Annotated in this window: 45 protein-coding genes and 1 pseudogene; 28 read left to right on the top strand and 18 right to left on the bottom strand. The window is 68.2% G+C overall.

The window, feature by feature from the left end:
- Positions 1-561: pseudogene (locus tag MSZK_RS31720) on the top strand (hypothetical protein); the annotation flags it as partial.
- On the opposite strand, the gene MSZK_RS31715 reads toward MSZK_RS31720, so the two are convergent.
- The 3 genes from MSZK_RS31715 to MSZK_RS31705 are packed head-to-tail and all read right to left on the bottom strand — an operon-like array spanning position 558 to position 3,650.
- A complete protein-coding gene (locus tag MSZK_RS31715) occupies positions 558-1,427 on the bottom strand; it encodes an alpha/beta fold hydrolase (RefSeq protein ID WP_099252448.1) in 870 nt (289 codons plus the stop codon). The pseudogene MSZK_RS31720 and the gene MSZK_RS31715 sit on opposite strands and share 4 nt — an antisense overlap.
- A 14-nt stretch (positions 1,428-1,441) precedes the next feature.
- Positions 1,442-2,077 (bottom strand): UdgX family uracil-DNA binding protein, encoded by a 636-nt coding sequence (locus MSZK_RS31710; RefSeq protein ID WP_099252447.1) that lies wholly within the window; start codon positions 2,075-2,077, stop codon positions 1,442-1,444.
- Positions 2,078-2,114: 37 nt separating this feature from the next.
- Complete coding sequence (locus tag MSZK_RS31705; protein WP_099252446.1) at positions 2,115-3,650, bottom strand: glycosyltransferase family 39 protein; 1,536 nt, start codon at positions 3,648-3,650, stop codon at positions 2,115-2,117.
- 343 nt (positions 3,651-3,993) lie between these two features.
- On the opposite strand from MSZK_RS31705, the gene MSZK_RS31700 reads away from it, so the two are divergent.
- Entirely contained in the window at positions 3,994-4,440 is a 447-nt protein-coding gene (locus MSZK_RS31700) for a universal stress protein (protein WP_099252445.1), read from the top strand.
- Between the two features lie 15 nt (positions 4,441-4,455).
- Entirely contained in the window at positions 4,456-5,466 is a 1,011-nt protein-coding gene (locus tag MSZK_RS31695; protein ID WP_099252444.1) for a magnesium transporter CorA family protein, read from the top strand.
- 4 nt (positions 5,467-5,470) lie between these two features.
- Here MSZK_RS31695 and MSZK_RS31690 read toward each other — a convergent pair whose 3' ends face one another.
- The 5 genes from MSZK_RS31690 to MSZK_RS31670 form a co-directional block, all read right to left on the bottom strand.
- Entirely contained in the window at positions 5,471-5,911 is a 441-nt protein-coding gene (locus MSZK_RS31690; RefSeq protein ID WP_371411427.1) for a DUF2752 domain-containing protein, read from the bottom strand.
- Positions 5,908-6,201 carry a CD225/dispanin family protein gene (locus MSZK_RS31685; RefSeq protein WP_099252443.1) on the bottom strand — a complete coding sequence of 98 codons (294 nt, stop codon included), beginning with the start codon at positions 6,199-6,201 and terminating at the stop codon, positions 5,908-5,910. The genes MSZK_RS31690 and MSZK_RS31685 overlap by 4 nt, the downstream gene beginning before the upstream one ends.
- Before the next feature lie 323 nt (positions 6,202-6,524).
- Positions 6,525-6,857: an Imm63 family immunity protein gene (locus MSZK_RS31680; RefSeq protein WP_371411429.1), complete on the bottom strand. Its 333-nt coding sequence runs from the start codon at positions 6,855-6,857 to the stop codon at positions 6,525-6,527.
- 58 nt (positions 6,858-6,915) lie between these two features.
- On the bottom strand, positions 6,916-8,475 hold the full coding sequence (locus MSZK_RS31675) for a TNT domain-containing protein (protein ID WP_099252441.1): 1,560 nt from the start codon (positions 8,473-8,475) through the stop codon (positions 6,916-6,918).
- A 10-nt stretch (positions 8,476-8,485) separates the two neighbouring features.
- The gene (locus tag MSZK_RS31670; RefSeq protein WP_099252440.1) at positions 8,486-9,163 is read right to left on the bottom strand and encodes an MBL fold metallo-hydrolase; all 678 of its coding nucleotides are present in this window, start codon (positions 9,161-9,163) and stop codon (positions 8,486-8,488) included.
- Between the two features lie 83 nt (positions 9,164-9,246).
- Between MSZK_RS31670 and uvrA the strand changes: the two genes are divergently transcribed.
- Positions 9,247-12,153, top strand: a complete 2,907-nt coding sequence (uvrA, locus tag MSZK_RS31665) for an excinuclease ABC subunit UvrA (protein ID WP_099252455.1) — start codon at positions 9,247-9,249, stop codon at positions 12,151-12,153.
- Here uvrA and MSZK_RS33345 read toward each other — a convergent pair.
- The 5 genes from MSZK_RS33345 to MSZK_RS31645 all read right to left on the bottom strand — a co-directional run bounded on the left by MSZK_RS33345 (position 12,150) and on the right by MSZK_RS31645 (position 18,294).
- Positions 12,150-12,905: an SDR family oxidoreductase gene (locus tag MSZK_RS33345; RefSeq protein WP_371411428.1), complete on the bottom strand. Its 756-nt coding sequence runs from the start codon at positions 12,903-12,905 to the stop codon at positions 12,150-12,152. The two genes, uvrA and MSZK_RS33345, sit on opposite strands and share 4 nt — an antisense overlap.
- A complete protein-coding gene (locus MSZK_RS33340) occupies positions 12,878-13,123 on the bottom strand; it encodes a PspA/IM30 family protein (protein ID WP_233211626.1) in 246 nt (81 codons plus the stop codon). The genes MSZK_RS33345 and MSZK_RS33340 overlap by 28 nt, the downstream gene beginning before the upstream one ends.
- A 5-nt stretch (positions 13,124-13,128) precedes the next feature.
- Positions 13,129-14,508, bottom strand: a complete 1,380-nt coding sequence (locus MSZK_RS33335) for an alpha/beta hydrolase family protein (RefSeq protein WP_099252438.1) — start codon at positions 14,506-14,508, stop codon at positions 13,129-13,131.
- An 84-nt stretch (positions 14,509-14,592) separates the two neighbouring features.
- Positions 14,593-17,886 (bottom strand): bifunctional lysylphosphatidylglycerol synthetase/lysine--tRNA ligase LysX, encoded by a 3,294-nt coding sequence (gene lysX, locus MSZK_RS31650; RefSeq protein WP_099252437.1) that lies wholly within the window; start codon positions 17,884-17,886, stop codon positions 14,593-14,595.
- A 45-nt stretch (positions 17,887-17,931) separates the two neighbouring features.
- Entirely contained in the window at positions 17,932-18,294 is a 363-nt protein-coding gene (locus MSZK_RS31645) for a DUF1844 domain-containing protein (protein WP_099252436.1), read from the bottom strand.
- A gap of 300 nt (positions 18,295-18,594) precedes the next feature.
- On the opposite strand from MSZK_RS31645, the gene infC reads away from it, so the two are divergent.
- From infC to MSZK_RS31625, 4 genes are read left to right on the top strand one after another with little or no spacing between them, the layout of a single operon-like run.
- Positions 18,595-19,197, top strand: a complete 603-nt coding sequence (infC, locus tag MSZK_RS31640; protein WP_099252435.1) for a translation initiation factor IF-3 — start codon at positions 18,595-18,597, stop codon at positions 19,195-19,197.
- A 12-nt stretch (positions 19,198-19,209) separates the two neighbouring features.
- On the top strand, positions 19,210-19,404 hold the full coding sequence (gene rpmI, locus MSZK_RS31635; protein WP_059018788.1) for a 50S ribosomal protein L35: 195 nt from the start codon (positions 19,210-19,212) through the stop codon (positions 19,402-19,404).
- Between the two features lie 48 nt (positions 19,405-19,452).
- A complete protein-coding gene (gene rplT / locus MSZK_RS31630; protein WP_011780528.1) occupies positions 19,453-19,842 on the top strand; it encodes a 50S ribosomal protein L20 in 390 nt (129 codons plus the stop codon).
- A 3-nt stretch (positions 19,843-19,845) separates the two neighbouring features.
- Positions 19,846-20,640, top strand: a complete 795-nt coding sequence (locus MSZK_RS31625) for an RNA methyltransferase (RefSeq protein WP_233211625.1) — start codon at positions 19,846-19,848, stop codon at positions 20,638-20,640.
- Here the strand turns inward: MSZK_RS31625 and MSZK_RS31620 are convergent.
- Complete coding sequence (locus tag MSZK_RS31620) at positions 20,623-22,362, bottom strand: GAF domain-containing protein (RefSeq protein ID WP_233211624.1); 1,740 nt, start codon at positions 22,360-22,362, stop codon at positions 20,623-20,625. The genes MSZK_RS31625 and MSZK_RS31620 overlap by 18 nt on opposite strands.
- 105 nt (positions 22,363-22,467) lie before the next feature.
- Between MSZK_RS31620 and MSZK_RS31615 the strand changes: the two genes are divergently transcribed.
- From MSZK_RS31615 to MSZK_RS31570, 10 genes are all read left to right on the top strand, one after another.
- Entirely contained in the window at positions 22,468-23,952 is a 1,485-nt protein-coding gene (locus tag MSZK_RS31615; RefSeq protein WP_099252434.1) for an aldehyde dehydrogenase family protein, read from the top strand.
- Between the two features lie 38 nt (positions 23,953-23,990).
- On the top strand, positions 23,991-25,337 hold the full coding sequence (locus MSZK_RS31610) for an MFS transporter (protein WP_099252433.1): 1,347 nt from the start codon (positions 23,991-23,993) through the stop codon (positions 25,335-25,337).
- On the top strand, positions 25,334-26,524 hold the full coding sequence (locus MSZK_RS31605) for an FAD binding domain-containing protein (protein WP_099252432.1): 1,191 nt from the start codon (positions 25,334-25,336) through the stop codon (positions 26,522-26,524). The genes MSZK_RS31610 and MSZK_RS31605 overlap by 4 nt, the downstream gene beginning before the upstream one ends.
- Before the next feature lie 21 nt (positions 26,525-26,545).
- Positions 26,546-26,986: a hypothetical protein gene (locus MSZK_RS31600; protein WP_099252452.1), complete on the top strand. Its 441-nt coding sequence runs from the start codon at positions 26,546-26,548 to the stop codon at positions 26,984-26,986.
- Positions 26,983-27,990, top strand: coding sequence for an amidohydrolase family protein (locus MSZK_RS31595; RefSeq protein ID WP_099252431.1), 1,008 nt, complete (start codon positions 26,983-26,985; stop codon positions 27,988-27,990). The genes MSZK_RS31600 and MSZK_RS31595 overlap by 4 nt, the downstream gene beginning before the upstream one ends.
- The gene (locus MSZK_RS31590; RefSeq protein ID WP_099252430.1) at positions 27,987-29,075 is read left to right on the top strand and encodes an NADH:flavin oxidoreductase/NADH oxidase; all 1,089 of its coding nucleotides are present in this window, start codon (positions 27,987-27,989) and stop codon (positions 29,073-29,075) included. Before MSZK_RS31595 ends, MSZK_RS31590 begins: the two co-directional genes overlap by 4 nt.
- Positions 29,072-31,324, top strand: coding sequence for a xanthine dehydrogenase family protein molybdopterin-binding subunit (locus MSZK_RS31585; RefSeq protein WP_099252429.1), 2,253 nt, complete (start codon positions 29,072-29,074; stop codon positions 31,322-31,324). The genes MSZK_RS31590 and MSZK_RS31585 overlap by 4 nt, the downstream gene beginning before the upstream one ends.
- The gene (locus MSZK_RS31580) at positions 31,321-31,869 is read left to right on the top strand and encodes a (2Fe-2S)-binding protein (RefSeq protein ID WP_099252428.1); all 549 of its coding nucleotides are present in this window, start codon (positions 31,321-31,323) and stop codon (positions 31,867-31,869) included. Before MSZK_RS31585 ends, MSZK_RS31580 begins: the two co-directional genes overlap by 4 nt.
- Entirely contained in the window at positions 31,866-32,864 is a 999-nt protein-coding gene (locus MSZK_RS31575) for a xanthine dehydrogenase family protein subunit M (protein ID WP_099252427.1), read from the top strand. Before MSZK_RS31580 ends, MSZK_RS31575 begins: the two co-directional genes overlap by 4 nt.
- A gap of 66 nt (positions 32,865-32,930) precedes the next feature.
- Positions 32,931-33,263, top strand: coding sequence for a hypothetical protein (locus tag MSZK_RS31570; protein WP_099252426.1), 333 nt, complete (start codon positions 32,931-32,933; stop codon positions 33,261-33,263).
- On the opposite strand, the gene MSZK_RS31565 is transcribed toward MSZK_RS31570, so the two are convergent.
- Entirely contained in the window at positions 33,253-34,488 is a 1,236-nt protein-coding gene (locus MSZK_RS31565; RefSeq protein WP_099252425.1) for an acyl-CoA dehydrogenase family protein, read from the bottom strand. The two genes, MSZK_RS31570 and MSZK_RS31565, sit on opposite strands and share 11 nt — an antisense overlap.
- Before the next feature lie 12 nt (positions 34,489-34,500).
- Entirely contained in the window at positions 34,501-35,529 is a 1,029-nt protein-coding gene (locus tag MSZK_RS31560; protein ID WP_099252424.1) for an oxygenase MpaB family protein, read from the bottom strand.
- Between the two features lie 135 nt (positions 35,530-35,664).
- Here MSZK_RS31560 and MSZK_RS31555 point away from each other — a divergent pair, with 135 nt between their 5' ends.
- The 8 genes from MSZK_RS31555 (at position 35,665) to MSZK_RS31520 (ending at position 44,662) form a co-directional block, all read left to right on the top strand.
- Complete coding sequence (locus tag MSZK_RS31555; protein ID WP_099252423.1) at positions 35,665-36,555, top strand: adenylate/guanylate cyclase domain-containing protein; 891 nt, start codon at positions 35,665-35,667, stop codon at positions 36,553-36,555.
- A gap of 10 nt (positions 36,556-36,565) precedes the next feature.
- Positions 36,566-37,354 carry a rhomboid-like protein gene (locus MSZK_RS31550; protein ID WP_099252422.1) on the top strand — a complete coding sequence of 263 codons (789 nt, stop codon included), beginning with the start codon at positions 36,566-36,568 and terminating at the stop codon, positions 37,352-37,354.
- A 131-nt stretch (positions 37,355-37,485) separates the two neighbouring features.
- Positions 37,486-38,703 (top strand): MCE family protein, encoded by a 1,218-nt coding sequence (locus tag MSZK_RS31545; protein WP_371411426.1) that lies wholly within the window; start codon positions 37,486-37,488, stop codon positions 38,701-38,703.
- Positions 38,700-39,728 (top strand): MCE family protein, encoded by a 1,029-nt coding sequence (locus tag MSZK_RS31540; RefSeq protein ID WP_255414270.1) that lies wholly within the window; start codon positions 38,700-38,702, stop codon positions 39,726-39,728. Before MSZK_RS31545 ends, MSZK_RS31540 begins: the two co-directional genes overlap by 4 nt.
- A complete protein-coding gene (locus MSZK_RS31535; RefSeq protein ID WP_099252421.1) occupies positions 39,728-40,822 on the top strand; it encodes an MCE family protein in 1,095 nt (364 codons plus the stop codon). Before MSZK_RS31540 ends, MSZK_RS31535 begins: the two co-directional genes overlap by 1 nt.
- A gap of 2 nt (positions 40,823-40,824) precedes the next feature.
- Complete coding sequence (locus MSZK_RS31530; protein ID WP_233211627.1) at positions 40,825-42,060, top strand: MCE family protein; 1,236 nt, start codon at positions 40,825-40,827, stop codon at positions 42,058-42,060.
- A gap of 11 nt (positions 42,061-42,071) precedes the next feature.
- Positions 42,072-43,184, top strand: a complete 1,113-nt coding sequence (locus MSZK_RS31525) for an MCE family protein (RefSeq protein ID WP_099252419.1) — start codon at positions 42,072-42,074, stop codon at positions 43,182-43,184.
- Positions 43,184-44,662: an MCE family protein gene (locus MSZK_RS31520; RefSeq protein ID WP_099252418.1), complete on the top strand. Its 1,479-nt coding sequence runs from the start codon at positions 43,184-43,186 to the stop codon at positions 44,660-44,662. Before MSZK_RS31525 ends, MSZK_RS31520 begins: the two co-directional genes overlap by 1 nt.
- On the opposite strand, the gene MSZK_RS31515 is transcribed toward MSZK_RS31520, so the two are convergent.
- Positions 44,659-45,249, bottom strand: coding sequence for a TetR/AcrR family transcriptional regulator (locus MSZK_RS31515; RefSeq protein ID WP_099252417.1), 591 nt, complete (start codon positions 45,247-45,249; stop codon positions 44,659-44,661). The genes MSZK_RS31520 and MSZK_RS31515 overlap by 4 nt on opposite strands.
- 80 nt (positions 45,250-45,329) lie before the next feature.
- On the opposite strand from MSZK_RS31515, the gene MSZK_RS31510 reads away from it, so the two are divergent.
- A complete protein-coding gene (locus tag MSZK_RS31510; RefSeq protein WP_099252416.1) occupies positions 45,330-46,898 on the top strand; it encodes an NAD(P)/FAD-dependent oxidoreductase in 1,569 nt (522 codons plus the stop codon).
- Entirely contained in the window at positions 46,895-47,224 is a 330-nt protein-coding gene (gene fdxA, locus MSZK_RS31505) for a ferredoxin (protein ID WP_099252415.1), read from the top strand. Before MSZK_RS31510 ends, fdxA begins: the two co-directional genes overlap by 4 nt.
- On the opposite strand, the gene MSZK_RS31500 is transcribed toward fdxA, so the two are convergent.
- On the bottom strand, positions 47,221-47,676 hold a 456-nt coding region (locus tag MSZK_RS31500), incomplete at its 5' end, for an HNH endonuclease signature motif containing protein (RefSeq protein WP_233211623.1). The genes fdxA and MSZK_RS31500 overlap by 4 nt on opposite strands.

Raw genomic sequence — 47,676 nt, 5'->3', positions numbered from 1 at the left:
GGTGGCGGTGGTGGCGGTGGTGTGCCGACTCCTCCGGGTGTGGTGCCCGGTACCCCGTTCACCAACAACGTGGTCACGCCAGGAACCCCGCCCGCGGCGGTCCCGGGCGGTCCGGGTGGCGGCGGTGGTGGCGGAGTTCCGACTCCTCCCGCGGCGACCCCCGGCACCCCCGGCAACAATCGGGCGGCCACTCCACCGACCCCGCCAACCGTGCTTCCCGGCGGTCCCGGCTCCTACATCGGGCCCACGCCCGGTGGCCTCGGCAGCCTGATCCCGGCGGCGCCGCTGTCCGATGCGGCCGGCACCCTGCCGACCCCGCCGGCGCAGCTGTTCGGCACGATGGCGCAGGGAGTGGCGACGCTGCTCTCCCCGCCGCAGCTGACGATTCCCGGCATCCCGGGCTTCGGCATCCCGCTGCCGTCGACGATCTCGGGCCCGCGCGACCTGCTGTGCGTCGGCACCGGCTGGTCGGCGAGTGCGTCCGGCATCGACTCCGGGGCACCAGCCGGCGCTGTGCTCGGCTCGGAGCTGCCGCGGGCGAACCGGTGGTTCAACGACTAGCTGGAGTTGGTCAGGCTGGTGAGAATCTGCGGGTAGTACCGGTGGGCCAGGAAGTGGCCACCGGGCTTCTCGTGGAGAGTCGCACCGGGAACCCGCAGTGCAAGCTCGCGAGGCCAAGCGATCGTCACCAGCTCGTCCTGCTCACCGCCCCAGACATCGACCGGGATGGCGATCTCTTCCGGAGTGAAGCCCCAGGGACGCATCCAGGCTCGGTAGTCCTCGACGACGCCGCCCGGGCGGCGCAGCGCCTCGGCCGACATCCTGGCGAACTCGGCGTAACCCTCGTCACGCAGGACGGCGGCGTCGGCGGTACCGAGTTGAGAGGCGGCAACCCGGCCGTAGAGCGTGGGTGCGGTTCGCGCGGCCAAGGCCATCGCGCCGAAGCAGGGCTTGACCAACCACGGCAGCCGTTGAGACAGCCGTGTATAGGCCCGATCGAAACCGGGAAGCTGCCCGAACACGCCGGGCTCGGTCAGCGGTAGTGCCCCCGCGATGATCGCCACTCGGTTCGCCCGGTCGGCCAGCCCCCAGGCGAGTGCGGCCGCGTATTGTCCGCCCATCGACCAGCCCATCGCCGAAAAGCGCTCAACGCCAAGCTGATCGAGCAGCTCCGCGATATCGCCCACCCAGTCGAGGACGGTACGGCCCGGTTTCGGATCCGATCCGCCGATGCCCGGCCGATCTGGCGAGATCAGCCGCACGCCGGCGGCTCGTGCCGCGGAGTCGGCCGCCGCGACGTCGAGCCGGCAGGCCAGACCGCCGTGGGCGTTGACGACGACGGAGCCGTCGGGGATGCCGTACTGGGCGTAACACACCGCGCGCCCGTCCCGCAGTCGCGCAGTGAGGTTCTCGTCGAGTGGTGGCATCCGTTGCTTTCTCGTCAGCCGGATGATAGCCCCGCGGCGAACCGCAGGTCGGCGACCAGCGCATCGAATTTCGCGGTCCGCTGCTCGGCGGGCCCGCGTAACACCGCCGACGGGTGCGCCGTGGTCACCACGCTGGGATCCACGCCGAGGTCGGGATCGGCGGGCAGCCGCAGATCTTCGCCTCGATGCGCCGTCAGCCGAAATCCACTGCCCAGTAAGGCCTGCGCCGCGGTTGCGCCCAGCAACACCACGACATCCGGCTCGACCGAGGCGATTTCGGCGAACAGCCAGGGACGGCAGGCGACGACCTCGGTGCGGCTGGGGGTCTTGTGGATACGTCGCGTGCCGCCGGCCCTGGTGAACTTGAAGTGCTTGACCGCGTTGGTGACGTAGAGCTGGCCGCGGTCGACCTCGGCAGCGGTCAGGGCCTTGTCGAGCAGCCGGCCCGCCGGGCCGACGAACGGCCGGCCGGCGCGGTCTTCCTGGTCGCCAGGTTGTTCGCCGACGAGCATGATGGCCGCGGCCGCCGGGCCCTCGCCGAACACCGTCTGCTCGGCGTCGCGGTACAGGTCGCAACCGTGGCAGCCCCGCGCCGCCTGCGCGAGCCGGTGCAGGTCGTGGGTGGGCGGAACGTAGTCGTCGGCGCTCATGGTTGGCGGCGTACCCGTCGGCGGGCCGGGCGATACGTCACCGGACCGACTTGGTCACCTGGGCGAAGTTGAACTGCCAGCGTTCGACGACCCGGAAGCCGAAGCGGCTGGGCACCTGGTAGGCCATTGCGCGGCCGAGGCGGGGGCCTGCGTGCAGCGTAGGGCCCTGCTCATGATCGGGCCGGGTCGGGTCGCGTTCGGACACCGTCCAGATGGCCGGGCAGTCGGGCATCTTGTCGGCCCAGGTCCAGATCGCAAGGTGGGCGTCCCACAACCGATTTCGTTGGATCGCCGTGAGTCCGCGGCCGTAGTCATGCAGCTTGGCGAACGCTGCGGGCCGGGCTGCCAGCAGCGGTCGGATCGGTCCGGGCATCCATGCCGTCGAATTGTCCATCACCAGGCAGTCGCCGGGTGCTGCGTGCCGGGTGATCACGTCGGCGACCTGGCTGTAGTCCATGCCTTCCTTGGCGTACGGGCCGCGCTGCGCCAGGTAGTTCGGCGTCGCCGCGATCGCGAAAACCATCAGCACGGTGGTGATCCCGGCCCGGGACCGGCCGACCGCGACGATGCAAACGGCGATGAGCAGCGCCGCGGCCGGGGCGGTGAACGACAGGTAGCGCGGGTAGTAGACCGGATGTCGTACCACCGAATACACCAGTAGCGCCACGGTGGGGATGACGATCCAGGCCACCATGACCGCCACCAGCTGTCGGGCTCGTCGCCCGGCCCGTCGCCAGGACAGCACGCCGCCGAGGATCAGCAGGCCGCTCACGATCGCGACCGGCAGCGAATGGTCGAAATACTGCTGCTGCAGCATCATTCCGACAGTGCGGGCGCCCAGCGGGGCAATCCAGCCGACCTGGAACAACTGGGTCTGGGTGAACAACAGAAACGGTGTCGCCGCGGCGGCCGCCGTGCTGGCGGCCAGCGCCCAGCGCCAGCGCACCGCTCGGGACTCCCCGAGTACGGCCACCACAACGCCGTGCACGGCGAGCAGCAGGATCGAGAAGACGTTCAGTACGGCCGCCGCGAGCATCATCACCGCGTAGCCCAGCCACCAGCGCGGTCGGTCGTGGCGCACCGCGGCCAGGCACAACACCGTCAGCCAGACCGCGGCGACCATCGTCAGTGCATACGAACGAGCCTCCAGGCCGGCCCAGGTGACGCGGGGGAGCAGCGCGAACACCACGCCCGCCGTCACCGCGACCGTCCGGCTCGACAGTCGCCGCCCCAGCACCACGACACCGGCGGCGGCCAGGCCCACCGTCAGCGAACTGGACAGCCGTGACCAGAACTCGGTGGCCGGAAACACCGCGAACCAGCCGTGCATCACCAGGTAGTACAGGCCGTGGACGGCGTCGATGTTGCCGAGCATGCGCCACAGGTCCGGCAGCGGTCGGGTGGCCGCCGAGATGGTGGCGGCCTCGTCGAACCACAGCGACGGCCGAGCGGCTCCGATGGCGCTGAAAAACGCCGCGAACACTGCCACCCAGACGGCGTCGAGCTGCCGGGCGGGGCCGGTCGACCGCTGACCGTCGCCGATGAGTGGCTCGGGCCGAAGAGTGATGCTCACGTGGGGCTGTCCTGTAGGCCTGTCGAGTTGTGTGCCAAACGGTAACCCGCAGTTCATCAGACCGTCGATCATCGCGACCTGGCGAATTGGCGAGGTTTCGAATTCGCCGCATTGGTCATCATTGGTCTGTGGTAGCCCCGACAATCGTGAATCCGCTGCGATGTGGATTTGCAATTGAGGGTGGTGTCGCCCGGCTCACGCATGGGTCGAGTGCGCTGTTTTGCCCGGTAGAGTGGCGTCGCGCGGCATTCCGCAATTGCCGCGTGGCGTGATTCGCACCCTGGCGTGGGGTCGAGGCGTTAGTGTTCTGAGCGGCGTTGAAATTGGAGACTGGAGGGTACGAATGGGCGGTTACAAGACCGTGGTCGTCGGCACGGACGGCTCGGATTCCTCGCTGCGTGCAGTCGACCGGGCGGGCTACCTCGCCTCCGATCCCGATTCCAAGGTCATCGTGGCGACCGCCTACTTCCCGGCTTCCGAGGACACCCGCGCGGCCGATCTGCTGAAGGACGAGGGCTACAAGATGGCGGGCAACGCCCCCATCTACGCGATCCTGCGCGAGGCGCGCGACCGGGCCAAGGCCGCCGGAGCCGCCGAGGTCGAGGAGCGCGCCGTCGTCGGGGCGCCGGTGGACGCCCTGGTCGACCTGGCCGAGGAGGTCGGTGCCGATCTGCTGGTCGTCGGCAACGTCGGGTTGAGCACGATTGCCGGCCGCTTGCTGGGGTCGGTGCCCGCCAACGTGGCGCGGCGGTCCAAGACCGACGTGCTGATCGTGCACACCACCGGGTAACGCCACAATGGTCTGATGACCCACTGCCGAACCCGACTGTGGGTCGATGGCGTCCTGAAAGCGGAGGATTTTCCGCTCCAGGAAGTCTCCGATCACCTCACCGAGGACGCGGCCCTGGTCTGGGTCGACATGTGCAACCCGGACCATGACGTGCTGTGCCAGCTGTCCGACGAACTCGGCTTCGACCAGCACGCCGTCGAAGACACCGTCGCGCATGCCGAACGGACCAAGGCGACTCGCTACTCGTCGCACACGTTCCTCACCGTGTACGCCACCGCGCTGGCCCCTCCGCTGCCCAACGATCTCGAATCGCGGCTGCTGCTGGCCCGGGTGTCGATCTTCGTGCTGCCGTCCGGGATCGTCACCGTTCGACACGAAATCGATCCGCAGAGACCGGTTTTCGACATCGACGAGGTGGTCCGCCGGTGGGACGAGAATGCCGATCTGCTGCGGATGGGGCCGCCGGCGCTGTTGCACGGGCTGCTCGACGTGATCGTCGACGGTCAGTTCGACACCATCCAGCAACTCGACGACGCCATCGAGGCGCTCGAGGACGGGTTGTTCGACGATCGTGCGCAGACCCGCACGATCCAGCGCTCCACGTACCGGCTGCGTAAGGAACTCGTGGAGTTGCGCCGCGTCGTGCTGCCCATGCGGGAAGTGATCAACACGATCATGCGCCGCCGCGCGGAACGCTCGGACACCGTCGAACTCGACAGCTGGTATGCCGATCTCTACGACCACGTCATCCGGGCCGCGGAATGGACGGAGTCGTTGCGCGACATGATCACCACGGTCTTCGAGACCAACCTGTCGCTGCAGGACGCCCGGCTCAACACGATCATGAAGAAGCTCACCGGCTGGGCGGCCATCATCGCGGTGCCGACCGCGGTGACCGGATGGTACGGCCAGAACGTTCCCTATCCGGGCTTCTCCCAGACGGCGGGGGTGGTGGCCAGCGCGCTCATCATCATCGTGACGTCGGGGCTGCTCTACGTCGCGTTCAAGCGACGCGGCTGGATCTGAGTCGTCAGACGCGCAAGTTGGTGAATGGCGGGAACGGCAGGTTGCGCGCCACGAACCAGACCACCACCGCGACCAGCGCGACCTGCGCGGCCCATCGATGGTGTTGCCAGCCCCTGATCGCGCGGCCGGTGACGCGGCCATAGGTCCAGGTGCCGTAGGCGACGATCAGGAAGCCCATGGCCAGCAGCGCCAGGGCATTGAAGCGGACCGCTGCGAGAACGTCGCCGTGCAGCAGCGAATAGATCATGCGCAGAGTGCCACAGCCCGGACAGTCAACGCCCAGAAGGGCTTTCGTCGGGCAGATGGGTAGGAAGCCGCCGGGGGTGGTCGGATCACCGATCCACACGGCCGAGCAGGCGGCCGCCGCCACCGCTCCCACGAGCAGCGGCGGGCCGAGGCGAGCGAGGCGGCCACCGGCCGCCTGCCCAGCCTCTGTCGGGATCACGGCGTGGTGGTCTCGACGTCCATGTTCATCACGCCGGTCGCAAACAGGATGCCGTAGATCACGATGATCGCGAACCAGATGACGACGCTCCAGATCACCCACTTCTTGGCGCTCGCAGCAGACTTCTGCGCTTCGTCGTACTGGCCCTGCACCCAAAGCCCGTTCACCTGAGCGGCTTTCACGATCGCGACGATGCCCGTGATCGGGAAGCAGAAGATGGTGGCCAGGATGGCGAGCGCCAAGTTGTTCTTGGGCTGTGCCGGGGGTTGGCCATAAGGTTGCTGGGTCATCGACGCCTCCGAATTTTTGGACAAGGTAGGGGCCAGAGCGTTGCCCAGGCTACCCCATGTAGGCGGCGTTTTGGGGGTGTCGCGTGCGACCATCTCTGGCGCGTCGTGATGACGGGTCGAAGTTTTGCCAATTGGCCATTTGGCCGGTCGTCTGTTTCGAAGGACGACTCGTCCACAGACGCCAAGATGACATCGGCGGCGGCAGCTCCGGCCAGCCGGTCAGCAAGCCGTTCGGAGTCGTGGCGGCCTGCCCTTTGCGCGGATGAATTCGCTTGGCGCACAGCCTCGGATCGGCCGATCTCGGTGTGCACGCCGCTCACCTCTCATAGCACTTCGCCGATATCGGGAAGCAACGCAATATCTTCCGGCTGACCGTCGCGGAACATCGCGGCCGTCTCGCGCACGTTGCGTTTGGCCCATTCAGGACTGAACCGGCTCAGAACCTCGTATTCGAATTGAAACCGCTGCGCGCGGTCACCGATGGGTCGGGCAAGCGTTCGGGTGACCACACCCTGGCAGTACCAGTACAGAACATCGTCGAGGCTGCCCGCCTGATCGAATCCAAGCTGGCCTCGTTCGTAGAAAGCGTAGTGATACATGCCGTCGTCGCCGACAAAAATGTTTAAGCCGTCGTTGGTCAACAGCCCAACCGCCATGGGACGGACGCCGAGTTGTGCTGCGAGCCGATCGATCTCGGTTTGCAGCTCGGTCGACCTAACGTCCGAGGGGTGGCCCATAGTTGTCCAGGATACCCCTGCGCCATAGCTCATACGCACTGACTTTCACTCCAGGCGGCCCGACGAGCATGTATTGAGGGACCCCCGGAGTCGGAGTTTGCCCGAACCATGGTTGTATAGGCCCCTCGACGATCCGCCACCCGTCGGGAAGGGGATTGCCGGTGAGCATGTAGCGGTTATATTCCCCGCCTGCACTTTCCGGCATGATCGCTCGGCCGCCGAATGGGGTGCCGTCCGGCGCGAAATACCGTCCGTCTGGGGATCCGATTCTGTCAATGATCGTCCCGGCCGGCAGGTTAGCGGGCTGCGGGTCATAGCCCGGTGGAAAGCCGTTGTTCTCCGGGAAGACTCGAGCCCCAGCGGGGCCGAATAGATTGTCAAAATCGGTTGGGTGCATGCCCCCCAAAGGATCCCATCCGCGCATGACCGACAACGGGATACCACCCTCGGTGACCAGCTCGGCGGGCAGTCCCGCACGCACCATCGCACCTTCCGCGCCGAAGGGTGCGGTGGCCGCAGCAGCGGAAAGGTCGAAGGCCTTCTCGCCGGCGTAATAGGCTGCGCTAGGTGAGTCCAACCCGTGCTTGACTTCGCTGACGACCGCGCCAACCGGATTACTCGCGGTGTCGGAAATCCCCTGGGCAAGCCCTTTCCAGGATTCCAAGACTCCAGGTGCCCCTGGTCCACCTTGTCCCAGCAGATTTTTGATGCCCTGCTCCGTGTCGCGCCACGCGTCGCCGAATCCCTCACCGAAGCCTGGCGGAGCCACGCGAGCTGGTTCAGGGGGCGTCGGCCTCGGAAAGTTCCAGCCCGTGGCTTGCGCTCGAGCGACCATGCCGGACAAGTACGCCTCGATTTGCTCGGGCGGCATGCCCTCGGATTCGAGGATCGGTCTCGCCGATGCCTTGAAGTCTTCGATCTCCTTGGCAGAGAACACGACCGGCTTTGGCGCGTCGGCAGACACTGGGGCGCCTGCGATCTGATTGAGCGCCTCGTTCACATCGGCTGGCTGGGTTCCGGAGGCAGTGCCGGGTAGCGATGGCGGAATGGGTGTCTTGCCGCCGGCCATGTTGATGGCGTTGGCCAGCGCCATGTCGATGAGGTTGGCTTCGGCGACAATCTTGTCCAGTCTCGGCTGCAGCTGCGCCTGCTTAAGTTCGGCCTCCATCGGGTCACGGATCTTCGGGCCCGGCAACACCGTGCCGGACACCGGATCGATCTCCATGCCGAGCGACTCGGCATCGGCCTTCAGGGTCGCCAGTTCGGACTTGATCCGCTCGATGTTGTCCGCCGCACTGCGTGCGGCCTCGGCCACGGCGAGCGCCTCGTTGCCGTGGGCATCGAGATCGGTGAGGGTCTGGCCGATCGCCCGTTTGGCCGCTTCGGCCGATTCACCGCCCCAGCTGGCGAAGGCCGGCAGCGTGGCCAGGCCGTCGGCGGCATCGAAGGCCGCTTGCGCGCGGCTGGTGGCGGCATGAAACACCTCGCGAACGTCGCCGGCGTTCCAGCGCTCGATGTCGGCAACGGTGAGAGTCACGGCACCTCATCTACCAGCCGCGTTCGCGCCATTCGTCGAGATGCGGGCGCTCGGCGCCGAGGTTCGTGTCGTCGCCATGGCCGGGGTAGACGACGGTGTCGTCGCCGTAGGCGCCGAACACCCGGCTGCTGACGTCGTCGAGGAGCTGCTCGAACGCACCGGGCTCCCAGGTCTTGCCGACCCCGCCTGGGAACAGGCAGTCGCCGGTGAACAGATGCGTGGCGGTCCGCTCGGCGGTGGGCCGCAGCGCCAGCGCCACCGAGCCGGGGGTGTGGCCACGCAGATGGATCACGTCGAAGACCAGGTCGCCGACGCTGATGGTGTCGCCGCCGGCCAGGAAGCGCTGCGGGGTGACCGACAGCGGTTCGGCATCGAGCTGGTGGGCCGCGGTGGGCACCCCGGTCGCCTCGGCGACGGCTTCCAGCGCTTGCCAATGATCGAAGTGCTGGTGGCTGGTCACGATCAGCGTGAGCTTCGGCGCGTGCTCGCGGACCAGGTCGACGAGCAACTCAGGATCGTTGGCGGCGTCGATGAGTAGGCTCTCGCCGGTCCGGGAACAGGTCACCACGTAGGCGTTGTTGTCCATCGGGCCCACCGACATCTTGATGATCGTGGCGCCGGGCACGGTCCGGCGGGCGGCGGTCTGCGGCTCGACGTGTCCGGTGTAGGTGTCGTCGACGACTGTCATGGCCGCCACGTTACTTGTCGGTGGGTCGACATAGCATGGGGAGCGGCGTCTTCTCGCCCACAAACCCGCAGGAAGGGGGGCTGGTGGCTGACCGGCTGATCGTCAAGGGGGCGCGCGAGCACAACTTGCGCGGCATCGACCTGGACCTGCCCCGCGACAGTTTGATCGTGTTCACGGGGCTGTCCGGATCGGGCAAGTCCTCGCTGGCATTCGACACGATTTTCGCCGAGGGTCAGCGCCGCTACGTGGAGTCGCTGTCGGCCTACGCCCGCCAGTTCCTCGGCCAGATGGACAAGCCGGACGTCGACTTCATCGAGGGACTGTCGCCCGCGGTGTCGATCGACCAGAAATCGACCAACCGCAACCCGCGGTCGACGGTCGGCACCATCACCGAGGTGTACGACTATCTGCGGTTGCTCTACGCCCGGGCCGGCACCCCGCACTGCCCGGTCTGCGGCGAGCGGATCGCCCGGCAGACCCCGCAGCAGATCGTCGATCAGGTGCTGGCGATGGACGAGGGCTTGCGCTTCCAGGTGCTGGCCCCGGTGGTCCGCACCCGCAAGGGCGAATTCGTCGACCTGTTCGACAAGCTCAACAGCCAGGGGTATAGCCGCGTGCGAGTGGACGGCGTGGTGCATTCCCTCACCGACCCGCCCAAGCTGAAGAAGCAGGAAAAGCACGACATCGAGGTGGTGGTCGACCGGCTGACGGTCAAGGCCAGCGCCAAGCAGCGCCTGACCGACTCGGTCGAGACCGCGCTGAACCTGGCCGACGGCATCGTCGTGCTGGAGTTCGTCGACCGTGATGACGACCATCCGCACCGCGAACAGCGGTTCTCCGAGAAGCTGGCCTGCCCGAACGGCCACCCGCTGGCGGTCGACGACCTCGAGCCCCGGTCGTTCTCGTTCAACTCGCCCTACGGCGCCTGCCCGGAATGCAGCGGTCTGGGCATCCGCAAGGAGGTCGACCCGGACCTGGTGGTGCCCGATCCCGACCTGACGCTGGCCGAGGGCGCGGTGGCGCCCTGGGCGATGGGCCACACCGCGGAGTACTTCACCCGGATGATGGCGGGCCTCGGCGAGGCGATGGGCTTCGACGTCAACACCCCGTGGCGCAAGCTGCCGGCCAAGGCGCGCAAAGCCATTCTGGAAGGCTGCGACGAGCAGGTGCACGTCCGCTACAAGAACCGCTACGGCCGGACCCGTTCGTACTACGCCGAATTCGAAGGCGTGATGGCCTTCCTGCACCGGCGCATGGAGCAGACCGAGTCCGAGCAGATGAAGGAACGCTACGACGGGTTCATGCGCGACGTTCCGTGCCCGGAATGCAACGGCACCCGACTCAAGCCGGAGATCTTGGCCGTCACGCTGGCGGCGGGCGAGCACGGTGCGAAGTCGATCGCCGAGGTGTCGGAGCTGTCCATCTCCGACTGCTCGAAGTTCCTCAACGACCTCACCCTCGGCACCCGCGAGGCGGCCATCGCCGGGCAGGTGCTCAAGGAGGTGCAGTCCCGGCTGGGATTCCTGCTCGACGTGGGCCTGGACTACCTGTCGCTGTCCCGGGCGGCAGGCACGCTGTCCGGCGGCGAGGCGCAACGCATCCGGCTGGCCACCCAGATCGGTTCGGGTCTGGTCGGCGTGCTCTACGTACTCGACGAGCCGTCGATCGGGCTGCATCAGCGCGACAATCGCCGGCTGATCGAAACCCTCACGCGCCTGCGGGATCTCGGCAACACCCTGATCGTCGTCGAGCACGACGAAGACACCATCGCGCACTCGGACTGGGTGGTGGACATCGGTCCGGCAGCCGGCGAGCACGGCGGCCGGGTGGTGCACAGCGGTCCGTATGCCGACCTGCTGCGTAATCCGGATTCCATCACCGGGGCGTACCTGTCGGGCAAGCAGACCATCGACGTGCCCGCGATCCGCCGCCCGACCGACCGGCGCAAGCAGCTCACGGTGATCGGCGCGCGCGAACACAACCTGCGCGACATCGACGTCGCATTCCCGCTGGGCGTGCTGACCTCGGTCACCGGGGTGTCGGGCTCGGGCAAGTCCACGCTGGTCAACGACATCCTGGCCGCGGTGCTGGCCAACAAGCTCAACGGCGCCCGGCAGGTCCCGGGCCGGCACACCCGGATCAACGGCCTCGAGCACGTCGACAAGCTGGTGCGGGTCGACCAGTCGCCGATCGGGCGCACCCCGCGCTCCAACCCGGCGACCTACACCGGGGTGTTCGACAAGATCCGGACGTTGTTCGCCGCCACCACCGAAGCCAAGGTCCGCGGCTACCAGCCGGGCCGATTCTCGTTCAACGTCAAGGGCGGGCGCTGCGAGGCGTGCTCGGGCGACGGCACCATCAAGATCGAGATGAACTTCCTGCCCGACGTGTACGTGCCGTGCGAGGTGTGCCACGGCGCCCGGTACAACCGAGAGACCCTCGAGGTGCACTACAAGGGCAAGACCATCTCCGAAGTGCTCGACATGTCCATCGAGGACGCCGCCGAGTTCTTCGAACCGATCAGCAGCATCCACCGCTATCTGCGCACGCTCGTCGACGTCGGGCTGGGCTATGTGCGGCTGGGGCAGCCCGCGCCGACGCTGTCCGGCGGTGAGGCGCAGCGCGTCAAGCTGGCGGCCGAGCTGCAGAAGCGTTCGACCGGCCGGACGGTGTACATCCTCGACGAACCCACGACCGGTCTGCATTTCGAGGACATCCGCAAGCTGTTGAAGGTCATCAACGGTCTTGTCGACAAAGGGAATTCGGTGATCGTCATCGAACACAACCTCGACGTCATCAAGACCTCGGACTGGATCGTCGACATGGGCCCCGAGGGCGGTTCGGGTGGCGGCACCGTCGTCGCACAGGGCACCCCCGAGGACGTGGCAGCGGTGCCGGAGAGCTACACCGGAACGTTCCTCGCCGATGTGCTCGACCCCCCGGCGCCCAAGCGGGCCACCCGCGCGCCGCGGCGGCGCAAGGTCAGCTAGCCCTGGACGGTCGGCCGGATGACGATCTCGCCGATCTCGACCTCGTGCGGCTGCTCGATGGCGAAGGCGATAGCCCGCGCCACCGCCTCCGGCGGCAGCCCCATGCGCTCCATCTCCGCGCGGGCCTGTCTGCGGGCTTCGGGGTCTTCGATCGAGGAGTCGAGTTCGGTGTTGACGTATCCGGGGGAGATCGACGTGGTCCGCACGACGCCGTCGGTGGATTCCTGACGCAACGCCTCCAGCGCCGTGCGCACGGCATTCTTGGTGGCGGCGTACACGCCCATGGTCGGCACGATCTTGAGCCCTGCCGTCGAGACCACGGTGACGAAGTGGCCGTGGCCCTGACGGCGGAACACCGGCAGCGCCGCGGCGATACCGTGCAGCACGCCGCGAAGATTGACGTCGATCATCGCCGACCAGCCGTCGACATCCAGGTGGGCGGTGGGTGCGATCCGGCTGATGCCGGCATTACCCACGAACGCATCGAGGCGGCCGAACTCGCCGACAGCGACGTCGACCAACCGCTCGACGTCGGCGGGTCGAGTCACATCGGTGACCGCGATCGCGACCGTGCCACCGGCATCGCGGATTTCGTCGGCCAGCGCTCGCAGCCGGTCCTCGCGCCTGGCGCCGAGCACGACGGTCGCGCCGCGCCCGGCCAGCAGCCGCGCGGTCGCGGCGCCGATGCCACTGCTGGCACCGGTGATCGCGACGACCGGCCCGCTCAGGACTGATCCGTCTGGTGCATGGATGCGCGGATCTCGTTCAGCTTGTCGGCCGCGGCCCGCTGCCGTGCCTCGTACTGCTCCTCGACCGTGCGCCCCTGCGGCGTTTCGGCGGCCAATTCGGCTGAGCCGAGCGCGGTTCCATAGCGTGTCTCGATCTTCTCCTGCACCGATTCGAAGGTGGGCACCCCGGAATCGCTGTAGCCGGGATCGGGGGTGGGGCCGGCGCTCGGTTCGTCGGGCATAGCCCTCACCGTACTCCCGGCGGCCCCGCCGAGGCCACGATCGTGACCGGGCCGGGCGGGCGGACCGGGGGTCCGGGCAGTGGCAGCGGCGGCACGCCGGGCGTGCCGATCCGGCCGGCCAGCCACGGCAGCGCGGCGGTGAAGGCGCGTGCGGCGAATGGCCAGTCGTGCTTGCCCGGCTGGGCCACCACCGCGCAGTCGATGCCGTTGGCACTGCCCACGCCGCACAGCGTGTTGGCGGCGGTGGTCTGATCACCCGGGTACAGGGCGGCGTCGACGACCCTGGGTGCGGCACGTTGGGCCGACGGGTTACCGGAGATCGCGAACCACCCCGACACATTCTGATAGGAGCCGTGTCTGGTCATGATCGTGGCGGGGTCGAAGCTGGCGTAGGCGGCGGCGTCACCGCCGAACAGCCGGGCGATCGTCTGGGTCTTGTTTCCCGAGTTCGGGGCGAAGTCGCCGGCGATGTCCTCGAAGGCGCTGAACATGTCGGGATGCATCGTGGTCAGGTCGACCGCGCAGGTGCCACCCATGGACCAGCCGACGATCCCCCAGTTCGCCCGATCGGCGCTGACCCCGAAGTTTGAAACCATAAACGGCACAACATCTTTGGTCAGGTGATCGGCGGAGTTTCCGCGTGGGCCGTTCACGCATTCGGTGTCGTTGTTGAAGGCGCCGCCGGAGTCGACGAACACGAAAACCGGCGCGTTGCCGTGGTGGGCGGCCGCGAAGTCGTCGATCGTCTTGATGGCGTTACCGGCGCGCATCCAGTCGCCGGGGGTGTTGAATTCGCCGCCGATCATCATCACCGTGGGCAGCTTCGGTGGCGGGTCGGTGGCGTAGTAGGCCGGCGGCAGGTAAACCAGTTCATCGCGGTGGGCGAAATGCGAAGCCTCCGAGGGGATCGTCACCTTCACGACGGTGCCCTTGGCGGGAATGGCGTGTTGTTGCACCATCGCTGTGACGGTGGCGCGGTCGGTCTGGTCAGGCAGCGGACCTGCGGTCAGCTGGCCCCAGGCGGTCTGCACGGTGGGGAAGTAGCCCACCCAGAGGTTGAGCATCAGCGCCGTCGCCAGCGCGCACAGCGGCACCGCCAGCACCGACAGCCCGCGCCGCCACCACCGGGCGCTGCGCCAGCCCACGATCGCCACCACCGCGGCCAGCGCCGTCATCGCGGTCCACACCCACAGCTGGTGGGGCGCCGGATCGCCGGCCAGCCCGTCGTCGGAGATCGCCCACTGCGCATACCAGGCGGCGGCGATTCCGACGACGGCCGCCAGCGGAAGCCACAGCGTCCGCCAGCGGCGGGTCCGCCAGCCCACAGCCAAGACCAGAACAACGCCGGCCGCGATCTGTACCGTCAGCGGCAACCATCCGTGCATCAACGAAATGTGTTGGTGATCAGCCGGTGTCACGCCCTTATGGTGACCAAGCTTTCTTGCGGGTCGCTGTGAGCCCGCTGTGGGCTAGCGCGGTTTGGCGAGCGGGAACGGCAGGGTCTCGCGGATGCTGTGCCCGGTGATCAGCATGACCACCCGGTCGACACCGACGCCCAGCCCGCCGGTCGGCGGCATGGCGTATTCCATCGCCTGCAGGAAGTCTTCGTCGAGCTCCATGGCCTCGGGATCGCCGCCTGCGGCCAGCAGGGACTGTTCCTGCAGGCGACGCCGCTGTTCGACCGGGTCGGTGAGCTCGCTGTAGGCGGTGCCCAACTCGACGCCCCAGGCCACCAGGTCCCAGCGTTCGGCGACACCGGGCTTGCTGCGGTGCGGGCGGGTCAGCGGCGACACCGACGTGGGGAAGTCGGTGTAGAACGTCGGCGCCTCGGTGCGGTCCTCCACCAGCCGTTCGTAGAGTTCGAGCACCACGGCGCCGGCGTCCCAGTGGGTCAGGTAGGGGATCCGCGCCGCATCGCACAGCCGGTGCAGCGTGCTCAGCTCGGTGGCGGCGTCGATCTGCTCGCCCAGGGCTTCGGAGACGGCATCGTGCACGGTCTTCACCGTCCATGTGCCGGAGATGTCCACGGGTTCGAGTTGGGCGGAGGCGGAGTCGCGCGGACGCATCACGACCGCGGAGCCGTTGGCGGCCACCGCCGCGTTCTGGATCAGCTCGCGGCACCCGTCGATCCACACCCGGTAGTCGGCGTGCGCCTGATAGGCCTCGAGCAGGGTGAATTCCGGGTTGTGGCTGAAGTCGACGCCCTCGTTGCGAAATGCCCGGCCCAGCTCGAAGACCCGCTCGACACCGCCCACGCACAACCGCTTCAGGTAGAGCTCCGGGGCGATCCGCAGGTACAGGTCCAGGTCGTAGGCGTTGATGTGGGTCTTGAACGGCCGTGCGTTGGCGCCGCCGTGGATCTGCTGCAGGATCGGCGTCTCGACCTCCAGGAATCCCTTGGCGAACAACGTTTCCCGGATCGAATGCAGCACGTTGCTGCGGGCCCGGATGAGCTCGCGCGCCTCGGGATTGATCGCGAGGTCGACGTAGCGGGCCCGCACCCGGGCCTCCGGGTCCTGCAGGCCCTTCCATTTGTCCGGCAGCGGGCGAAGGCATTTGCCGAGCATCCGCCACTGCTGGACCAGCACCGAGCGGGTGCCGTTCTTGCTGTAGCCCATGTGCCCGGTCACCTCGACGAGATCGCCGAGGTCGACCGAGGCGAAGTCCTCGGCGATGCCGTCGCTCGCCGATTTGTCCACGAGCAGCTGGACGTCGCCGGACCAGTCCCGCAGCTGGGCGAAGACCACCCCGCCGTAGTCCCGGGTGCGCAGGATCCGTCCTGCGACGCTGAGCGTGACGGTGTCGTCGGCGGCCAGGGCTTGTGCGATCGTGTGGCTGGGCGGGCTGCCGACCGGATAGGCGTCGACGCCGTTGTCCTGCAACGCTTTCAGCTTCGCCATCCGGACCCGGACCTGATCGGGAAGCCGCTGGCCGCGCTCGGTCTTCGGTGCGGCCGGCTCGTCGGGATCGGGTGCGCTGCCGTCGGCGTGCAGCCGCCCGCTGGCGGCGAGCTTCTCCGGGACCGCCGAGTGGTGGCCGGTGTGCTGCTTGCTGCGGCGGGAGAACGGCAACACCAGGAAACCTTCGGCGATCACCGATGCGACGCCGACGCGGGGGACGAGCCGGGCGTCCTCGTAGCAGGCGTAGCGGGGCACCCACTGCGGCTGGTACTTCATGTTGGACCGGTACAGGGTCTCCAGCTGCCACCACTTGGAGAAGAACACCAGCATGGCCCGCCACAGCCGGGCGACCGGGCCGGCGCCGAGCTGGGCGCCCTGTTCGAATGCCGCGCGGAACATCGCGAAGTTCAGCGAGACACGGCTGACGCCGATGTCTTCGGCGTTCTGCAGCAGCTCGCTGACCATCAGCTCGATCGTTCCGTTGGGCGACTGCGGGGAGCGGCGCATCAGGTCCAGCGACAGCCCGTTGTTGCCCCACGGCACCAGCGAGAGCATCGCCACCACCTGATCGGTGCCGCCGTGCACGGCCTCCACCAGCAGGCAGTCGCCGTCGGCACTGTCGCCGAGGCGGCCCAACGCCATCGAGAAGCCGCGTTCGGTCTCGGTGTCGCGCCAGGCGTCGGCGCGGGCGATCACGGCCGCCATCTCTTCGGCCGAAAAGTCGCGATGTCGTCGCATCCGCACCGTCAGCCCGGCGCGGCGGGCCCGGGTGACGGCCTGCCGGACGGCGCGCATATCGGAGCCGGACAGGTGGAAATGGTCGGGGTAGAGGATCGCCTCGTCGCCGAGCTGCAGTGCATTGAGGCCCGCCTCGCGGTAGGCCTGGGCTCCGGTGGAACTGGCGCCCATCACCCCGGGCGCCCAGCCGTAGTCCTGGCACAGCGACAGCCAGGCCGAGATGGCCTGCTGCCAGGCGCGGGGATCGCCGATCGGATCCCCGCTGGCCAGGCACACGCCGACCTCGACGCGGTAGGTGATGGCCGCGCGGCCGTTGGCGGCGAAGACCACGGACTTGTCACGGCGGGTGGCGAAGTAGCCCAGGGAGTCGTTCTTGCCGTAGGCCTGCAGCAGTCCGCGGATCGCGGACTCGTCCTCACCGGTCAGCGCATTCTCGGCGCGCTGCGATTGGAACAACACCACCGCGGCGACCATCAGCGCGAGCGCGCCGAACAGGCCGAGCAGGGCATTGACGAAGGTGTGCGGGTGGCCGGTGAACGATTCCGCTCCCGCGCCGGCGAACGCACTGACGCGGTTGAGCGCGTACCAGAACCGGTCCTCGCGGGCCAGCGTGCCCGGGAACAGTTCCAACAGGCCCCAGCCGATCAGCGTCCCCACCGCCAGGCCCGCCACCAGGGTGGCGGCCGCCTTGAGCAGGGCGCCGCGGCGGACCCGGGCCCAGAACTCCTTGTAGGCCAGCACCAGGGCGCCGGCCGCGGCGACATGGAAGACCAGACCGATGACCTCGCCGATGTCGGCGGCCGCGGACTCGTCGCCGGCCAGCAGGTCGGCGATGTTCCACACCGACGCGGCGACCATGTAGAACACCAGGATCCACCAGGCGATGCGCTTGCGGGCGGCCAGGGCGGCGGCCAGCAGGGCCAGCACGAAAGCCCAGGCGAAGCTGGTGTCCGGGAAGTTGAACAGGTAGTCGTTGATGAACTCCCTGGGGATCCGGATGGCGTGCCGCAGGATCGTGGACACGCTCGACAGCAGCGACAGGGTCGCGATGACGCCGATGATCCAGCCTGCTGCGGCGGGCACCCAGCGGAACCGTGACGTTGGCCGACTCGTGGTGGCGGTCATAGGCCGCGAGAATATTCGGTCGATGTGCGAAATGTCTGTGGCGCGCTAGCGAACGGGCCCGGTGTATTTCTCGCCGGGCCCGCTGCCGGGCTCGTCCGGGGCGGCACTGGCTTCCCGGAAGGCCAGCTGCAGGCTCTTCAGGCCGTCGCGGACCGGGCCTGCGTGCGGGCCGAGGTACTCCGCCGAGGCGGTCACCAGGCCGGCCAGCGCGGTGATCAGCCGGCGGGCCTCGTCGAGGTCACGGTGCTCGCTGGCTTCGGGATCGGGGGAGGCCAGCCCGATTTTCTCGGCGGCCGCGCTCATCAGCATGACCGCGGCGCGGGTGATCACCTCCACGGCGGGAATGTCGGCCAGGTCGCGGGCGCGCGGGTCACTCGTGTCAGATGGCTGAGTGTTAGGGTCCGTCATGCCTGCTAGACTGGCATGCACGACCGTCCCGGCGTACGCCAGGGACAGCAAGTGGAGTCCCACTCCCACCGCACGCCACGGAGATATCCGCAGGTAGCGCGGTCCGGTCGCGGATATCGTCAGGGTATCTGTTCTGCGGTTTCGCAGGCGGCGTGAGCCGTGATCGGTCGGCATTGGGCCCTGCTTCCGGCAGGGCTTTTCTGTTCCATGGAACAGAGTGCTGGTGGCGTGGACTGTGCTGGGCTGCTCCCGAGGTGACACCGCGGTGGTCCGTAGAGGAAACCGAACCAGGGAGGCCCCATCAGCACTGAGACCCGCGTCAACGAGCGCATTCGCGTACCCGAAGTCCGACTGATCGGACCCGGCGGGGAGCAGGTAGGCATCGTGCGCATCGAAGACGCCCTCCGCGTCGCCGCGGATGCCGATCTCGACCTTGTCGAAGTAGCTCCGGACGCCAAGCCGCCGGTCTGCAAGATCATGGACTACGGCAAGTTCAAGTACGAGACCGCCCAGAAAGCGCGCGAGTCCCGCAAGAACCAGCAGCAGACCGTCGTCAAGGAACAGAAGCTGCGGCCCAAGATCGACCCGCATGATTACGAGACCAAGAAGGGCCACGTCATCCGCTTCCTGGAAGCGGGGTCGAAGGTGAAGGTCACGATCATGTTCCGCGGCCGCGAGCAGTCCCGGCCCGAACTCGGATACCGGCTGCTGCAGCGGCTGGGCGCCGATGTCGCCGATTACGGCTTCATCGAGACGTCCGCCAAGCAGGACGGGCGCAACATGACGATGGTGCTGGCACCGCACCGCGGCGCGAAGACCCGCGCCAAGGCGGCACACGACGCCGACGTCCCCGCGGGACGCCCGGCCGAGCCGCAGCCCACCGAAACACCAGAGAACACCTAGAACTGAGGACCAATGCCCAAGGCCAAGACGCACAGCGGCGCTTCCAAGCGATTCCGCAAGACCGGCACCGGGAAGATCGTGCGGCAGAAGGCGAACCGTCGCCACCTGCTCGAGCACAAGCCCAGCAAGCGCACCCGTCGTCTCGACGGCCGCACGGTTGTGGCCCCCAATGACACCCGGCGTGTCAACGCGATGCTGAACGGCTGAGCGCCGTAACCCGTTAACTTTTGACCGAACGAGAATAGGAACACCGCAATGGCACGCGTGAAGCGCGCACTCAATGCCCAGAAGAAGCGGCGCACAGTACTCAAGGCGTCCAAGGGCTACCGCGGCCAGCGCTCGCGGCTCTACCGCAAAGCCAAAGAGCAGCAGCTGCATTCGCTGACTTACGCCTACCGGGACCGCCGTGCCCGCAAGGGTGAGTTCCGCAAGCTGTGGATCTCCCGCATCAACGCGGCAGCCCGAGCCAACGACATCACCTACAACCGGCTGATCCAGGGCCTCAAGGCCGCTGGTGTCGAGGTCGACCGCAAGAACCTCGCCGAGATCGCGGTCAGCGATCCGGCCGCGTTCACCGCGCTGGTCGAGGTGGCCAAGGCCGCATTGCCGGAGGACGTCAACGCGCCCTCCGGTGAAGCTGCCTGACATGTGAGCGAGGCACTCACCGAACGATCCGCCCGGGTGGTGGCTGCAGTGAAACTGCAGCGCCACACCGGGCGTCGTCGTGCTGGGCGCTTTGTGGCCGAGGGTCCCAATCTGGTCGAGGCCGCCGCCCGGCGCGGGCTGGTGCTCGACGTGTTCGCCACCGCGACGGCCGCGCACCGGTACGCCGATCTGCTGACCGGGCTGACGGTCCACGAGGTGACCGAGCGGGCCGCAAAGGCGTTGTCCGAGACTGTGACTCCGTCGGGTCTCGTGGCGGTGTGCGAGCTGCCCGAGACCGATCTGGACGAGGTGCTGACCGGCCGGCCGCGGCTGGTGGTGGTCGCCGTCGATCTGTCCGAGCCGGGTAACGCCGGGACATTGATCCGGTTGGCCGACGCGATGGGCGCGGCGGCGGTGGTGTTCGCCGGGCACAGTGTGGACCCCTATAACGGCAAGTGCCTGCGGTCGTCGGCGGGCAGTATCTTCGCGGTGCCGGTGGTGGTGGCCGACGATGTGGGCGCGGTGGTGTCCGGGTTGCGCGGGGCCGGGCTGCAGGTGCTGGCCACGACGCTGGACGGCGAACTGAGCCTGGACGACGCCGAGTTGTCCGGGCCGACGGCCTGGATCTTTGGCCCCGAGGCCCACGGCCTGTCCGATGAGACGGCTGCGCTGGCCGATCACCGGGTGACGATTCCGATGGCCGGCGGCGCGGAGAGCCTCAATGTCGCTGCTGCCGCAGCGATTTGCCTGTATCAGAGCGCGCGGGCCCACCGCGAGGGGTCAGGGCAGCTCGGCTAGGTCGTAGACCGTCATCGCCGCCGTCATCTCCATCATGGCCGTGGAATCGTCGAGCTGGTGTCCGCAGAGTTTCTCGATTCGGCGCAATCGCTGCGCGACGGTGTTGGGGTGGATCACCAGCCGGGTGGCCGTCGCCGTTCGATCTCGGCCGCAGGCGAGGTAGGCCCGCAACGTCGCCACGAGTTCGGTGCGATGGTCGGCGTCGTAGGCGACGACGGGGGCCAGCGTCCGCAGCGCGAACTCGCTGAGCTTGACCGAGTCGTCGATCTGCAGCAACAAGCCGACGATGCCGAGATCGTCGACACGGACCACGCGGTCGATCCGGCCGGAACCGACCGCGATCTCCAACGCCCCCTTGGCGATCCGATAGCCGTCCCGAAGGGGGGCCGAGGCATCGGCATGGACCGCCACCGTCACGGCTGCGCCGGGAATGCCGGATTTCACCGCGTCGAGGACCGTGGCAGCGACGTCGTACACCGCGGTGCCGGAAAGCGGCCACAGAATCACGATGTGACCGCCGTGCATGGCGACCAGCGGCCGGGGCAGCTGCCCGGACGCGAGCTTGGCGATCTGGGACAGTGCGCGGTCGGCCGCGGTCAGAGCGACCACCATGGTGGCGTGCGGCAGGCTGAGGTCGTGGCCGAGTCGGCCGGCCCGGCGTAACAGGGCCTCGGGTGGCGCTGACTTCACGGCGAGCAGGTCGGCCAGCAGCTCACCACGCAGCCGGTGCTCGACCTCGGCCGCGGTGCGAGCTCGCAGCAGTTCCAATGCCACCACCAGCGATCCGTGTTCGACCGCACGGGAGTCGATCGGCCCGATCGGGAGTGTGTGGGGGAACCAGATTCGCGCCACGATCTCAGCGCCGAGTCGTACCGCGCTGACGTAGACCGGTGCCTCGGGCCCGCCCAGCGATGCCGGCGTCGAGTCCACCGCGGATTCCGCCAACGCCGCCCGTCGGGCCGTGTCGGGCAGGTCGTCACCGTCGCCGGCCCGGGCCAGCAGAACATGGCGCGCGTCGTCGATGAGTACCGGCCGGCCGATCAGCTCTCGCAGGGTGGCCGCGATCCCGTCGAGGCCGCCGGATCGCAGCGTCACGCCCAACAGCCGCTCGTGGATCTGTTCGGAGCGCCGCAGGGCATCGCGCTGTTCGACCAATGACTCGTTGAGGGTGCGCAGTTCTTCCAGCCGGCTGGCCGACGTCAGTGCGATCGCGGCGTGGTTGGCGAGCAACGTCATTCGGGTGACGGCGTGCTCGGTGAAGGTGTGGATGGGGGCGTAATAGCCGTTGAGGGTGCCCAGCACCTCGTTGTGGGCGACCAGCGGGACGGCGATGACCGCGCGGTAACCCTGCTCCCGCGCAATGCCGGCCCACAGCGCGAACCCCGGTTCGGCGGTCACGTCCCGGACCGCGACCGCGGTGCCGGTGTGGAACGCCCGGCTCGACGGTGAGGTGCTGTCCAGCCGGATCGGGTGGTCGGAGTTGACCCGGTGTACGTAGTCGTCGGACAGCCCGCTCCACCCGGCGATGCGCAGCTGCTGTCCGTCGGGCACCAGGACACCGCAGAAGTCGAAACCCAGCAGCGACCTCGCCGTGTCGGCGACGAGGCTCAGTATCTGGTGGAGGTCGGTGTCGGCGGTGGCTGCCGTGCTCAGCTCGCGTAGCGCGTCCAGCCAGGTCAGCAGTTCCAGGCCCGGGCGTTGAGCGGGCAGATGGTCGGCCACACCACCGATTCTGCCGCATGGCAGTGTTGGCAGAGACATGTATCTGCCACAAGTATGTCTCTCTAGACATTGAGTGGGCTTCGGAACGTGACGACACTCATAGCCATGACGACTCCGATGCGCTATCTGACCACCGAGACGCCGACACCGGACACCCGGGACATCGTCAACCCGTCGACCGGGGCTGTCCTCGCGACGGTGCCGGAGGCGTCGGCAGCCGACGTGGACGCGGCGGTGGCCCGGGCGCGCGCGGCTTTCGACAGCGGACCGTGGCCCCAGATGACCCGCAGCGACCGGGGCCGCTTGCTGCTGCGGATGGCGGACGCGATCGAGGCGGCAACCGAACGCCTTTACACCCTAGAGGCGCAGAACAACGGGCGTCCGATCACCGAGACCCGCGCGCAACTGTCGCGGGTGCCGGAGTGGTTCCGGTACAACGCGGGCCTGCTGGCCGCGCAACGCACCGCGGTCCTGCCCGGCGACGGCCCCTACCTCACCTACCAGCAGCGGCTGCCGCTCGGCGTGTGCGGCATCATCACCCCGTTCAACCATCCGATGCTGATCCTGGCCCGCAGCCTGTCCGCGGCGCTGGCCAACGGCAACACCGTGGTGGTCAAGCCGTCGGAACTCACTCCGCTCACCACGCTGGCGCTCGCCGAAATCCTCACCGATGCCGGGCTTCCCGACGGGGTGCTCTCCGTCGTGACCGGTGGCCGCCCCGCCGGAGAACGGCTCACCCACCACCCCGACGTCGCGAAGATCACCCTGACCGGTGGCACCGAGGCGGGCCGCGCGGCAGCAGTCGCCACGGCGTCGCGGTTCGCCCGGGTCACCGCCGAACTCGGCGGTAAAACCCCGATCCTGGTGTTCGACGACGTCGATCCGGTGGCCGCCGCCGAAGGCGCGGCATTCGCGGCGTTCGTCGCGGCCGGCCAATCCTGTGTCGCCGGTTCGCGTTTCCTGGTCCAGCGGGGGAGCTATGCCCCGTTCGTCGAGGCGCTCGCCGCCCGGGCGCGGGCGATCCGGATCGGTGATCCCACGGCGCCGAGCACCCAGATGGGGCCGCTGATCAGCGCCGCCCAGCGGGACAAGGTGCGTCTGCTGATCGACGCAGGCGTCGCGAAAGGGGCCCGAGTGGCCGCCGGCGGCGGCGTACCGGCATTGCCTGCCGAACTGCGCACGGGTTTCTTCCTGGAACCCACTGTGCTGTCCGAGGCGACCATGGCGATGTCGGTCGCACAGCAGGAAATCTTCGGCCCGGTCGCGGTGGTGATCCCGTTCGACGAGGAGGCCGACGCGGTGCGGATGGCCAACGACAACCGCTACGGGCTCGGCGCCGGGGTGTGGACCGCCGACGTCGGCCGTGCCCACCGGGTCGCGTCACGGATCGTCGCCGGAATGGTGTGGGTCAACGACCACCACCGCCTCGAGCCGTCGTTGCCGTGGGGCGGGGTGAAGGAGTCCGGTGTCGGCAAGGACGCCGGCACCGAGTCGTTCGACGACTTCTCCTGGATCAAGACCATCGTCGTGCGCACCGCGCCCGACTCGGTCGACTGGTACGGCGATCAGCAACCGGGCCGGCTGAACTGAACCGAAATGACGAATTCACAACGCAGTGAGGGGATCTCATGACCATTGAGCGCACCGCGCCGACCGCCGGCGCCGGCTGGCGCCAGGAGATCAGCCGGACGCAGTGGCTGGTGCTGGCCGGCACCACGCTGGGCTGGGGCCTGGACGGCTTCGCGGGCAGTCTCTACGTGCTGGTCCTCGGGCCCGCGATGACCGAGCTGCTGCCCAACAGCGGGATCGACGCCGACCGTGCCGCCATCGGGCTCTACGGCGGCCTCACGATGGCGTTGTTCCTGGCCGGCTGGGCGACCGGCGGCATCCTGTTCGGGATCCTGGCCGACTATTTCGGCCGCACCCGGGTGCTCTCCGCGGGCATCCTCACCTATGCGGTGTTCAGTGCGGCGGCGGCGTTCGTCGACAACTGGTGGCAGCTGGGCATTTTGCGGTTCATCGCGGGTCTCGGGTCCGGGGTCGAGGCGCCGGTGGGGGCGGCGCTGATCGCCGAGACCTGGCGCAACCGATTCCGTGCACGGGCCGGTGGCGTGATGATGTCGGGCTATGCGGCCGGCTTCTTCGCCGCCGCCGGCGCCTACGCCCTGCTGGGCGGTCAGGGCTGGCGGGCCATGCTGATGCTGGCCGGCCTGCCCGCTCTGGTGGTGTGGTTCATCCGGCGCTTCGTGCCCGAGCCGCCGGAGATCAGCGCTCACCTGCATTCCCGTCGGCAGCGAAAAGCGCAGGGCATGAGTACAGTCCATGACCGGTTCGTGCTGTGGCGGCTGTTCGGCACGCCGTTCCTGCGCCCGATGCTGGTGTGCACGGCGCTGGCCACTGGAGCGTTGATCGCCTTCTGGAGCGTGTCGACCTGGTACCCCCAGATCATCAGGCAGCTCACCGCCGCGGCCGGACTGCCTGCCGGTACGGCCGATCACCGCGTCGCGCTCGCCGCCATGCTGTTCAACGCGGGCGGAGTCGTCGGGTACGCCTCCTGGGGGTTCATCGCCGACCTGATCGGCCGCAAGACGACGTTCTTGATGAGCTTCACGGTCTCGGCCGCGGCCATCGCGTGGGCGTTCCCGTTCGACCGGAGTTACCCCGAATTCATCGCCACCATGCCGATTCTCGGCTTCGGCCTGTTCGGTGCGCTGTCCGGCACCTTCATCTATGCGCCGGAGCTGTTTCCGCCCAGCGTGCGCGCCACCGCGCTGGCGGTGTGCAACAGCGTCGGTCGCTACGTCACCGCATTGGGGCCGCTGACCGCGGGTGTCATCGCGACGACCTGGTTCGGCGGCAACCTCGGCCAGGCCACCGCCTGGGTCGCCACCCTGGGCCTGATCGCCGTCGTCGGCCTGGCCTTCGCCACCGAGACCAAGGGCGCACCCATGCCCACCGAGGAGAACCAGTCATGACCGCGTACACCTGCGCAACGGCCGTCGTCGTCGGCGGATCCATCGGCGGCCTCACCACCGCACTGCTGCTGCGCGACTTGGGATTCCAGGTCGACGTCTACGAACGCACCCCGACCGCACTGGACGGGCGGGGCAGCGGCATCGTGTTGCAACCCGACACCGTGCGGTGGTTCACCGAACGCAGCAGCCAGGACCTCGCCGATCTGCGCACCTCGACGTCCTACATCCAGTACCTGCAACGCGACGGCGCGATCGCGCATCGGGAGAAGGCCACCTGGACCTATACCTCCTGGGGGACCTTCTACCGGGCGCTGCTGGCGGACTTCGGTATCGAGCACTACCACCACGGCGAGTACGCCTGCGGCTTCAGCCAGGACGCGGAGCGGGCCACGGTGCGATTCGTCAGCGGCGCCACCGCCTCGGCCGATCTGGTCGTGTTCGCCGACGGGATCACCTCGACGGCACGGGAGCGCTTCGACCCCGACGCCACCCTGGCCTATTCCGGCTACATCGGCTGGCGGGGCACCGTGGCGTGGTCGGCGCTGGGCGAGCAGACCCGCGTGACCCTCGACGACGCCATCACCTACAACCTGGCCCCGGGTACCCACATCACCATGTACCCGATCCCCGGCGAGGACGGCCTGGACGTCGGGCAGCGGCTGATGAACTACGTCTGGTACCGCAACGTCACACCGGGACCCGACCTGACCGAGATGCTGATCGACAAGCGAGGTTTCCACGGTGCGGTGTCCGTGCACCCCGGACAGGTCCAAGACCGCTACGTCACCGAGATGCGTGCCGCGGCGCAGCAGCTGTTCGCCCCCGCGGTCGCCGAGGTGGTCACCGCCACCGAAACACCCTATCTACAGGTGCTTTCCGATGTGCGGTCGGCGCGGATGGCTCAGGGGCGAGTCGCGCTCATCGGTGACGCCGCCTGCGCGTCGCGTCCCCACGCCGCGGCGGGAACCGCGAAAGCGGCCGCCGACGCCTGGGCGCTGGCCGGCGCCCTCGACGAGGCCGGCGGTGACATCGTCTCGGCGCTGACCAAATGGGAACCGGCCCAGCTCCAGCTCAGCGACGCGCTGCTGCGCCGCGTCGTGGACATGGGGGAGCGTTCCCAGTTCCGCAACACCTGGGTGCCCGGCGACCCAGACCTTCGTTTCGGGTTGTACGGACCCGGACGTTAACCACTTGTGAAAGGAAAACCGATGTCCGACAACACTTTCCTGGTCGACCTGCCGCTGGCGGGCGAACTGGTCGCCACCGACTTCGAAACCTGGCCCGATTGGCTGCGCCTCGAGTTCACCGAACACGCCCACGACGGTCACGTCGGGTCGCGGCTGCTGAGCCAGAACGACCGGGTCCGAGTCTGGGAGATCCGGCTGGCTCCCGGTGAGCGCTGGCACGCACACCGGCATGTGCTGGACTACTTCTGGACTGCGGTCAAGGCGGGCCGTAGCCGGCAACACACCCACGACGGCACTGTGCGCGAGGTTTCGTATCAGGCCGGCGAGACGCGACATTTCCACTTCGGCCCCGGCGAGTTCCTTTTGCACGACATCGAGAACATCGGTGAGGATGATCTGGTGTTCACCACCGTGGAGCATCTGGACAGCGCCAACGCCGCCCTCGACCTGGCCGCCAGGTGATCACCACCCCGATCGCCGACGGCGTCGTCGACGTCCACGCGCACTGGCTGCCCCGAGAGCTGTTCGACCTGCCGCCGGGCGCTCCTTACGGACCGATGCACGACCGCGACGGACAGCTCTATCTCGGTGATCTGCCGCTGTCGATCGCCACCGACGCGATGAGCGATCCGGCAGCGGCTGTCGCCGACATGGACCGGGCCGGCGTCGGCGTGCGGGTGCTGTCGGCGCCGCCGTTCGCGTTTCCGCTCGTCGCCGGCGCCGATGCGAGCGGCTATGCCGACGCCTTCAACACCGCGCTGGGACGGGTCGTCGCGGGCCACGGTGGCCGGTTGGCCGGGTTGGGCATGGTCGCCCTCGGCGACAACGCGCAGGCCACCCGTCACCTGGAGACGATGGCCGCGATCGAGGGCATCGCCGGCGTGGCTATTCCGCCCTTGGTGGGCAGCGGCTCGCTGGACAGCGACCCGTTGCGGCACGTCCTGGTCGAGGCCGCCCGGCTCGATCTGGCCGTGCTGGTGCACCCCATGCAGCTGGCCCGTGACGAATGGTCGAGCTATTACCTGAGCAACCTGATCGGAAATCCGGTCGAATCCGCCACCGCGGTGGCCACGCTGCTCCTGAGCGGTCTGGTCGACGAACTACCCGACCTGCGCATCTGTTTCGTGCACGGCGGCGGTTGCGCCCCCGGTCTGGTGGGGCGATGGAGCCATGCCTGGTCGGCCCGTACCGACGTCAGTGCCCGGGCGATCCGATCGCCCGGCGAGACGATCCGTGAGCTGTACTTCGACACCGTGACCCACGGCACCGCGCAGCTGGCGTTGCTGACCGAGATCGCCGGGGCGGACAAGATCCTCTGCGGCAGCGACTATCCCTTCGACATGGCCGAGACGGACCCGGCGCGGTTCGCCGTCGAGCACGGGCCGGGTGCGGCGGCGTTGCACCGCGCCGCCCACGCCTTTCTTGGGGTGCGGGCGCAGCGTCGGACCCCGTTGGTGGCATCGTGACCGAGCTCTTCAGCCCGTTGACGCTGCGCGGAGTCACCTTCGCCCACCGGGCGTGGATGTCACCGATGATGCAGTTCTCGGCGGTCCCGGACGGCCCGGAGATGGGGTCGCCGACGGACTGGCATCTGCAACACCTCGGTGCCCGTGCGGTCGGGGGTGCGGCGCTGGTGATGACCGAGGCGACCGCGGTCGACCCGGTGGGCCGCAGCAGCATCTACGACCTTGGCTTGTGGAATGACCTGCAGATGGCACACTTTCGCCGCATCACCGAGTTCATCTCCGGACAGGGCGCGGTCCCGGGGATCCAGCTTGTGCACGCCGGGCGAAAGGGCTCGACCGGGCGGCCCTGGCCCGACGAGACCCGGTCGCCGCAGAGCTGGCCGACCGTCGGCCCCAGTGCGGTGCCGTTCGGGCGGCTGCCTGCGCCGGCCGAACTCGATACCGCACAGATCGCCGCGATCGTCGACGCGTTCGCCGCGGCGGCCCGCCGGGCGGCCCAGGCCGGCTTCCGGGTGCTGGAGCTGCACGGCGCGCACGGCTACCTGATTCACCAGTTCCTGTCCCCGGCCGCCAACGCTCGCACCGACCATTACGGCGGATCCTTGGAGAACCGCCTGCGTTTCGCCGTCGAGGTGGTGTCGGCGGTCCGCGCTCAGTGGCCGGACGAGCTGCCGTTGTTCTTCCGGGTGTCGGCAACGGATTGGCTGGCCGGTGACACCGACGACCCGCGGCCGGGCTGGACGCTCGAGGAGTCCGTTGTGCTCGCCACCCGGCTCACCGAACTCGGCGTCGACCTGATGGATGTCTCCACCGGTGGGCTCGTGCCGGACGCCGCGATCCCGGTGGGCCCCGGTTACCAGGTGGCCTTCGCCGAGGCGCTGCGCAGCAAGGCCGGCGTGCCTGCCTCGGCGGTCGGACTGATCACCGAACCCGAACAAGCTGCGCGCATCGTCGACGACCAGCAGGCCGACGCGGTGTTCCTGGCTCGGGCGTTGCTGCGTGACCCGGCGTGGGTGCGCCGCGCGGCCGCCGCTCTCGGCGTGGCGCTGCCGTACCCGCCGCAGTACACCAGGGCGTTCACGTGACGCAGGTCGGGCGGCCGGTCGCCCGGGTCGAGGGCCGGGACAAGGTCACCGGTCGAGCCCGCTACACCGCCGACACCGTGGTCGACGGGCTGACGTATGCCGCACTCGTGCAGTCCGAGGAGGCACACGGCGTGGTGACGGCGGAGTCGCTTCGGCGCAGCAGCGCCCGGGCGGCCGCCGCGCCTGGCGTCCTTTACGTCCTCACTCCGTTGAATTGCCCGGCGCTGCAGCCCCTTCCGGTGGATCTGACCTTCGACCTGCCGCTGGAGCGGCGACCGCCGTTGTCGGATCTGACGGTCCAGCACGTCGGACAGCACATGGCGGTGGTGGTCGCGCAGACACCGGAGGACGCCACCTACGCGGCCTCGCTGTTCGACTTGGACTACGAGGTCCAGCCGGCCGCAACGGACATCGACGCGGTGCTCGGCGCCGCGCCGCCGCCCGACGAGAAGGACGGCCAGATCCGCCACGGCAGCTACCTGCCGGATCACTTCGTCAAGCTCGACGAGGAGAAGTTGCAAGACCACCGCGGCCCGGCCGACGAACCGCCCGGCGGGGTGCGCATCGCCGGGGAGTACACCACACCGCGCCACGCGCACTACCCGATCGAACTGTCGGCCACCATCGCCGAGTGGGACGGCGACCAGCTCGTCGTGCACGACACCACCCGCTGGATCACCGGCGAACGGGCCGCGCTGGCAGCGTATCTGGGCCTGCCGGAGTCGTCGGTGCGGGTGGTGGCGCCATTGGTCGGCGGAGCGTTCGGCTCGAAGAGCTTCCTGTGGATGCACGTCGTGCTGTGCGCGGTCGCCGCCAGGGAGATCCGACGCCCGGTCTCGCTTGTCCTGACCCGCACCCAGATGTTCTCCTCCACCGGGCACCGGCCGCGCACCCGCCAGCAGGTGAGGCTGGTCGCCGACGGGTCCGGGACATTGCAGAGCATCGAACACCACACCGTCACCGAGACCTCGACGGTGGCGCACTTCTGCGAGCCGGCCGGGTTGTCCAGTCGCATGCTGTATCGAACCCCGCGGCTGGTCGTTTCGCACCGGGTCGCGCGGATCAACGAGCCCACACCATGTTTCATGCGCGGCCCGGGGGAGGCGCCCGGGTTGTTCGCGCTGGAATCGGCGATGGACGAACTCGCCGTCGAGCTCGGTGTGGATCCGGTGGAGCTGCGCATCCGCAACCACGCCGATGTCGACCAGGCCGCCGGCAAACCCTGGTCGGGCAAGCATCTGTTGGACTGCTACGAGATCGGGATACAACGGTTCGGCTGGGACAAGCGGCCGCACGCGCCGCGGTCGTTGTCCGACAACGGTGTTCGGCTGGGCTGGGGGATGGCCACCGCCACCTACCCCGGCCGGCGGATGCCCGCGTCGTGCCGTGTGACGACCACCGCCGACGGCACGGTGCGGTTCGCCTCGGCCACCCACGAGATCGGGACGGGTGTCCGCACGGTCATGGGGCAGGTCGCTGCCGACGCCAGTGGCTTGTCGCCCGCGCAGGTGGTGTTCGAGTCCGGGGACTCGGCGTTCCCGGATGCCCCCTACAGCGGAGCGTCACAGACGACGGCAACCGTCGGATCGGCCGTGCATTCGGCTGCCGCGCAATGGAACAGCCGGCTGGTCGCGCTGGTCGGAGCGGACACTCGAACACCGTTTCACGGCGGCGACCTGCTCCGAGTGGAAGACGGCGACGTGGTCAGCGCGAATCACCGGATGGCGGTCGCCGAGCTGATCGCCCTCGGCGGGCAGCGCTATCTGGACGAGCTGAGCTTCACGGTCTCCGTGGACGGGGGACGCCGGCGCGACCGTGTCTCGCAGTCGTTCGGCGCACACTTCTGCGAGGTGGAGGTCGACGAGGAGATCGGGCGTGCGGCGGTGACCCGTTGGGTCGCGGTGATGGACTGTGGGCGGGTGCTCAATCCGGCGCTGGCGCACAACCAGGTGATGGGCGGCATCACGTTCGGGGTGGGCATGGCGCTGCTCGAACGCGTCCCCTACGACACCAGCACCGCCCAGCTCATCGGCGAGTACTACGTCCCGACCCATGCCGATCGGCCCGATTTCGACATCACGTTCGTCGACGAACCGGATTTCGGTCTGGACCCGATCGGGGTGCGCGGCATCGGCGAGATCGGTGTGTGCGGTGTCGCAGCGGCGGTCGCCAACGCGATCTTCCATGCCACCGGTCGCCGGATCCGCGAGCTGCCGATCACCGTCGAGAACCTGTTGAGGCCGATATGACGGAATCCGTTTCCCACCAGGACATCACGCTGACGGTCAACGGTACCGCGCACCCTATGACGGTGGATGTCCGCACCACCCTGCTGGACCTGCTGCGGGAACGACTCGCGCTGACCGGCACCAAGAAAGGCTGCGATCACGGCTTGTGCGGCGCGTGCACAGTGGCCCTGGACGGCGAACGGGTCGTCAGCTGCCTGGCGCTGGCGGTGTCGCTGGACGGCTCGGCGGTGACGACGATCGAGGGGATCGGCACCGACGACACGCTCGACCCGGTCCAACAGGCGTTCCTCGACCACGACGGCTTCCAATGCGGGTACTGCACACCGGGCCAGATCTCGTCGGCGCATGCGTTGCTGCGCGAGCACGCCCGCGGTGATCTGTCCGCGGCATCGTTCGACGGCAACCGCGCCAACGCGCTCGACGGCAGGCCGGCCCTGACCGAGACCGAGATCCGGGAGCGGATGGCCGGCAACATCTGCCGGTGCGGGGCGTACGCGAACATCGTCGACGCGGTGGCTGCCGCCGCGCAGGAGATGTCGCCGTGAGGACCTTCGGCTTTCGGCGCGCCGGCTCGGTGGACGACGCGATCCGCTCCGCGCAGGACACCGACGGCACCTACCTCGCCGGCGGGACCAACCTCGTCGATCTGATGAAAAACGGTGTGCTGCAGCCATCGACGCTCGTCGACATCCGGCGTCTGGGATTGACGTCGGTGACCGCCACCGACACCGGCGGGGTACGCATCGGTGCCGGAGTCACCAACAGCGCGGTGGCCAACCATCCGTTGATCCGGACGCAGTACCCGGTGTTGTCGCAGGCGATCCTGAGCGGGGCCACCACGCAGTTGCGCAACATGGCGACCGTGGGCGGAAACCTGCTACAACGCACCCGCTGCCCGTATTTCATGCAGACCGAATTCGACCGGTGCAACAAGCGGGTGGCGGGTTCGGGCTGCGCGGCGCTCGACGGGTTCCACCGCGAGCACGCGCTGTTCGGGGCCAGCGAGCACTGCGTGGCCGTCAACCCCTCCGACATGGCGGTGGCGCTGAGCATCCTCGACGCTGTCGTGCACGTGCAGGGCCCGGACGGGGCCAGGAGCATTCCGATCGCGGAGTTCTACACCCTGCCCGGCGACACCCCGCAGCGGGAAAACCGCTTGCGGCCGGCCGAACTCGTTCTCGCCGTGGAGTTGCCGCCGTCACCGTATGCCGCCCACTCGTGGTACCTGAAACTGCGCGACCGGCACAGCTACGCGTTCGCGCTGGTGTCGGTGGCGGTCGGTGTCGAGCTGATTGACGGGGTGATCGAGTCCGCTGCGATTGCGCTCGGCGGCGTGGCACCGTTGCCATGGCGGGTGCCCGCCGCGGAGGCAGTGCTGGCCGGGCAGCGGCCGGACGATGCGGTGCTCCGCGGCGCCGCCGAGCAGGCGATGTCGGGTGCCCGCCCGCTGAGCCAGAACGCGTTCAAGGTTGCGCTGGGCCGCAGCGCGGTGCATCGGGCGCTCGTCCGTGCCCTCGGTAGTGGCGGCTTAGCGGACTAACAGGGCTGGTGCCCGCCTCGCAGCGACAATTCAGCCCGTGTCAGTGCGCTGTGCAACCTTGGCGGCATGACCAACCCGCTGGTGCTGCGGGGGACGAACCTCCGCTACGTGTTGACCCGCTATCTGCAGCTCAACGGCCCCACGACCGTTGCCGATCTGGTCGTGGCGCTCGACGACTGGGGCTTTGCCGTGGCAGGCAGGCCGTCCAAGGCGATCTCGGATGCGCTGCGATGGGAACGGGTCCACGACCGAGTCCGTCCCCTCGGACGCGGCCTCTACGCGGCGAAATGGGGCATCCCGCGCGGGACAGAGCACCGCATCCATCAGCGGGTGGCGGCGCTACGAGCCGAAGCCCGCGATCTGTCGCTCAGAGGCGGGCACCAACCCTCTACCCGCTGAGCAATCCCTTGGCCACGTGGGTGATCTGCACCTCGTTACTCCCGGCGTAGATCATCAGCGACTTCGCATCGCGGGCAAGCTGTTCCACCCGGTATTCGGTCATGTACCCGTTGCCGCCGAACAACTGGACCGCCTCCATGGCCACGTCGGTCGCCGCCTGCGAGCAGTAGTACTTCATCGCCGACGCCTCGGCCAGTGAGATCGGGGTGCCGCTCTGCCCGCACTCGATCACCCGGAACAGCATGTTGCGCACATTCATCCGGGCCACCTCCATGTTGGCCAGCTTGAGCTGGATCAACTGGAACTGACCGATCTCCTTGCCCCACAATGTGCGGGTCCGGGCGTAGTCCGTACACAGCCGCAGGCATTCCTCGATCACCCCGAGCGCCATCGACACCACGCCGATCCGCTCGGCGGCGAAACTCGACCGGGCGCTGTCCCGGCCGTCACCGGACTTGTTCTCCTCGGTCTCGCCGAGCAGCCGGTCACGGCCCAGACGCACGTTGTTGAAGAACAGCTCACCGGTGCGCGAGCTGTGAATACCCATCTTGCGGAACGGCTTGGCCTGGACGAAACCCTCCATGCCGCGATCCAGGACGAACGTCAGCACCTTGCGGTCGCGCTTGTCGGCCCCGTCGCCTTCGTCCAACTTGGCGTACACCACGACGACGTCGGCGTCGGGTCCGTTGGTGATGAAGGTCTTCTGCCCGTTGAGGATGTAGTCGTCACCGTCGCGTACCACATAGGACTTCATGCCACCGAAGGCATCCGAACCGGAATCGGGTTCGGTGATCGCCCACGCGCCGACCTTCTCGTACGTCACCAACTCCGGTAGCCAGCGCTCCTGCTGGGCCAGCGTGCCCCGGCTCTGAATGGTGGGCACGGTCAGCCCGAGGCTGACGCCCATCCCGGTGACCAGTCCCATGCTCACCCGGCACAGCTCGCTGATCAGGACGAAACCCATTCCGGCCGAACCGCCGTCGCCGAACATGCCACCGCCACCGCCGGACTTGGACTCCTTGCCCTCTCGCATCCGGGCCAGCCGCTTGGTGAGGGACTCGCGCGCCATCTCATCGATACCGAAGGTGGCGAACAGCTTCCGGACGATGGGGTAGGGCTCCATATCGCCGCTCTCGAGGTCGTCGATGTGCGGACGCACCTCTTTGTCGACGAACTCGCGGACGGCGTCGCGCACGGCAATATCGACGTCGGACCATTCGATCATGGGTTCTCCGGTTCAGGCGGCGGCGGAACGTCCTCGGGCGGGCCGCAAACCGGCAAGTGAGAACGTCGTGTGGACCAGCGACCCCGCTCGTTCGACGAGGCTTTTGTGTCGAGGGACATAGTGCATGGGCATGCCGCGGCGGTCTTTAGGGGGTGCCATGAAACCGGGCGCTTCGACCAGCGGAGCGTCCGCCGGGATCCGCCCGGCGGCCCGCCGGTAGGCCGACAGCGCCCGCGGATGCAGGCGGATTTCGTCGGGGACCGCCCAGAACGCCAGTTCCACGGCCTTGCCGAACAGCCGCAGTGCCACTTCGTCGCCGGGCGTCCAGCGCATCCCGGCCTTCTCGCGCACCGCGGGGTCGAACAGGCCGGCGGCGATCCAGCGCTGCCCGGCCACCATCGGTTTGAACAACTGGTCCCACACCGGCGTCGGCATCAGGACGAACTTCGGCTTGGGGATCCGGATGTCGAAGATCTCCAGCGTTGCCTTGTTGATCTCCAGCTCCTCGCGGCACACCCGGTCCCAGTACTCGCAGAACTCGTCCCAGGTCTCGGGGACCGGGCGCATGCTCATGCCGTACATCGCGTACCACTGCACGTGTTCGTCGAAGAGTTGGCGCTTCTCGGCCTCGGTCAGCCCGCCGCAGAAGTATTCGGCGACCTTGAGGATCAGCATGAAGAACGTGGCGTGCGCCCAGTAGAACGTCTCGGGGTCCAGCGCGTGATAGCGGCGGCCGGCGCTGTCGACGCCCTTGATGTCCCGGTGGAATCCCTTGATCTGTTCGCCGGTCTGGCGGGCGCGTTCGCCGTCGTAGACCACACCCATGATCGGGTACACCGACCGGGCGACCCGCTGCAACGGCTCGCGCAGCAGGATCGAGTGCTCTTCCACGCCCGCACCCAGCTGCGGGTACATGTTCTGCAGCGACCCGATCCACACCCCGAGCATCCCGGTGCGCAGGTCACCGAAGTATTTCCAGGTGAGTGAGTCCGGCCCGAGCGGGGTCGGTGGGGCGGTGCGGGTGGTCGTCGTTGACCTCATCGACTCACGATAAAGCTGACAACGAGCGTTGTCTATGACGGCGACGAACCTGTGACCAGTCGTTTGGCAGAGTGATACGTCGACCGCGTCACACCAGGTTGGCCGGTCCGAAATGCGTTGCCTAGGCTTGATCTTGTGGACGTCGAGCCGTTCGACGATCAACCCGATTCCCTCGTTGACGTCAACCAACCCGGGCGTGGGCCCGCCGCGTGGTGGCACAACACCAACCACAATCCGGGCATCATCGCCCTGGTTCGTCGTGCGCGCCGGATGCTGCCCGGGGATCCCGACTTCGGCGACCCACTCTCCGCGGACGGCGCCGGCGGTGCCCGGGCTGCCGCGCGTGCCGCCGATCGGTTGCTGCGCGACCGGGAGGCCGCCACCCGTGAGGTGAGTTTGGCCACACTTCAGCTGTGGCAGGCGCTCACCGAACGCGTCTCCGGCCGACCGGCGAACCGGGAGGTGACGCTGGTGTTCACCGACCTGGTCGGGTTCTCCAGCTGGTCGCTGCAGGCTGGTGACGACGCCACGCTGCGGCTGCTGCGCCGGGTCGCCCAGGTCGTCGAGCCGCCGCTGCTGGACGCCGGCGGGCACATCGTGAAGCGGATGGGCGACGGGATCATGGCCGTCTTCGCCGACCCGCTGACCGCGGTGCGAGCCACCATGGCCGCGCGCGACGCGGTGCGAACCGTCGAGGTAGACGGCTATACGCCCCGGATGCGGGCCGGCATCCACACCGGTCGCCCGCAGCGCATCGGCGCCGACTGGCTCGGGGTCGACGTCAACATCACCGCCCGGGTGATGGAGCGGGCCACTCGGGGCGGGCTGATCGTCTCCGAGAAAACCCTGGAGCTCATCGAGCCCGAGCAACTCGAGTCGCTCGGGGTGTCGGTGAAGCGGATCAGGCGGGCGATGTTCGCGCCGCGCGCCGCCGGCGTGCCGACCGATCTGGCGATGTACCGCCTCAAAACCCGCAGGGACCTGCCAGTCGAGGACGATGCCGACGACCTCGAAGCGCAGGCATAGTTGAGGAGACATGTTTCTCGCACTGCTGTCGCGGCTGGCCCGCGTTCGGGTCACCGTCGGCTACACCGCCGCGCTCTCGGCGGTCGCGGCCGCGCTGTTCGTGCTCGGGCCGCACATCCGCACCGAGGTCATCTGGCACGCGAGTACCAACCTGCACAATCTCGGTGAGGGCCGGCTCGGGACGCTGATCGGCAGCGCGTTCGTCATCGAGCAGGGCCCCATCTATGTCTGGCTGCCCGGGCTGTTCGCCATCTTGGGCCTGGCCGAACTGCTGTGGCGCAGCCGCCGCATGGTGGTGGCGTTCGTCGTCGGCCACGTCGGGGCCACAGTGCTGGTGACCGCCGGGCTCGCCGCCGCGCTGGCGGCCGGGCTGACGTCCTGGTCCATCGTCAACGTGACCGATGTCGGCATGAGTTACGGGGCGGTCGGTGTCCTGGGCGCGCTCACCGCGGCGATACCGCGACGGTGGCGTGTGGCGTGGACGGGCTGGTGGCTGGCGGTGGCCTTCGGCTCGGCGCTGGTCTCGGGCGGCGACTTCACCAACGTCGGTCACGGCGTGGCCCTGGTGCTCGGAATGGTGGTCGGCACCCGGTTCGGCCATCCGGCGCACTGGACCACCGCGCGCTACACGCTGCTCGCGGTCGCCGCGGCGTTCGGCTACCTGATCATGGCGAACACCGGGCCGGCGATCCTGACCACGGCCACGCTCGGGGCGATCGGTGCGGTGGTGGCCGCGTGGATCGCCCGGCGGCGCGCCGGGCGCCGGGCGCCGGCCGCCCCACTGGCCGCCGCCTCGTAACCCCGCAGAACTCTCCGTCGATCCGAGGCGGGGATTCGCCGCGCCAAAATTTGCGTCAGTTATGACATAAACACCGTCACTTATGACACGAATGTGGTACTTATTCTCCCGGAGCCAGGGAGGGTGCCGACGTGACTCAGCACGACGCGACGTCGACGTTGCGAAGCGCTATTCGCCCCGCAGTGGGGTTGGCCTCCGTCGTGCTGGTGGCCGCCGTCATCGGCGCGGCCGTCCTGATGTTTCGCGGCGACGTGAGCGCGGGCGTGCCGATCACGGTGCTCTCGCCGCGCGCCGGTCTGGTGATGAATCCGGGCGCCAAGGTGAAGATGCGCGCGGTCCAGGTCGGCACCGTCTCGTCGATCGACCAGAGCCCGAACGGCCAAGCAGTGCTGCACCTTTCGATCGACCCCGCCCAGGTTCGGCTGATCCCGGCCAACGTCCGGGTCGACATCGCGTCGCCGACGGTGTTCGGCGCCAAGATGGTCGAACTGTCAGCGCCGGACGATCCGTCGGCGCAACCGCTGCGCTCGGGTCAGGTCATCGAGGCATCCAACGTGACGGTCGAGATCAACACCGTCTTCCAGCAACTGACGGCAGTGCTGTCGAAGGTGCAGCCGGAGAAGCTCAACGAGGTTCTCGGTGCGCTCGCCGGGGCGATGAACGGCCGGGGTGACCGACTGGGGCGGATGTTCTCCGATTTCGACGCGCTGCTGGCCGAGCTCGAACCCGGCCTGGACACTTTGCGCCACGACATCGTCGCCGCCGACGTGGCAGCCGATTCCTACGCCGACGCGGCCGCCGACCTGATGCGCACCGCCGACAACGCGACCCGGATCAGTGCCACGATCGTGGACCGGCAGGCCGATCTGGATGCCTTGTTGCTCAGCGCCATCGGGCTCGCCACCGTCGGCTCCGACGTCGTCGACGGCAACCGGCAGGCGGTCACCGACGTGGTTCGCCTGCTGGTGCCCACCACCGACCTGGCCAACCGCTACCACGACGCGTTGAACTGCACACTGGCCGGCCTCATCCCGATCGCCCTGGCGCCCCCGCAACCCGATCCGGGCGCCGTGGTGTCGGTGAGCTTCACCCTGGGGCTGGAACGGTATCGCTATCCGGCCGACCTGCCCAAGGTCGCCGCGACCGGCGGACCGCATTGTGCCGACCAGGGGCTGCCACACCTGGCACCGAACACCAAGCCGCCGTTCCTGGTCACCGACGTGGGCGCCAATCCCGCGCAGTACGGAAACCAGGGGGTGCTGCTGAACTCCGACGGACTCAAGCAGATCCTCTACGGCCCGCTGGACGGGCCGCCGCGCAACTCCGCACAGATCGGACAGCCGGGGTGAGGCGATCGGCGCGGGGGACCGCGGTCAAATTCTTCGCGTTCGCGGTCGTGATGGTCACGGCGACGGCGTTTCTGTTCATGACCTTCGCCCAGTACCGCACCGGTCGCACCAACGGCTACTCCGCGGTGTTCGCAGACGTGTCGCGGCTCAAGCCCGGTGACAGTGTGCGGGCGGCGGGCATCCGCATCGGCACCGTCGACACGGTGACGCTGCGCGACGACGCCACCGCACTGGTCACCTTCGAGGCCGACCGCGACGTCGTGCTGACCACCGCCACCACACTGGCCGTCCGTTACCTCAACCTCGTTGGCGACCGCTACCTGGAGCTGGTCGATGCGCCCGGGCCCACGGCGATGCTGCCCGCCGGTTCGCAGATCCCGATGGACCGCACCCAGCCGGCACTCGACCTCGACCTGCTGCTCAGCGGCCTCAAACCGGTGATCCAGAGCCTGAGCCCGAGCGACGTCAACGCGCTGACCTCCTCGCTGGTGCAGATCCTGCAGGGCCAGGGTGGCACCGTCGAGTCGCTGTTCACCAAGACGGCCTCGTTCACCAACGCGCTGGCCGACAACGACAGCGTGATCCAGCAGCTGATCGACAACCTCAAAGTGGTGCTGTCCGCGCTGACCACCGAGGGCGACCAGTTCTCGGCGGCGGTCGACCGGATCGAGAAACTGATCACCGGCTTCGCCGCCGACCGCGACCCGATCGGCACGGCCATCGATGCGCTGGACGCGGGCACGGCATCGTTGTCGGACCTGCTGGCCAACGCCCGCTCGCCGCTGGCCGGGGTGGTCAACGAGCTGAACCGCGTGGCACCGCTGCTGGACCAGGACAAGGACCGAGTGGATCGGGCACTGGCGAAGGCGCCGGAGAACTACCGCAAGCTGACCCGGCTCGGCGCCTACGGCAGCTTCATCCAGATGTACGTGTGCGGCATGTCGGTGCGCGTCACCGACCTGGAGGGCCGGACCGCGGTGTTCCCCTGGCTCAAGCAGACCGGCGGGCGGTGCGCCGAACCGTGATGAGCAGATACCGCGGCACGTCGCTGATCCGAGCCGGCTTCATCGGGGTCTCGGTGGCAGTGCTGGTCGTGTTGGTCGGCCTTGCGCCGCAACGGCTCTGGTCGTGGGCGACCCAGGTCCGATATCAAGCCGTGTTTGCCGAGGCCGGCGGGCTGGCCACCGGCAACGACGTGGTGATCTCCGGGATCAAGGTCGGAACCGTCTCGGCCATCGCCCTGGTGCGGGGCGATGCGCTGGTCACCTTCACCGTCGACGGCTCCGTGCATCTGGGCTCCCAGACCACCGCGCACATCAAGACCGGAACCGTGCTCGGCGCCCGGATCGTGACCCTCGTCCCGTCCGGTACCGGGACGCAGAAACCGTCCGACGTGATCCCGGCGTCACGCACGTCGTCGCCTTACGTGCTCACCGACGCCGTCGGCGACCTCACCACGAACGCAGCCGGGGTCGACACCGCGTCGCTGAACCAGTCGCTGGAGACACTGTCGGACACCGTCGACGCGATGGCGCCGCAGCTGGGGCCCACCCTGGACGGCCTGACCCGGCTGTCCCGATCGATGAACAGCCGAAACGACACCCTGCGCGAATTGCTGCGCAACGCTTCCGATCTCGCCGGGGTCCTGTCCGACCGCCGCCAGCAGGTCAACGCGTTGATCCTCAACGGTTCGGATCTGGTCGCCGTGCTGGCCGCGCGCCGCCAGGCGATCGCGGACCTGCTGGCCAACACCTCGGCGATGAGCCGGCAGTTGTCCGGGCTGGTCGCCGACAACGAAGCGACACTCGCGCCCACCCTGCAGCGGCTCAACTCGGTGACGGCAGTGCTGCAGAAGAACAACGACAACATCGCCAAAGCGCTTCCGGGCCTGGCCAAATACGAGATCACCATGGGCGAGGCGGTCTCCAGCGGCTTCTACTACCAGGCCTTCACCGCCAATGTCGTGCCCGCGGAATTCCTGCAGCCGTTCTTCGACTACGCCTTCGGCTTCCGTCGGGGAACCGATGCGGGCCAGCCGCCCGACAACGCGGGACCGCGGGCCGAGTTCCCGTTCCCGTACAACGGCATTCCACCCACACCGCACGAGGGGACACCGTGAGCATGCGCAACCGCATCACTGCCGCGACCGCCGCGGTGTTGGTGGCCTTGTGTGCGGCGGGCACCGCGTTCGTCGTTCGTCACACCTACTACGCGGCCACGACCATCACGGCCTATTTCACCGCGGCCAACGCCATCTACCCCGGCGACGAGGTTCGGGTGTCCGGGGTGAAAGTCGGCACGATCGATGCCATCGAGCCGATCGGCAAGCAGGTCAAGGTGGTACTGCGCGTGGATCCGGGGATCGACATCCCGGCCGGTGCCAGCGCAGTGATCGTGGCGCAGAACCTGGTCGCGGCCCGCTACCTGCAGCTCACGCCCGCCTATCGGGACTCCGGCCCGACAATGCCGTCCGGGGCGGTCATCCCGGTCGAGCGGACTGCGGTCCCCGTCGAGTGGGACGACGTCAAAACCCAGCTTATGCGGCTGTCCACCGATTTGGGGCCCAGCAGCGAGTCAGCCCGGCCTGCGCTGGCGCGGCTGATCGATGACACCGCGGGTGCGATGGGCGGCAACGGCGCCAAACTGCGCCAGATGTTGGCTCAGTTGTCCACCGTCGCGCGGATATTCGCCGACGGCAGCGGCGACGTCGTCGACATCATCACGGGCCTGCAGAATCTGGTGACGGCCCTGCGGGACAGCAGTGCCACGATCGTCGACTTCGAGCACCGCCTTGCCGCCTTGGCGGGCACTTTGGACGACAACACCGCAGATCTCGACGCCGCCCTGCGAGACCTCGCCACGGCGACCGCCGATGCGCAGCGCTTCGTCGGCGGAAGTCGTGAGGTGACCGCCGAACAGATCCAGCGCCTGAGCGACGTCACCAGAAATCTGGCCGAGAACCGCAAGAGCATCGAGCAACTGCTGCATGTCGCGCCCAATGCGTTCGCCAACTACTACAACGTCTACAACCCCGACACCGGCGACAACATCGGCTCGATCGTGTTCAACGACTTCGCCAATCCGATCCAGTTCATCTGCGGTCAGATCGGCGCCATCGAGAACGCCACCGCCGCCGAGACCGGCAAACTGTGCGAGCAGTACCTCGGCCCGGCCATGCGGCTGCTCAGCTTCAACCTCATCCCGTTCCCGATGAGTCCGTATCTGATGAAGGCGCCGTCACCGGAAAACCTGCTCTACTCCGATCCGGCGCTGGCCCCCGGCGGCGCAGGGCCGCGCCCGGGTCCCCCCGAGACGCCACCGGCGGTCTCGGCCTACACGGGGGCGCCTGCGCCGTGAGATTCCGTCCCATGTGCGCCGTCGCCGCGGTCGTGGTCATCACGACCGGCGCCTCGGGCTGCGGATTCCGCGACCTGAACTCGTTGCCACTGCCGGGCACCGAAGACCGGCGCAGCGCCACCGTCTTCCACGTCGAGATCGCCAATGTCGGAATGCTCGAATCGAACTCGCCGGTTCTGGTCGACGACGTCGTGGTGGGAACCGTCGGCTCGATGCGACTGCGGAACTGGCACGCCGACGTCGAGGTGTTCGTCCGTCCCGACGTCGTCGTCCCGGCCAACGCGGTGGCCACCGTCGGGCAGACCAGCCTGCTGGGCTCGATGCACCTGGAACTCGACCCGCCGGTCGGGGAAGCACCCAGCGGCCGGCTGCAGCCGGGCGCGACGATCCCGCTGAACAAGTCGTCGACCTATCCGTCCACCGAGCGCACGCTGTCCACCCTGTCCGCGGTGGTGAACGGCGGGGGACTGGGCCAGATCGGCGATGTCATCCGCAATGCCAACACCGCACTGGCCGGACGCCAGGGGCAGGTCCGGGACCTGCTCCGGCGGCTGGACACGTTCGCCGGCACGCTGGATGGCCAGCGGGCCGACCTGATCGACATGATCCAGCAGGTCAACCGGTTGAGCGGGACACTGGCCGACCACCGGCAGGTGATCACCGAAGCGCTGCAACGCATTCCGGCCGCCCTCGACGTCCTGATCCGGGAACGCCCCCGCATCGTCACCGCGCTGGACAAGCTGCGCAGCTTCAGCGAATCGACCACGGATCTGATCAACGCGACCCAGGACGACCTCGTCACCAACCTGCGCAATCTCGAACCCACGATCAAAGCGCTGGCCGACGTGGGCCCCGAACTCGACACCGCGCTGGCCTTCGCCGTCACCTACCCGTACAGCCAGAGCTACATCGACCGGGCCGTGCGCGGCGACTACGTCAACATGTTCTTGGTCGCCGACCTGACCGTTCCGCGCCTCAAGCGCACCCTGTTCCTGGGTACCCGATGGGGTGATCAAGACGCCAAACTCGTTCCCGCGCCAGGGGATCCGTGGTATCTGAACTACACCTACGATCCGCTGCGGACCGGCCTGACCGACCCACCACCGGCGACCGGGGGCGGTTGATGCTGACTCGGTTCGTCCGCATCCAGCTGGTGGTCTTCGGGATCATCGCGTTGACCGGCCTGCTGCTGATGACCTTTGTGTTCGTGCAGGTTCCGACGTTGCTGGGAATCGGCAAGATCACCGTCACGCTGGAACTGCCCAGCGGCGGCGGGCTGTACCGATTCTCCAACGTGACCTATCGCGGGGTGCAGGTCGGCAAGGTGACCGCGTTGCGGCTGACCAAGACCGGAGCGGAAGCGACTCTCTCGCTGGACACGTCGCCGAAGATCCCGCTCGACCTGCGCGCCGAGGTCCGCAGCGCCTCGGCGATCGGTGAACAGTACGTCGATCTGCGGCCACAGAGCGGATCTGGTCCGTACCTGCGGGACGGGTCGGTGATCTCCGCCGCGCAGACCACGATCCCGCAGGCGGTCGGCCCGATGCTCGACAGCGTGAGCGCGCTGGTGAACAGCATTCCCGGGGAACAACTGTCGGTATTGCTCGACGAATCGGATCAGGGCCTGCGCGGGGCCGGTTATGACCTGTCCTCGCTGCTGGACTCCTCGGCCACCGTGATCGGCGCGGTCGGCTCGGTGCGCGATCGCACCAGAATGCTGGTCGACGACTCGGCACCCCTGCTGGATTCCCAAGTCGCGTCGATGGATTCGCTGCGGGTGTTGGCTCGCGGTCTGGCCGACGTCACCCAGACGGTCGCCGACGACGACGAGCATGTGCGGGCACTGCTGCGCACCGGCCCGGCAGCCGCCGACGAGGTCGCCAGGCTGCTCGACCAGGTCAAGCCCACGCTGCCCGTACTGCTGGCCAACCTCAGCGCGCTCGGCCAGATTCTTCTCACCTACAACTCCTCGCTCGAGCAGTTGCTCGTGCTGTTGCCGCCCGCGGTCGCCAGCACCCAGGCCTTCGGCTTGCCGACCAACAACCCGAGCGGCCTGCCGGTGGGGGAGTTCGCGATCACGCTGGGCGATCCGCCGCCGTGCACGGTGGGCTTCCTGCCGCCGTCGTCGTGGCGGTCACCCGCCGACACCACCACCATCGACACCCCGGACGGCCTGTACTGCAAACTGCCGCAGGACTCGCCGATCGCGGTGCGCGGGGCCAGGAACTATCCGTGTGTCGGCAAGCCGGGCAAGCGCGCACCGACGGTCGAGATGTGCGACAGCGATCAGTCGTTCGTGCCGACCGCAGTTCGTCAACATGCGGTCGGTCCCTACCCACTGGATCCGAACCTGATCTCCCAAGGCGTCCCGCCCGACAGCAGGGTCAATCCCGACGACCACATCTACGGGCCGGTTGCACCGCCACCAGGCGTGGCGCCCAGCGCATTCGGCACAGCCGACGGTGGCCGGGCGCCGGCTTCGGTGGTCCCGTACAACCCAGCGACCGGCAGCTATATCACCCCCGATGGGCGCCGCTATGTGCAGTCGGATCTCGGCGCGTCCAAGGCGCCGGCGTCGTGGAAGGACCTGCTGCCGTGTTAGGCCAGCGGTGCAAGCCCGGAGCGGATGAGATCGACGCTGGTGGCCACCACCGCACGCAGGTCGGTCGTGCATCCGTCGCGGCCCCACCGCTCCACCGCGGCCACCAGGGTCGCCGCCAGCGCCGCACCGGCCACCTCGGCGATCAGGTCGAGATCGGGCAGATCGGGATAGCGGCGCCTGACGAACTCGGTGAGCACCTCGGCGAACGAGGACTGCACCACCCGCAGGTGTCCGGCGGTGCGCTCACCCTCGAGCAGCGTCGCTCGCAGGATGGCCGCTTGGCGAACGACTTCCAAGTCGTGTGGGAAGCTCACCACACTGCCGAGCACCGCGTCGAACAGCGACTCGTTGGCTGGGCGTCGAGCCAACGCCTCGGCGAACCACTCCAGTTGTGTTTCGTAATCCTGAAACAGCACGGCCTCTTTGGTCGGGAAGTGCCGGAAGAAGGTGCGCTGCGTGACGCCCGCCTCGTCGGCGAGTTCGGCGACGGTCACGTTGGCGAATCCGTCGCGGGCGAACCTGGCCAGCGCCACCTCCCGCAATGCCTCCCGCGTCGAGGTCCTGCGGCGCTCGTGCATGTTCGTCATTACGTCATTTTCGCACAATCCTTTTCGCCGATTCACGACAGTCGTGAGATAGGTCCCGTCAAGTAAGGAGAAACCAACAAATGAGTGACTACGACGCGATCGTCGTCGGGGGCGGCCACAACGGCCTGACCGCCGCGGCGGTCCTGGCTCAGCACGGCCTGCGCACGGTGGTACTGGAACAAAACACCTATTCCGGCGGGATGGCTGCGACGGTCGAGCTGATCGACGGATTCCGTTACGAGATCGCCGGTTCGGTGCAGTTTCCGACCGCGCCGGAAGTGGCGCAGGCCTTGGAACTGCACACGATCCCGCAGGTCCACGCGGAGGTGCAGTCGGTGAATCTCGGCGAAGCCGGTGAGGAACCGATGATCATGTACAGCGATCCGATGAAATACATGACCCATCTGTCCGAGAAGCACGGCGCCGATTCGGTTCTGGGCATGGCCAAGATGCTGGAATGGACCACCGGCCCCACCCGGGCACTCGGCCGCTTCGAAGCGCGCACCCCACCGAAGACGCTCGACGAGATGTATGCCTGTGCCACAAACGAATCGGAGCGCCGCGCGATCCACGAGATGCTGTTCGGCACGGCCATGGACGTGATCGATCGCAACTTCCCCGACAAGGACAAGTACGCGACCATCCGGGGCATGCTGGCGTTCCTGGCGATCAACTCCACCTATCGTGGTCCGTTCACACCCGGCAGCGCAACGTGTCTGGCGTTCGCGATGGGCGTGCCGGACATGAATGCCACCATGATGACGAAGCTCGAGGGTGGCATCGGTGCGGTATGTGATCACCTGAAGACGTTGCTCATCGACCGCGGCGGCGAGATCCGCTACCGCAGCAAGGTCGAACAGATCCTGGTGGACGACGATCGGGTCACCGGGGTGCGGTTGCGGGACGGGTCGGTGCTCACCGCGCCGGTCGTGGTGTCCAATCTTTCCCCGGACCTCACGCTGGTGGACCTGGTGGGCTCGGAGAATCTGCCCGGCAATCTGGTGGAGCGGCTGGCCGGCCGCGATCACCGGGCCACCTTCATCCAGATGCACTTCGCCCTCGACGGTCTGCCGGAGTTCGCCTCACCCTACGAGCTGCTCAACGAGCCCGGGATGCAGACGTCGGTCGGGGTGTTCGGAACCCCCGAGGAACAGCAGCGGCAATGGGAAATGGCCAGGGCCGGAATGCTTCCGGACAACCCGTCGTTCGGTATGCAGATCCCCTCGGTCGCGGATCCCTCGCTGGCGCCGCCGGGAAAGCACGCCGCCAGTGCGTACGCTTACGGGTTCCCGGTCGACGCCCCGCGGGAGCAGCATGGGCGCCTCAAGCAAGAGATGGCCGAGACGGTGATCGACAAGATCACCAAATTCGCACCGAACTTCCGGGAGATCCAGATCCGGCACATCACGTTCGCGCCCTACCACATGCAGACGATGTTCGGGGCGCCGGACGGCGACTTCTGTCACGGCCTGCTGCATCCTGACTTGATGGGGCCGAATCGTCCGGGTCCCAAGGGTTTCCTCGATCTGCCGATCCCGATCGAGGGGCTCTACCTCGGCGGCGCCGGGTGCCACGGCGGTCCGGGCATCACCTTCGTGCCAGGCTACAACGCGGCCCATCAGGCCATCGACGATCTGGCGGCGAAATGACCTACGTGATCGGTGAGCCCTGCGTCGACATCAGGGACAAGGCGTGCGTGGACGAATGCCCGGTGGACTGCATCTACGAGGGGGAGCGGATGCTCTACATCCATCCCGACGAGTGCGTGGACTGTGCGGCCTGTGAGCCGGTGTGCCCGGTCGAGGCGATCACCTACATCGACGAAGTGCCCGACGAGTGGCGGCCCTACATCGACGCCAACGCGGATTTCTTCGCCGACCTCGGATCGCCCGGTGGCGCGCGCGGTTTGGGCCGGCAGCCGTTCGACGCCCCGCTGGTGGCACAACAGCCGCGCAAGGACACCGCACCGGGTTAGTTCGGATCGTCGGTCTCAGTCTCCAACAGCCGCTCGGGGTGGTGGTAGGTGTTGGTGCCGCCGTGGAGCATGGGTAGGCCGGGTGGGGGGATCCATTCGGTCTGGCCGTTGGGCAGGATGCGGGTGTTCCAGCCGCCGGTTTCGACCAGTTGGTTGTCTGGTGGGCAGGCCAGGGTGAGGTCGTCGATGTCGGTGGTGCCGCCGTTCTTCCAGTCTCGGGCGGCGTGGTGCACTGCGGAGTGATAGCCGGGGGCGTCACAGCCGGGCCGGGTACAGCCGCGGTGCTTGGCGTGCAGGATGATTCGTTGATCGGCCGACGCGATGCGTTTGGTGCGCCCGAGCCATAACGCCCGGCCGTCCACCCCGTCGAACAGGGCGAGGTAATGACGCCTCTCTGTGTCAAGACCCTGCGGTTGTAGCGTGAGGGGGCGGACCCGGGAAGTGACTTGTCT

Origin of the sequence: Mycobacterium sp. shizuoka-1 (assembly GCF_002723835.1) — a bacterium.
Lineage (GTDB): Bacteria > Actinomycetota > Actinomycetes > Mycobacteriales > Mycobacteriaceae > Mycobacterium.
Note: the sequence above shows the minus strand (reverse complement) of the source record. Positions and strands in the feature narration are given on the sequence as shown.

Coding starts and splice junctions, on each gene's coding strand:
- MSZK_RS31715 (WP_099252448.1), bottom strand. CDS start 1,427: ATGCCACCACTCGACGAGAACCTCACTGCGCGACTGCGGGACGGGCGC.
- MSZK_RS31710 (WP_099252447.1), bottom strand. CDS start 2,077: ATGAGCGCCGACGACTACGTTCCGCCCACCCACGACCTGCACCGGCTC.
- MSZK_RS31700 (WP_099252445.1), top strand. CDS start 3,994: ATGGGCGGTTACAAGACCGTGGTCGTCGGCACGGACGGCTCGGATTCC.
- MSZK_RS31695 (WP_099252444.1), top strand. CDS start 4,456: ATGACCCACTGCCGAACCCGACTGTGGGTCGATGGCGTCCTGAAAGCG.
- MSZK_RS31685 (WP_099252443.1), bottom strand. CDS start 6,201: ATGACCCAGCAACCTTATGGCCAACCCCCGGCACAGCCCAAGAACAAC.
- MSZK_RS31680 (WP_371411429.1), bottom strand. CDS start 6,857: ATGGCGGTTGGGCTGTTGACCAACGACGGCTTAAACATTTTTGTCGGC.
- MSZK_RS31670 (WP_099252440.1), bottom strand. CDS start 9,163: ATGACAGTCGTCGACGACACCTACACCGGACACGTCGAGCCGCAGACC.
- MSZK_RS33340 (WP_233211626.1), bottom strand. CDS start 13,123: ATGCCCGACGAACCGAGCGCCGGCCCCACCCCCGATCCCGGCTACAGC.
- MSZK_RS33335 (WP_099252438.1), bottom strand. CDS start 14,508: ATGCACGGATGGTTGCCGCTGACGGTACAGATCGCGGCCGGCGTTGTT.
- lysX (WP_099252437.1), bottom strand. CDS start 17,886: ATGACCGCCACCACGAGTCGGCCAACGTCACGGTTCCGCTGGGTGCCC.
- MSZK_RS31645 (WP_099252436.1), bottom strand. CDS start 18,294: ATGACGGACCCTAACACTCAGCCATCTGACACGAGTGACCCGCGCGCC.
- rpmI (WP_059018788.1), top strand. CDS start 19,210: ATGCCCAAGGCCAAGACGCACAGCGGCGCTTCCAAGCGATTCCGCAAG.
- rplT (WP_011780528.1), top strand. CDS start 19,453: ATGGCACGCGTGAAGCGCGCACTCAATGCCCAGAAGAAGCGGCGCACA.
- MSZK_RS31615 (WP_099252434.1), top strand. CDS start 22,468: ATGACGACTCCGATGCGCTATCTGACCACCGAGACGCCGACACCGGAC.
- MSZK_RS31610 (WP_099252433.1), top strand. CDS start 23,991: ATGACCATTGAGCGCACCGCGCCGACCGCCGGCGCCGGCTGGCGCCAG.
- MSZK_RS31605 (WP_099252432.1), top strand. CDS start 25,334: ATGACCGCGTACACCTGCGCAACGGCCGTCGTCGTCGGCGGATCCATC.
- MSZK_RS31600 (WP_099252452.1), top strand. CDS start 26,546: ATGTCCGACAACACTTTCCTGGTCGACCTGCCGCTGGCGGGCGAACTG.
- MSZK_RS31580 (WP_099252428.1), top strand. CDS start 31,321: ATGACGGAATCCGTTTCCCACCAGGACATCACGCTGACGGTCAACGGT.
- MSZK_RS31570 (WP_099252426.1), top strand. CDS start 32,931: ATGACCAACCCGCTGGTGCTGCGGGGGACGAACCTCCGCTACGTGTTG.
- MSZK_RS31565 (WP_099252425.1), bottom strand. CDS start 34,488: ATGATCGAATGGTCCGACGTCGATATTGCCGTGCGCGACGCCGTCCGC.
- MSZK_RS31560 (WP_099252424.1), bottom strand. CDS start 35,529: ATGAGGTCAACGACGACCACCCGCACCGCCCCACCGACCCCGCTCGGG.
- MSZK_RS31550 (WP_099252422.1), top strand. CDS start 36,566: ATGTTTCTCGCACTGCTGTCGCGGCTGGCCCGCGTTCGGGTCACCGTC.
- MSZK_RS31535 (WP_099252421.1), top strand. CDS start 39,728: ATGAGCAGATACCGCGGCACGTCGCTGATCCGAGCCGGCTTCATCGGG.
- MSZK_RS31530 (WP_233211627.1), top strand. CDS start 40,825: ATGCGCAACCGCATCACTGCCGCGACCGCCGCGGTGTTGGTGGCCTTG.
- MSZK_RS31525 (WP_099252419.1), top strand. CDS start 42,072: ATGTGCGCCGTCGCCGCGGTCGTGGTCATCACGACCGGCGCCTCGGGC.
- MSZK_RS31520 (WP_099252418.1), top strand. CDS start 43,184: ATGCTGACTCGGTTCGTCCGCATCCAGCTGGTGGTCTTCGGGATCATC.
- MSZK_RS31515 (WP_099252417.1), bottom strand. CDS start 45,249: ATGACGAACATGCACGAGCGCCGCAGGACCTCGACGCGGGAGGCATTG.
- MSZK_RS31510 (WP_099252416.1), top strand. CDS start 45,330: ATGAGTGACTACGACGCGATCGTCGTCGGGGGCGGCCACAACGGCCTG.
- fdxA (WP_099252415.1), top strand. CDS start 46,895: ATGACCTACGTGATCGGTGAGCCCTGCGTCGACATCAGGGACAAGGCG.